We start from the raw sequence: 45,121 nt of genomic DNA on the forward strand, positions 1-45,121 counted from the left end.
CAGATCCAGCGCCGGAGCTGAACTGTCGACGCACATGACTTCGCTGGCACCGAAGGCCGCCGCCTGCACGCCCCAGCCGCCAATGTAGCTGTAGAGGTCGAGCACCCGCTTGCCCTTAACGTAAGGCGCCAGGCGCGCGCGATTCATGCGGTGGTCGTAGAACCAGCCGGTCTTCTGGCCTTCCCATACCGGGGCCTCGAACTGCACACCGTTCTCTTCCAGGGGTACTCGCTGGGGCACTTCGCCGTGGGCGGATTCGACGTAGGATGGCAAGTCCTCGGCGCTACGGGCGCCGCTGTCGTTCTTGAACAGCACGCCCTGGGGCTTGAGCACCTGTACCAGGGCTTCGACGATCTCGTTGCGCACGCGCTCCATACCGGGAGTCGCGATCTGGACCACCAGATAGTCACCGAAGCGATCGACAACCAGCCCGGGCAGCAAATCGGCGTCACCGTAGACCAACCGATAGAATGGCTTGTCGAACAGCTTTTCACGCAGGCTGAGCGCGACCTGTACGCGGTGCACCAGCAATGACTTGTTCAGGGGCGTGCTGGTATCACGGCTGTGCATCCGCGCGCAGATCAGGTTGGTCGGACTCATGGTGACGAGACCGAAGGGTTTGCCAGTGGCGCTTTCAAGCTGCACTTCCTGGCCCGGCTCAAAGGCTGTCAGAGGGGTCTGCGCGGTATCCACTTCGTTGCTGAATACCCACAGATGGCCGGCCTTGATACGGCGGTCGCTGTTGGATTTCAGACGCAGGCTGGGCAGTGTCATCGGGGAGCTCCTCTTTCAGACGGTAGTGAATTCCACCGGGCGGGCAGTATACAGGCTGTCCAGTGCGACAGTCTGCGGCTAAACTTGAATATCCAGCATGTTATCGGACCGAGCGAATGACAGAGGATCTTACGGAAGAGCAGATCAGGCGCGCCCTGCAGGGTATCAGTGTGCCACCGCAACCCCAGATCATGGTGGACCTGCAAATGGAGCAGGTAATGCCAGACCCCGACCTGAAGGTCATTGCGCGCCTGATCAGCCAGGATCCCGGACTGTCCGGAAGCCTGCTCAAGGTAGTCAATTCGCCATTCTTCGGTCTGGCTAACCGGATCTCGTCGATCCAGCAGGCGGTCAATCTGCTGGGGGTACGGCGCGTGATCAACATCATTAACGCCCAGTCGATCCGCGGCGAGATGTCCGATGAAAATATCGTCAATCTCAATCGGTTCTGGGACAGCGCCCAGGATGTGGCGATGACCTGCATGACCCTGGCGAAAAAGATCGGCTGCATCGAGCCGGACGAGGCCTATGCGCTGGGCCTGTTCCATAACTGTGGCATCCCGCTCATGCTACGGCGTTTTCCGTACTATATCGAGGTCATGGAAGAGTCCTATTCACAGGCCGGGCGGCGCATCGTCGATGTGGAGAATCAGCGACTCAATACCAACCATGCGGTGGTGGGCTATTTCACCGCAAAATCCTGGCTGTTACCCCCGCACCTGTGCGAGGCCATTGCCAGCCACCATAACGCAGAGCAGATCTTCAGCCAGGATGACTATGATCCCGGGCTAAAGAACCTGCTCGCCATACTGAAAATGGCCGAGCATATCTGTCAGGCTCACCGGGTGCTCGCTAACCAGCCGGTTGACCACGAATGGGAAGCCGTGGGCCGCGAGATACTGGAGTATGTTGGCCTCACCGAATACGACTACGAAAATCTCGAGATCAACTGCCGGGAAATGATGCTGAGCGGCGAAGGCCGTTACTATCAGGACTGACGGCAACGTCTCAAGCACCGATTCAAGGAGTACTGCATGTCGACACCCCTCGTTATTACGGTCATTTCCGCCGACAAATCTGGCCTGGTGGAAAGTATTGCCCAGGTGATCAACCGCCATGGCGGTAACTGGCTGGAAAGCCGTATGGCCCGTATGGCCGGGCAGTTTGCCGGCATCCTGCGGGTAGACATTGCCGCGGAGAAGGTCGAGGCACTGCGTATTGATCTCGACGGACTGACCAGCCTGGGCATCAATGTTCAGGTAGCGGTCAGTGGCCAGGCGGATGAGCCGGAGCTGGAGATTCTGCATTTGACGCTTCTGGGTAACGATCGGCCAGGCATCGTCCACGAAGTATCCCAGGTACTCGCCCGTAACGGCGTGAATGTGGAGCAACTGGAAACCGAATGCGGTCCGGCGCCGATGAGCGCAGATGTGCTGTTCAAGGCCCGTGCGCGCTTGGGCATCCATCCGCAGACTGACCTGGAGGCGCTACGCCAGGATCTGGAGAACCTGGCAGACGATCTGATGGTGGAGCTGACGCAGGAGGAATGAGCGCCTGTGTGGCCACCATTGCTTGATCGAGATCAGCGTGATGATAAGGAGATGTTGCTAGGCTATTCATAGTATCTGCACCGACCTGGGATAGTTACAGTGAATCACCTGAATACTTTCTGGTACAACCTGCGGCATGCATTTGGCAACCTGTTGCCAATCATCATTGTCGTTGGACTGTTCCAGACAGCCGTCATTGGCGAGATGCCTGACGGACTGGCCGGTATGGTGCTGGGCCTGGCCATTGTTATTATCGGCGTGGCCGTATTCCTTCAGGGGCTGGAACTGGGCGTCTTCCCGGTCGGCAAGGGCCTCTCGAATGCCTTCGCCAGGCGAGGGTCCCTGCCTTTGCTGATGAGCTTCGGTTTTTGCCTGGGTTTTTCGTCGGTCATTGCCGAGCCGGCGCTGATTGCGGTAGCAGAGCAGGCCGAAGAAATCAGCGAGGGCAGGATCAAAGCCTTGACCCTACGATTGCTGATTGCCCTGTCAGTGGGGCTGGTCGTTGCGCTTGGCGTACTGCGCACCCTTCTTGGTCATCCCCTGCACTGGTACATGATCATTGGCTATCTTCTGGTTACTGGCGTGACCTTTTTTGCTCCCGAAGAAATCGTCGGCCTGGCCTATGATTCTGGTGGGGTGACAACCAACATCGTTACCGTCCCGCTGATTGCCGCACTGGGTATCGGCCTGGCCGGGGCAATCAAGGGGCGCAATCCGCTGGCCCATGGCTTTGGTCTGGTAGCGCTTGCGGTAATGGTGCCGATGATTGCTGTGCAGTTTTACGGCATTGTCGTCTATAACTTGTTCCCGGTTGAAACCCTGACGGCAACGGCGTCGGCAATGGCGTCACAAGCGAGCCAGGCAGCGGAGATCGTGACGGAGAAGTCTGGACCTATCGGATTGAATGGGCTGATCGATCTGCTCACGATGCTGCGCGATGTGCTACCCATTATCGTCGTGATCCTGTTTTTTCAATATGCTGTCATTCGCAAACCCTTGCCCTACGTGCGCCGGGTGATAATGGGCTTCGCCATGGTTATCCTGGGTCTGTATGCCTTTGTGCTCGGACTGAAGCTGGGATTGTTTCCGGTAGGCCGTAGCATGGCAGAGCAACTGATCGCCCTGGACACGCTGGTTTACGTCTACCTCTTTGCACTGGCCATCGGGTTCGCCACGACCATGGCCGAACCGGCGTTGATTGCGATTGGCGGCCAGGCCGAGGAAGCCGCACGGGGCAAGCTCAATGCCAAGCATATTCGTCTGCTGGTGGCCCTGGGCGTAGCAGTGGGGATCACCATCGGCGTGCACCGAATCGTCACCGGTGACTCCATCCACCAATACATCATGGGCGGCTATGCCCTGGTGATATTGCTGACCTGGTTCGCACCGCGCTTTATCGTGCCGCTGGCATTCGATCTGGGTGGCGTGACTACCTCTGAAGTCACTGTTCCTCTTGTCACCGCGCTGGGCATCGGTCTCGCTACCCAGATCGAAGGTCGCAGCGCTTTGATCGACGGCTTTGGACTGATTGCCTTTGCCTCGATATTCCCGATCGTCACCGTCCTGCTCTACGCTATTGTGATGGAGCGGCTCAAACCCGCCGAAGGAGACAACCCATGAAATTTTCGGTTTTGGTAGCCATAGTGGCAGAGGATCTGGAGGAAAAGGCCATCAAAAGCGCCAAGGCCGCAGGCGCCGGGGGCATAACCATCCTCAATGCCCGGGGCCTCGGGGCCGAACAGAAAAAGACATTTTTCGGTTTGACCTATGAAGGGAGTCAGTCGGTACTGATTCTGGTGCTGGAGAAGAAGCTTTCCTTGCAGGTGATGAAGTGCCTGATGCGGGATCTGGATTTGAACCATGACAGCCGCGGCGTGGTATTCACGCTGCCGCTGGAGCACATCGCCGGGATCGACCCCAGCCAGATTGAACAATTCGAGCAGATAATAAAAGATAACATCTGACCCTAACGGAGCATTTGCCATGTTGGTCAAGGACATCATGAAAACCAGCGTGATCACCATTTCAGCCTTCGCCACGGTGCGCGAGGCAATGCTGAAAATGCGTGAGCACCGCGTGAAGTCGCTAGTCGTCAACAAGAACAACGAGCACGATGCCTACGGGCTGGTTACCTATAACGACATGCTCAGAACCATCGTTGCTGAGGAAGGCGACATTGATCTGGTTAATGTTTATGACATTTGCAGCAAGCCCGCGCTGATTGTTTCACGCGAGCTCGCGGTAAAACATGTGGCTCGTCTAATGGTAACCATGAATATTCAACGCATTCTGGTGACCAATGCCAACGAGCTGGTTGGCATCATCACCATGAACGATATCATCAGCGCCATCCTGGAGATGGCTGACGCAATCGACTAACGCTGACCAGCTACTGACGGCCGACGTAACCGGGGTTAAATACCACCTCGTCGCCCTGCATGTGCTCGAAAATATCTTTCGCAACAATCGCCGGATCTTCCCAATCGGCGGCGCGATCACTCTCGGGATCGGCCATCGGCCCGATGGAGTGCTGACTGATCTTGGTTTTCATGCCGCCCGGGGCTGCCAGGAAGACCTGAATATTGTCTTCTTCAACCTCCTGCGCCACAGTCTGGAACAGGCCATGCAAAGCATGCTTGGTTGCTGCGTAATGCCCTAGACCGGGTGGCGCGGGGCGCATACCCAGAATTGAGGACACGTTGACGATGGTACCGCCGCCCTGCTCCCGCATGATCGGGATGACTCTCTGCGCCAGATCAGCGTACGCCCAGTAATTGACCTCGAATAACCGGTGGGCCTGCTCAATATCCATTTGCTCGAGTGTGGCTAGATAGGAGTAGCCTGCATTGTTGAACAGATAATCGATGCGACCGAATTCTTCCATCGCCGCCTCGATAATCTTGGGCCGCTGTTCTGCGTGCGCAAGGTCAGCTTCGACCACGATCGCATGTCCTTCCTCGCTGCGGATCTGCTCGGCCAGCTTTTCCGACTCCTCGCGGCGCATATCAACCAGCACCAGCTTCATGCCCTTTTCGGCACCCAGCCTGGCGAGCTCATAACCCAGCCCATGACTGCTGCCAGTAATAATCGCCACCTGATTCTCGTACTGGCGTGGCTCTGAGTGATCGTCGGCATGGGCTGCAGCCGCGAACATGGACAGCCCGCCGACCGCCAAGGCGAGCCAGAGGCCCAGGGCCAATCGCACCGGCGCGGTTGCGGGAATAGGGATACGTATCATGGGAAAACTCCTGGTTTGGTCGAAACTCTACCATAGCGGAATGAGCGGACTTCTTTGAAGCGGGAAACATCCGCTTTCAATTGCCCGAAAAGAGCCGGCGTCCAGGGCTGGATGCCGGCCTGCCGATCAGACCTCGAGCTGCTTCGCCGACCCCTTGGCTGACCTGCCCTTGATCCTTCCGGCGGCTACATTGCGCATGAACTTCAGAGCACCGCGTGCATTGGAGAACTCATCGAGCATCACCGGATTGGGAAATGCCTGGGTCAGCCAGTGGTGGAACACGACCGAGCCACCGCCTGTGATAATGATGGCCCGATAGATACCTATCGATCCCAGCCTGGACTTGACGTTATTGATGATCTTGGTCGCCACCGAGGAGGCGACATCATCACGCAATACTTCGAAATTGCGCAGCTCGCCGGCATAGAAAGTAGAACCGGTTTCCAGCACTTCATTGACCAGATTCGGCGGAATTTCGGCGTCATGGGAGTTTTCCAGCAGGCCGAGATTGATCAATTCCTGCTTGATCGCTTTTTCCAGAGCAAACTTGAGGTCCAGCACGCCGACCTTGTCAGTGCCCGAATAGGTGTTGTTGATGGTGATGCTGTCATCGACGATCAGATTGACCACGTCAGTGGTGGAGCCACCGATATCGATTATCGCTACATCGCCCTTGGTGTATTTGGCGGCATCGGTAAACTCACCTTCATCGTCCAGCACGAAATCGAAGAACGCTGAAAGCGCTTCGGAATAGCAATCGACCTGTTCGATGTTCAGCTTGTCATCACTGCCTACCACTTCAACAGTACCCTTGCTGCCGTTGAAGTTGGCAATGGTGGCGACCTTGTTCTCGGTGATCTGGCTGCCCTGCTCGGAGAAATAATCGCGGAATGACAAGGTGACGCCCAGATGCAGGGGCTGGTTGAGTAATTTGGCCTTGCGCAGCGCATGGGTCACCAGAACGCGGTTCTCGACCGAAGCGGGATAGTTCGCGTTGCGCAGATTGATCGGCGAGCGCACGGAGGGCTTGCAGGTGTAATCCACGCCATCGGCGCGGTAACGGTCAACCGTCTCGCCGCTGTTGGAGCTCAGACGGTCAGTACCGATAATCGTCGGTATTTTGAGTGTCTGGATTTTGCCTTCGGTGTCAAGCCAGGCCAGCTTGTGGTCCGCGTAACCGTTGTCGTCAACGACCAGTGTTACCTCTGCCATGTCACCCTCCCCATCCATTCAAATGTGATCGCTGCACGATTTCCGGCTGCGCCTGTTCCATACATTCGCCAGCTTGCCGCGGAAAGAATCCGCTCCGGCAACTTCGAGCTGCCGCGCTTGTGTGCAGGAGTATGCCAGTCTAGGCCGCAAGACGGAATATCGACGCTGCGCCTGATCAGATCAGCAGCAACGTCGCCAGGCCGAGAAACGCGAAGAATCCGACCACGTCGGTCACGGTAGTAAGGATCACGCCGCCGGCCAGCGCCGGATCGATCCCGAAGCGGCGCAGAACCAGGGGAATAACCAGCCCGGCCAGCGCAGCACAGAGCAGATTCAGCAGGATCGCAGCGCCGATGATGCCGCCGATTTTCCAACTGCCGAACCAGAGTATCGCGAGGCCCGCGACCACCAGCGCCCAGAGGATACCGTTGAGCAGCCCGATCCCCATTTCCTTGACCAACAGCACCCGGGCATTGCCGCCCACCACCTGGCCGAGCGCCAGACCGCGAATCACCAGCGTCAAGGTCTGGCTGCCGGCAATACCGCCCATACTGGCAACGATCGGCATCAGGACCGCGAGGGCCACGATCTGCTCCAGCGTGCCTTGAAACTGACCTATCACCCAGGCAGCAAGGAATGCAGTAATCAGGTTGATGCCCAGCCAGACCGAGCGCCGCCGGGTGCTGGTCAGGATCGGTGCGAACATGTCGGCCTCCTCGTCCAGACCCGCCATGTTCATCATCGCCCGCTCGGAGTCCTCGCGGATGATATCCATTACGTCGTCGACGGTGATACGGCCAAGCAAGATACCGTCTTCGCCAACCACACCCGCCGAAAGCATGTCCAGATCCTCGAACAGGCGTGCCACCTCATGGCTGGACAGGTCGACGTTGATCGGCTTGAACTCCTCGTCCATCACCTCGCTGACCTTGGCCTCGGGCAGGCTGGTAACCATCCGGCTCAGGCGCAACACACCCAGATAACGATTCTTGCGGTCGATGACCATCACCTTGTCGGTGTGGTCAGGCAGATCTTCCAGCAGACGCAGGTAGCGCAAGACCGAACCAATATGAACATCCGCACGCACCGAGATGTGGTCGACGTTCATCAGGCCGCCAGCGGAGTCCTCCGGATAGGACAGCATCTCCGCGATCTGCTTGCGCTTGCGCTCGTCCATCGACAGCAGCAGCTGCCGGCCAGAGCCGCTGGGTAGCGCCTGAATCAGGTCGACAAGATCATCCAGGTCGAGCTTGCGTGCGGCAGCGACCAGTTCGTCGTCACCCATCTCCAGCGCCAGCTTGGCTCGTACTTCTTCGTGCAGGTGCACCAGAATCTTGCCGGAGCGCTCACTGTCGAGGGTTTCCCAAACCGCACTGCGTTCGTCCGGTGGCAGTGCTTCGAGCAGTCCCGCCGCCTTGGCCGGATGCATATGCCTGAACACCTTGCCGACGCGCTTGTACTTGCCAGCCTGGAGCGCATCGCGGACGCTGCCGATATGGGTGAAGACGCTTTCTTCTTCCTCGTCCAGCAGCGCGTCAACGTCACCCCCTTCGCTGTCGCGGTGCAGGGCCGTCGCCATCTGCGGATCAAGATGGCGAAGCACCGCGGCCTCATCTTCATCGGCCACCTGCTGCCAGACGAGGTGGCGCTGCTCGGGCTCCAGCGCCTCCAGCAGGCTGGCCAGCTTGGCCGGATGCATCGGACGCAGCAATTTGCGCACGCGCTTGAGCTTGCCTTTGGCCAGCGCCTCGACAATCGCGTCCTGCCCGGTATGCACCGGATTACTGCTGTCGTCAGTCATAACAGTTGCCAACTCCTGTTTTCACATGCGGGCGGCGCCGGGATATCAGTCCTCGTAGCTCTCAACCGGAGGACAGGCGCAAAACAGGTTGCGGTCACCGTATACGTTGTCGATCCGGTTCACGCTTGGCCAGAATTTGTTGGCTGCTACCCAGGGCTGCGGAAAGACCGCTTCCTGCCGCGAATATGCGCGCTGCCAGTCGCCGGTGATATCGGCGAGTGTGTGGGGCGCATTGTGCAGCGGGTTGTCCTCGGCGCTCCACTCGCCCTGTTCAACTCGGGTTATCTCTCGGCGAATGGTCAGCATGGCATCGATGAAACGATCAAGCTCCGCTTTGGATTCGCTCTCGGTTGGCTCGATCATCAGCGTTCCGGCCACCGGAAATGACATCGTCGGGGCGTGGAAGCCGAAATCCATCAGGCGCTTGGCGACGTCTTCCTCGCTGATACCGCTTGCCGCCTTGAGGGGCCGGATATCAATAATGCATTCGTGCGCCACCCGTCCACCCGCCCCGCTGTAGAGCACCGGGTAGGCTTCGCCCAGGCGCTGGGCCAGGTAATTGGCATTGAGAATCGCCACTTCGGTTGCCTGGCGCAGACCCGAGGCTCCCATCAGCGCAATGTAGGTCCAACTGATCGGCAGGATGCTTGCGCTGCCCCACGGAGCGGCACTGACTGCACCGTTCTCCGGGTTGGGGCCATCAAGGGGCACCACCGGGTGATTGGCAACATAGGGAGCCAGATGGGCACGAACACCGATCGGGCCCATGCCGGGACCGCCGCCACCATGGGGAATACAGAAAGTCTTGTGCAGGTTCATGTGCGACACATCGGCCCCGATATCCGCCGGCCGGGTCAGGCCGACCTGGGCATTCAGGTTGGCTCCGTCCATGTAGACCTGGCCACCATGCTGATGGACGATATCGCAGATCTCGCGGATACCTTCTTCATACACGCCGTGGGTCGAGGGGTAGGTGATCATCAGGCACGACAGGTTAGCGGCATTGTCTTCCGCCTTCTGACGCAGATCGGCAATATCCACATTGCCCTGATTATCGCAGCCCACCAGAACGACGCGCATGCTGGCCATCATCGCCGAGGCAGGGTTGGTGCCGTGCGCGGAGGTCGGGATCAGGCACACATTGCGATGTTCGTCACCGTTGTCCTCATGGTACTTGCGAATCGCAAGCAGACCCGCGTACTCGCCCTGGGCGCCGGAATTGGGCTGCATGCAGATCGCGTCGAAGCCGGTAATCTGGCGCAGCATCTCCTCCAGTTCGTCGATCATCACCTTGTAGCCTTCGGCCTGGGCCAGCGGAACAAACGGATGGATCTGACCAAATTCGGGCCAGGTCACCGGGATCATCTCGGTGGTGGCGTTGAGCTTCATGGTGCAGGAACCCAGCGGAATCATCGCGTGATTGAGCGCCAGATCCTTGTTCTCCAGGGACTTGATGTAGCGCAGCATCTCGGTTTCGGAGTGGTAGCTGTTGAACACCGGATGCGTGAGGAAATCCGACTGCCGACGCAGTGCGGCCGGAATGCCTAGGTCCTTGCCCGCCACTGCAACGTCCAGCTCCTCTACGCTGCGGACTGCGCCGTCGCCGGCAAATATCGCCAGCAGGGTTTCGACGGTCGCGCGGGTGCTGGTTTCGTCCAGGCTGATACCCAGCCTGTCGCCATCGATCAGACGCAGGTTGATCCGCGCTGCCCGTGCCCGCTCGACGATTGCACTGGCCTGGCCGGGGACGTCAAGTGTCAGGGTGTCAAAGAAATTCTGGTTGCAGCGCTTGATGCCCGCCGCTTCCAGGCCGCTCGCAAGAATAGCGGTCAGTCGCTGGATCCGCTCGGCAATCACCTTCAGACCCTGCGGGCCGTGATAAACGGCATAGAAGCTGGCCATGTTGGCCAGCAGGACCTGGGCGGTGCAGATATTCGAATTGGCCTTCTCGCGGCGGATATGCTGCTCGCGAGTCTGCAGCGCCATGCGCAGTGCACGGTTGCCGCGGGCATCCACGGAAACGCCGATGATCCGCCCAGGCATCGCCCGCTTGTAGGCGTCCCGGGTAGCAAAGAAGGCCGCGTGCGGGCCGCCATAGCCCATCGGCACACCGAAACGCTGGGCCGAGCCAAAAACCACATCCGCGCCCAGGTCGCCGGGCGGCGTGAGCAGCACCAGGCTGAGCAGGTCGGCGGCGACACAGGCCAGGCCATTATTGGCATGTACCTGATCGATCAAGGGCTTGAGATCGCGAATCTCGCCCCAGGTATCGGGGTACTGGAACAGTGCACCGAATACCTCGTGCTCGCCCAGGGTCGATACATCATCCACCACCAGGTCGAAGCCGAACGCCTCGGCGCGGGTACGCACCACGGATATGGTCTGCGGGTGACAGTCGTGATCGACGAAGAACAGATTGCTCTTGCTCTTGGCCACGCGCTTGGCCAGCGCCATGGCTTCGGCAGCAGCGGTCGCCTCGTCCAGCAGGGACGCGCTGGCCAGCTCCATCCCGGTCAGATCGATGGACACCTGCTGGAAATTCAGCAGCGCTTCCAGCCGACCCTGGGCGATCTCGGGCTGGTAGGGGGTATAGGCGGTATACCAACCGGGATTTTCCAGCACGTTGCGCAGGATCACGGTCGGCGTCAGCGTGTTGTAGTAACCCATGCCGATACACGAAGTGAATACCTGATTGCGGCCAGCCACTGCCTTGAGATACGCCAGCACTTCGGCTTCACTGCGCGGCGCCTGCATGTCGAGCAGGTCCTTGCGCAGGATGCTGCGCGGCACGGTCTGTTCAATCAGTGCGTCCAGTGTCTCGACGTCCAGCGCATCGAGCATCGCTCGCTGCTCGGCAGGATCCGGACCGATGTGGCGACGCAGGAAGGCATCTGTCTGTTCCAGATCGTTGAGACTTGGCGTATGGCTCATGGGAATACCTGTCAGAGATTGAAAATGCGGATGTTGCGGCACGGGTTCTGCCAGAAAAACAGCAATGCCAGGCACAGGATGTACCCGGCATTTCAGCGCACCCTGGGGGAGCTACCGCGGCGGCAGCCCCCTGCGCTATCAGATCGAAGCGCTGTAGGCGTCTGCGTCCATCAGCTTGTCGAGTTCGGCCGGATCGGTTGGCCTGACGCGGAAAAACCAGGCGCCGGCATAAGGCTCGCTGTTGACCAGCTCGGGGCTGTCGGTCAGTGCATCATTGACCGCAATGACTTCGCCAGTGACCGGCGCGTAGATGTCCGAGGCGGCCTTGACCGATTCGACCACGGCGCATTCCTGGCCGGCGTTGACCGCGCGGCCCACTTCCGGCAGCTCGACAAAGACCACATCGCCCAACAGATCCTGGGCGTGGTCGGTAATACCGACAGTGATGGTGCCATCGGCTTCCTGGCGGGTCCATTCATGGCTGGAAGCGTAACGCAGCTCGGCGGGGGTATTGCTCATAGGGCTGTCCTCGGAAAAAGAATCTGAAATTTATTCGAATACGGCCTTGCCGTTGCGCACGAAGCCGGGCTTGACCACCCGCACATCCAGCAGCTTACCGCGGATCTCGACCTTGGCGCTGTCGCCGGTCGAGCGTGGCACGCGCGCCAGTGCTATGGAACAGCCCAGCGTGGGCGAGAAGGTACCACTGGTAATTTCGCCTTCGCCGACGCCCTCGACCACAACCTTCTGGTGGCCGCGCAGCACCGCGCGCTCGGCCATCACCAGCCCCACCTGCTTGGGCTGATCGCCGGCGGCACGCTGGGCCTCGAGCGCCTTGCGTCCGACGAAGTTACGTTCGGCCGGCTCCCAGGCGATGGTCCAGCCCATATTGGCTGCCAGCGGTGAAACATTTTCGTCCATATCCACGCCATACAGATTCATGCCGGCCTCGAGCCGCAGGGTATCGCGGGCAGCAAGACCACAGGGACGGCAGCCGGCGGCCAAAAGGGCGCTCCAGAAATCTGCAGCCTGGTCGGCCGGCAGAATGACTTCCAGGCCGTCTTCGCCGGTGTAGCCGGTCCGACCAATAAACCAGTCGTCATTGGGCAAGCCCTGGAAGGGCTTGAGATCATTGATCAACGCGGCCCGACCATCACTGACAACGCTGGCGGCAACCTCGCGCGCGCGCGGTCCCTGCACCGCCACCATGGCCAGGTCGTCCCGCTCCTGCAATGTCACCGCATAACCCTCGGCCTTGCTGTTCATCCAGGCCAGATCCTTCTCCCGGGTTGCGGCGTTGACCACCAGCCGGTAGCCGGTCTCGGTAATATAGACAATCAGATCGTCGACTACGCCACCGGACTCGTTGAGCATACCGCTGTAGAGCGCCTTGCCTGCAGTGGTCAGCCTCTCGACATCATTGGCCAGGAGGTATCTGAGAAAAGCCTTGGCTTCAGTGCCGGCAACGTCCACCACGGTCATGTGGGAGACATCGAACATGCCGACATCGCGGCGTACCTGGTGATGTTCCTCCATCTGCGAGCCGTAGTTCAATGGCATATCCCACCCGCCAAAATCGACCATTTTGGCGCCGGCGGCCAGGTGCTGCTCGTAAAGCGGAGTGCGCGAACCCATACGGCCTGTTCCTTGATAGAAGATGGATGTTCAGGCTGTGAATTGTAGCCACAAATGAGCTGACTGTGCAGCCTTTGCTGCGAATTGATGGCGCTGTGTGCGCCGCAAATCGGTCGCGATCAGCGCCGCGCCGAACGGCGAATCAGCACAATCACCGGCAGCAGGCCCACCAGCACCAGAGTCAGGGCCGGCAATGCCGCCCGCTCCCAGTTACCCTCTGTGGTCAACCCATGAATGCGTACGGCCAGGGTATCCCAGCCAAAGGGGCGCATCAGCAATGTGGCGGGCATTTCCTTGAGCACGTCGACAAACACCAGCAGACCGGCGCTGAGAATTCCCGGTAGCAGGAGCGGCAGATAGATCCTGCGCATGACCGCCCAACCCGACTGACCCAGGCTCTGTGCGGCCTCCGGCAGCGAAGGCCGGATGCGCGCCAGGGAAGTATCAAGCGGACCATAAGCCACAGCCATGAAACGAATCACATAGGCCAGCAGCAGCGCAAACAGACTGCCGAGCAGCAGCGGTGAAGGCTGCTCAGCGCCCATCCAGCCTCGCAGGGGTATCAGGAAAGCGTTATCGATCCAGCTGAACGCGAACATGATGCCCACCGCAAGCACCGAGCCGGGCAGCGCGTAACCCAGATTGGACACAGCCACTGCGCTACGCACCCGGCGGATGGGTTGCAACCGCCGGGCCAGCGCCAGCAGAATCCCCAGGGTCACGGTCAGGGCTGCCGCCATCGCGCCCAGCAACAGGGTGTTACGAATCAGCGACCAATAGCGGCTGTCCAGATAGCCCATGCCGCCCTGGACCAGCCAGTAGATCAACTGGATGACCGGAATGATGAAGGCTATGGACAGCACCAGCAGACAGAATCCGCAGGCGAGCCAGGCCCTGGCACCGCGCAACCGGTAAATCGCACCGGGGCGCGGCCGGTCGACGCCGGGGAAACGCCGGCTGCCCTGCGCCCTGCGCTCGGCGAAGAGCGCCAGAAAGACGAACAGCAGCAGCACACTGGCCAACTGGGTGGCGGTCTGCAGACTGAAAAAACCGTACCAGGTCTTGTAGATGGCGGTGGTAAAGGTATCGTAATTGAACACCGACACGGCGCCGAAGTCGGCCAGCGTCTCCATGATCGACAGCGCCGCTCCGGCACCTATCGCAGGTCGCGCCATCGGCAATGCAATCTTGGTGAACCCCTGCCAAGGTGTCTGACCCAGAACGCGCGCAGCCTCCATCAGGCCGCGCCCCTGAGCCATGAACGCGCTGCGCGCCAGCAGATAGACGTAGGGGTAGAAAACCAGCACCAGCACCAGAATGACGCCGCCGGTAGAACGAATGGATACCATGCGGAAATCATCGCCGAGCCAGCTACGCAGCAGTGTCTGGACCGGGCCAGAGAAATCCATCAGGCCGATCATTACAAATGCCAGCACATAGGCCGGAATGGCGAATGGCAGCATCAAGGCCCAGTCAAACCAGCGCCGCCCGGGAAATTCGCACATGCTGGTAAGCCATGCCAGGCTCACGCCGAGCAGGACAACACCAGTACCTACGCCGGCGACCAGCATCAGCGTATTGCCAATCAGTTGCAGCAGCTGTGTCTGCAGCAGATGCGCCCATATCTCGGTATCAATACTCTGCCAGCTGAGTACCAGCACCAACAATGGCATCAGTACCAACGCCGCCGAGCCATAGCTCACGGCTCGCCAGTAAGGCATTTTACTGATCAAGACTCGGGGCACATCCGCTCCTGCTATTGGTGGCCAGGCGCGCCGAAAATTAGCCGCCCTGTGCAATGCAAACGCCCGGCACTGAGCCGGGCGTTTGCATTATATCGGAAAAGCCCACAAAAGCTGCGGACCAGTGTCAGTTCACTTCCAACCCTGACGATCCATCAGCATGATCGCTTCGGCCTGCAGGCGCCCCGCCACTTCAACATTGATCTGATCTGCCTTGAAATCACCCCATGCGGCCACTTCGTCGGAAGATTCCACTGCCGGGTTAGCCGGAAACTCCTGGTTGACCTCGGCGAATACCTCCTGCGCAGCAGGAGTAGTCATCCACTCCAGCAATTTGATGGCTTCCTCCGGCTGCTTGGAATGCTTGGTGATGCCGGCGCCGGAAATATTCACATGCACGCCGCGGTCTTCCTGGTTCGGCCAGAACAGCGCAGCTTTCAGATCCGGGTCCTCCTGCTGCAGGCGACCGAAGTAGTAGGTATTGACGATCCCGACGTCACACTGGCCGGCGTCGATCGCCTGGATCAGGGAAGTATCGTCGGGGAAAACCGGCGTTGTCAGGTTGCTCACCCAGCCTCCTACGATTTCGCCGGTGCGCTCGATTCCCAGCGTCTCGATCATCGTGGCGGTCAGCGACTGGTTGTACACCTTCTTCGAGGTGCGCAGGCACAAACGCCCTTTCCAGCTGTCGTCCGCCAGCGCTTCATAGGTGCTCAGCTCAGATGGATCGACACGCTCGGTGGAATACACAACGGTACGGGCGCGCAGCGAAAGCCCGGTCCATTCACCACTTTCAGCCCGGTACTGGGAGGGAATGTTTTCCTCAATGACGTCTGACTTGACCGCGCGCAGCACGCCCTGTTGCTCGGCCTGCCAGAGGTTACCGGCATCGACGGTGATCAGCATATCGGCCGGAGTGTTCTCCCCTTCTGCCTGGAGGCGGGCCAGCAGAGGCGCTTCCTTGTCCGTGATGAAGTTGATTTTCACGCCGGTTTTTTCAGTGTAGAGCTCGAATACCGGCTGAATCAGGTGGTCCTGGCGAGCAGAATAGACCACAAGCTCTTTGGCCTGGGCGATGCTGCCGAAGGTGGTCAGAGCCAGGCTCAATGCAGTAATGGAACGAATAGCGGACATAGGTTACGCCTCACAATGGGTAAGCGGAGCCTAGATGATAATGATTCGAATTTAGTTTAGCAACCAGGTAATCAACAACTTCCCACATCCAGCTCCGGGTTCTTCGCCAGGGATGGAAGATCGCCATCGAGCCCCATCGCACGACGGATCACCAGCGACTTGAGCTTGCCCTGCTGATCAAGCCATTGCATGCCGGCATTGCGCAGCCAGCGCAGCGGCAGCGCATCGGCATGGAACAGGCGCTCGAAGCCTTCCATCGCGGTCATCATGCCCAGATTCGCCCCCATGCGCCGCCGCTCATAGCGTTGCAGTACCGCCAGATCCGCAGGTGATTCCCCGCGCCGAATTGCCGCACGCAGCACATCGTTGAGCTCGGCTGCATCAAGCAAGCCAAGGTTCACGCCCTGTCCGGCCAAGGGGTGGATCGTATGCGCGGCGTCACCCACCAGTACCAGCCCCTGCATCGCGTAGGTCTTGGCATGGCGCTGGCGCAATTCGATACGATGCCGCGGATCCGCCGCAACTATGCGGCCCAGGCGTCCCTCCATTGCGGCGCCGATCTCCCGTGCAAAAGCCGCATCGTCAAGCGCCATCACCCGGTCGGCGGCATCAGGTAACAATGACCAGACAATCGAGCAGTAATGTGCCCCATCCTGATCCGGCAGCGGCAGGAATGCCAGCGGCCCGGTCGGCAGGAACCGCTGCCAGGCAGTATCCTGGTGCGGCTCGGCCAATTGCACCGTGGTGACTACAGCGTGATGCAGATAGTCCCACTCGCGCAGCGCAAAGCCGGCAAGCTCGCGCACCCTGGAGTGCGCACCATCGGCGGCGACAATCAGCGGAGCGCGTAGCGACTCGCCGCCGGCCAGCTTGAGCCGCCAGCCATCGTCCTCGCATATCAGTGTCTCGATCCGGCGACCGCCGAGCATGGCAACCTCGGTCTGCGCCAGGCGTTGCAGCAGAGCGTGCTGAATGCGTTTGTTTTCCACAATATGGCCCAGCCGGCTCTCATCCAGTGCAGCCGCGTCGAAACGGATCTCGCCCGTACCCTCGGCATCCCATACGCACATGTGCTGATACGCGCAGCCGCGGTCGTCGGCAATCAGCGGCCAGACGCCAAGGTGGGAAAATATGCGCTCGGACGCAGCGCTCAGCGCGCTCACCCGGGGATCGTAGCCGGAGGCCGTTGCCGCCGGCTGCTGCGGCAACAGGTCCAGAGGCAGCGCGTCGACTACGGCAATCCGCAGATCGCTGTCGGCCAGCGCCAGGGCCAGGGCCAGGGTCGCGCCAACCATCCCGGCCCCAACGATTATCAGGTCATGCTCATGCGCCATGCATTTCACCTCGGTAGGGAGCGGCCGCGACAGCTCAGATTTTCAGACCCATCGCCTGCCGCGCGAACATGCGTCGGGCCGGCGGCAGAAGACCCAGCCCGAGTAGGCCCAGATTGCGGCCCAATGTCAGCACCGGCTGGCGGTTACTGAACAGACGGGTCAGGTAGTCACTGAAGGCGACGGTCAGTCTCTGATCCGCGTGCTGACCCTCAAGGTAATCCTGCAGCACCGCAAGGTCACCCAGGGCTCGCTGCCTGTGGCTGGCGGCGACCAGCTTGTCGGCCAGGGCTACGGTATCACGCAGGGACAGATTGAAACCCTGGCCGGCAATCGGATGCAGACTGTGTGCGGCGTTGCCGAGCACCACCAGGTGAGCCCTGACCTGCTCCTGGGCCTCAATCAGATGAAGCGGGTAGCAGGCACGCGATCCCACCCGCGTAAGCGCTCCCATGCGAAAACCAAAAGCCTGTTGCAGCGCAGCAAGAAAGGGCCCATCCGCCAGCGCGGCGATATCCTCGGCCTGATCCTCGGGCAAGGTCCACACCAGCGCGCTGCGTTGCCCGGCAAGGGGTAACAGCGCCAGGGGGCCTGATTCGGTAAAACGCTCGTAGGCAACCGAATCGTGGCCCAGCGCAGTAGTTATGTTGGCGACTATGGCGGTCTGTCCGTAGGGGCGGACCTCGCGATGCACACCGAGCTGATCGAGCAGACCCGAGCGACCGCCGTCGGCAAGCACCAGCAAGCTGGTATTCAATGTCTGCTGTGCGCCATCCACGTCGACTTCGAGCGCGTAGCCGCCGGGCTCCGCACGCGCCGAGATGGCACGTGCCGGCGCCAACCATTCGACCGCGTCGCTGTCCAGCGCGGCAAGAAGCACCTCGCCCAGTCTGGCATTTTCCACTACGTAACCCAGGGCCGGCACGGCCTCCTTCTCTGCGTACAGACGGGTTACGCCAGGGTGGCCGCGGTCGGACACATGAATCTGCCTGATCGGTTCGACACTCGGCGCCAGCTGCGACCATACTCCGAGCCGCTCAAGCAGCAATCGGCTGCCATGGGACAGCGCCGTCGAACGGGCGTCGTAGCTGGGCTGCTGCTGACCGGCAGCTGGCGGCTGCGCCTCGATCAGACGAATATGCCAACCGGCCTGCCGGGCACGCTGCTGCAGTGCCAGTGCCAGGCAGGCTCCGACCATGCCGCCGCCGACGATTGTCAGGTCGGCGCTCACCGCATCGCGCTGCAGGGCATTCACGCAGGCACTCCGACTTCGTCACGCGCCTGCGCCATCAATGCCTCGATCTCGTCGGCGTCCTTGGGCACGTCGGCGCTGAGCACATCGCAGCCGGTTTTGGTTACCACCACGTCATCCTCGATGCGAATACCAATGCCTCGCCATTTACGCGCCACCGTCTCATCGTCCGGCGCGATGTAGATGCCAGGCTCGACGGTCATTACCATGCCCGCCTCCAGCTCGCGCCAGGCACCACCTATGCGGTAATCACCCACATCGTGCACGTCCATACCCAGCCAGTGACCGGCACGGTGCATGTAAAAGCGCTTGTACGCCTCATCAGCCACCAGCTTCTCGACGTCACCCTGCAGCAGGCCCAGCTTGACCAGCCCGGCGGTGATTACGTTTACCGTCGCTTCGTGCGCTTCGTTCCAGTTGCGCCCTGGCGCAATCACCTCGAAGGCTGCCGCCTGGGCATCAAGCACGATATCGTAGATCGCGCGCTGCTCTGCAGTGAAGCGGCCACTGGCGGGGAAGGTACGAGTAATATCGCTGGCATAGCAGTCGAGTTCGCAACCGGCGTCGATCAGCACCAGATCGCCGTCGCGAATCTGACTGCTGTTTTCGGTGTAATGCAGGATGCAGCCGTTACGCCCGGCTGCGACGATCGATGAATAGGCCGAATAGCGGCTGCCATGGCGCATGAAGGTGTACTGTAGCTCTGCTTCCAGCTGGTATTCCCAGCTACCCGGCCGGCACACCCGCATGGCCTGCATATGCGCCTTGGCGGAAATCTGTGCTGCCTCGCGCATGACTTTCACTTCCGCGGCGCTCTTGTACAGCCGCATGTCGTGCAACAGGTGATCGAGGGCGACGAACTCATTGGGCGGCGTTGCCCCCAGCCGCGCCTTGCTGCGTATCACGTTTATCCAGTTGGTCAGGCGACGGTCAAAATCCTGATTTGCACCCATCGCATAATAGACCCGCTCTCGCCCTTCGATCAGACCCGGCAGAATGTCATCGATATCGGCAATCGGAAACGCGTCGTCGGCGCCGTATTCGCTGGATGCGCCATCCTGGCCGGCACGATAGCCGTCCCAGAGCTCGCGCTCCTTGTCCTTCTCCCGGCAGAACAGCACATACTCGCCATGCTCGCGACCCGGAATGAGCACGGCCACCGCCTCGGGCTCGGGAAAGCCGGTCAGATACTGGAAGTCGCTGTCCTGGCGATACTGGTATTCCACATCGCGGTTGCGTACCCGCACTGGTGCGGCCGGCAGCACGGCAATGCTGTTGGGCTCCATCTGCGACATCAGCGCCTTGCGACGTCGGGCGTATTCCTGTCTGGATATGTGCATGTTTACCTCTGATGTCAGTGCAAGGATGCCGGCGGCTTGATCTCGCTGTCGGAGTCCGGCTGGCATTCGCTGAACAGCATCAGCACCGCCATGCGCACGTACTCCATGACTTCCATATAATCGACCTCGTTCGCCTCGGACTCTTCAAGGTCGGTCTGCACCTGGGCAATCGCGGCGAAATCGCGCAGGGCGCTGTCCGCCTCCTCGCTGAGTTCGTTGCTGCGCTCGACCAGGCCGAAGCCGCCGAGGAACCCCTCGCACCACTGGCCCAGCGCCTGGGTCCGACGATCCACCGTGGCGCTGTCATCAGGCAACAGCAGGGTAATGTCGAAACCGCTACCGGTCAGCTCGGCGAGGCTGGCGTCATATAGCTGGATAAGCTGGACCTTGCCGGCTTCGGGCAGACTGCCGCGGGTATCGAGCAGCTCGTGCGCCACATTCAGCCAGGTGCCGTGATCATAACGGGCTCCGGCCGACAGACGGCCGACCAGATGGCCATGCAGCTCCGCCGGGAATGCGGAGGCTCCCAGCTCGCTGAAAAGCTGGGCGAAACGGTCAAAATCAAATACGGCTGGCATCAGTGCCATAAATCAAGGTCTCCAGAAATGTGCAGGGACAGTATAAAAGCAGATGAGCTTCTAAGGTGGAGCTTTATGTTGCGTAATCTACTGGGCCGGGCGACCAGGGTCCAGTGCAGCGAGCCGTAGCTGTTTCGTCCGGACCAGGCATCCGTCAGACACAGGTTTGACCGGCCTGCGGCGCCACTCTATAGTTGCCCAACACCGGGAAGACAGAATGGCGAAAATGGAAGCACCCGACATCAATACCCTGACACTGAAAGTGGCCCAGCTGATCGACTTGTGCGACCGCCTCCAGCGACAGAATCAGCATTTGCAGCTACAGGAGAAATCCTGGAGGGAAGAGCGGATGCAGTTGATTGAAAAGAACGATCTGGCCCGTCAGAAGGTCGAAGCCATGATATCGCGTCTCAAATCCCTGGAGCATGATGCATGAGCACCGCCCTGACAGTTACTTTGAATATTCTCGACAAGGAATACCGCGTCAGCTGTCCTCCCGAGGAACGCAGCAATCTGGAGCAGGCCGCACGCCATCTGGACAGTACCATGCGGGACATCCGCAACAGCGGCAAGGTGATCGGCGTTGAACGCATCGCCGTGATGGCCGCCCTCAATATCAGCCACGAGATGCTGACTGGTAGCCGCCAGCAGGATTCGGAACTGGATCGGCAACAACAGCAGATTGGCGACCTGGTCAGCCGCCTGGATCAGGCGCTCTCACGCCATCAATCCTGATCGGCCGTGAATTAGTGCTCACTTTTCTGTATACTCTTACCCGTCCCTGGGATGTTTGCCAGCAGGTGATGTCCCTGAGCCGATACTCCTGTAAAAGGAGGCCACGCGTTATTGCCAGTGTGCATGTCCGCATGACGGAAAGCCTGAGGCAATGCCGTGTCCCCCACCTTGAACTTTCGGGTTCAAGGGCTAACCCGGCAGCGGCATCTCCGGGGACCCTCATATGACTCCCACCCGGCGCAAGGCGTTACGCAAGGAACTGCGTTCCGCGCGGCGGGCACTGACTCCCGCTCAACAGCACCGCGCCAGCAGGCGACTTTTCCGACAGCTGGCCCAGCATCCGCTATTCATCCGCAGTCGCCACATAGCTTTCTATCTGGCCAATGACGGGGAAATAGATCCTGTGCTGCTGTTTCGACACGCCCACCGCCTGGGCAAGGTCTGCTACCTGCCGGTTATTACCGGCTGGCCGCGCAACAGCATGAAATTTCAGCGAATTCATAAAGGGCAGCGTTGGAAGCGCAACCGCTTTGGTATCGATGAGCCCCAGGCAAGAGGTGATCATCAGACGATGCCATGGCGACTGGATCTGGTGATGATGCCACTGGTGGGATTTGATGTGCAGGGGAACCGACTGGGAATGGGTGGTGGCTTCTACGACCGCACGTTCGCCTACCGCCGCAGGCGGAGCACCTGGCTGGCGCCGCGCCTGCTGGGCCTGGCACATGACTGCCAGAAGGTTGAAGCATTGCCGGTAGCCCCGTGGGACATCCCTGTGGATGGCATCGCCACTGATGCAGAATTCATCAGACTCTCGAAGCCATGAAGCCTATTCCTGGCTGCGCTCGATAACCGGCTTGCTCTCCAGAAACCCCTGGGTATAACCAGTGGTCACTACCCCCAGGCCGAACACAATGACCAATACCCACAACAGGTCGGGTTTACGCCGCACAGCACACCTCCAGATCAAACACGTTATTATTATTCAGATCGTGATTCATCGACACCGGGCGCTGGACGCCACGGTGCTTTCTGCCTGATCGCGCATCGCAGGATGCGCGCAGGTGAGACGAAACATCAGGGTGAATCGACTATGGGTTTTAAAGCCTACCCATGAGGATGTCAAATTCAGGGATACTCACCGCGGGCGCCGAGCCCCTCAAGCAAGGTAAAGTCGATAAGCCGGGTTGTCAGTCTCATCCCAATACATGTAACCGATACTGTCCAGCGTCTCGGGCACCTTGTGCCTGTCTGCTTCAGCAACCTGCAGGCCCACCACAACCCGTCCGTACGCGGCGCCATGATTGCGGTAATGGAACATGGAGATATTCCAGCGCGCGCCCAGCTTGTTGAGAAAATTGAACAGCGCACCCGGCCGCTCAGGGAATTCGAAACGATAGACCACCTCATCGGTCACCTGCTCGCAGTGCCCCCCCACCATATGCCGGATATGCAGCTTGGCCAGTTCGTTGTCGGTCAGATCCAGCACCGGGAAGCCCTGGCTCCCCAGCATTTCCACCAGCGCATCACGGGGATCGAGCTCGGGATGGGTCTGCACGCCGACAAAGATGTGCGCTTCGGCGTTGTCGTGATAGCGGTAGTTGAACTCGGTGATCGAGCGCTTGCCGATCGCCTGGCAGAACGCCTTGAAGCTGCCGGGTTTTTCCGGAATCGTGACTGCCAACAGCGCCTCGCGCTTCTCGCCGATCTCGGCGCGCTCGGCCACATGACGCAGGCGGTCAAAATTGACGTTGGCGCCGGAATCGATCGCAATGAATACCTTGCCACTGCACTCTTCGCGCTCGACGTATTTCTTGATGCCCGCCACGCCCAGACAACCCGCCGGCTCGCAGATCGAACGAGTGTCATCGTAGATATCCTTGATCGCCGCGCACATCTCGTCGGTGGTGACCGTAATCACCTCGTCGACGTAATGCCGGCACACTTCAAAGGTGTGCTCGCCAATTTGCGCGACCGCGACCCCGTCGGCAAACAGCCCTACCTGACTCAACACCACGCGTTCGTCCGCCGCCATTGCCGCCTGCAGACAGGCCGCATCAGCGGGCTCAACACCAATCACGCGAATCTCGGGCCGCAGGTATTTGACGTAAGCGGCGATCCCGGCGATCAGGCCGCCACCGCCCACCGGAACAAAAATGGCGTCGAGCTGCCCCTGGTGCTGACGCAGGATCTCCATGGCAATGGTGCCCTGACCTGCGATGGTGTCCGGATCATCGAAGGGGTGGATGTAAACCAGCCCTTTCTCCTTGATAAGCTTCTGCGAATAAGCCAGCGCCTCATCGAAGGCATCCCCGTGCAGTACCACCTTCGCTCCCCGCGCACGCACCGCGCGCACCTTGATCTCCGGAGTCGTACGCGGCATGACGATGGTTGCCTTGACGCCGAGATGTCGCGCGGCATATGCCAGGCCCTGGGCATGGTTGCCAGCCGAGGCGGTCACAACGCCACAGGCACGCTGCTCGTCTGTGAGCAATGCCAGCTTGTTATAGGCCCCCCGAATCTTGAACGAAAACACGGGCTGCAGGTCTTCACGCTTGAGCAGCACCGTATTGCCCAACCGCTCGGACAGAAACGGGGCCGCATGAATCGGCGTCTCCACTGCGACATCATAAACGCGGGAGCTGAGGATCTTCTTGACGTAGGTTTCCAGCATGGGGTTTGGGCTTGTTCCGGTGAAAACAGCCAGTCTAGCGAATCACCTGCCCTGCGACTACACGCTGCCGCTTGCGGGTGCGTATAATTTAATACTTTGAATAACGCCGAGCAGAGGTATCAAGCATGTCCCAGGATGAACTGAAACAGGCCGTCGGCCAGGCCGCGGTGGATATTCTGCTACCCCACCTGGAAGACACCAGCGTTATCGGCGTAGGCACCGGGTCGACTGCTAATTGCTTTATCGACGCCCTGGCAAAACACAAGGGCTTCTTTGATGGCGCCGTAGCCAGCTCGGAAGCGACCGCTGAGCGACTGAGGCAACACGGCATCCAGGTGCACGACCTCAACAGCGTCGGCAGGCTGGACTATTACGTGGACGGTACCGACGAGACCAACAAGCATCTGGAGCTGATCAAGGGCGGCGGCGCAGCGCTGACCCGGGAAAAGATTGTCGCGGCCGTGGCGGAGACTTTTATCTGCATCGCCGACGGCAGCAAGCTGGTCGACACCCTGGGTGCATTCCCGCTGCCGGTGGAAGTGATCCCGATGGCCCGTAGCCATGTAGCCCGGGAAATAGTCAAACTTGGCGGGGATCCGGTCTACCGCGAAGGTGTGGTAACCGATAACGGTAACGTGATCCTGGATGTACACAACATGCAGATCCATGACCCGCGCAAACTGGAGGAGCAGCTCAATGCGATCGTCGGCGTGGTCTGCAACGGATTGTTTGCTGCCCGCCCCGCCGACATTCTACTGTTAGGCACCGCCGACGGCGTCAAGACACTCAAGCGGACCTGATTCGGTCGCTAGTGCTCCGGTACGAAACGGTAGAACAGATTGGGTTCGCTGACGACATAGATTCGTTTACGGTCATCCACCGCCAGCCCTTCGGCCTGTTTTACCGTATCGCGCGAGCCATGCATGCGCTGCCGAAGCCCCAGCAGGCTGAGCGGTCGCCGATCGACGGCTTACCCGACAACCATATGCGACTCATCGCTCGACAGCAGGATGTGGCCGCTTTCCCAGTGCTTGGTCAGTGATGAACGATCATCATCCACTCCAGGCACTTCGCGCGCCTCGATAGCCACCTTATAGCGTCCCAGCTCCAGGGATCCGTCTGGCGCAGCCTGGCGGTTGAGCATCCAGTTCTGCCACAAGAGTACATCGAGATGATTCAGCCTTACATAGCCGCCTGCGGCCAGCGGCCAGCAGGCATAGCACAACGAGGGCAAGTAGCACTCTCAATATCGGCTTCCCGCTAACAGTGACTGCGAGATCCTGTGAAAACCAGACGAGGGAAGGTCCGGTGCCAGGCGCTGGAAAATATCAGCTTTGCATCTCAGCCCTGCACAGAAGTCGACAGCTCGAGCTGGCCGGGGATGGACAGGTCCAGCCGATCGCCGGCATGCAGTATGCCCACCCCCGCAGGCGTGCCGGTGATAACCACGTCGCCCGGCAACAGGGTGAATACCGTCGAGATCTGTTGCAGGAGAATGGCTATTGGCGTGATCATCTGAGCGCTCCTGCCCTGCTGGCGGACTTCGCCATTGATCCGCAGCTGCAGCGCGATGTCATCCAGCTGCGGAGCCGACGTGGCGGGTATGAACACCGACAGGGGACATGCGCCATCAAAGGCCTTGGCCCGTTCCCAGGGATGGCCCTTGGCTTTCAACTGATCCTGCAATTCGCGCAGAGTCAGATCCAGAGCCAAACCGACACCAGCGATCGCTGCCGTTGCTTCGGCTTCGTTCACCTCGCCCGAGAGTGTGCTACCGATCAGCAGCGCAATTTCAGTTTCGTAGTGCACCGGACCACGCGAAGGGTTCAGCACAATCGACTCAGCAAGCGGAACTATCGCGGTTGAAGGTTTGAGGAACAACAGCGGCTCGGTGGGGACCGGATTGTTAAGTTCTTTAGCGTGCTCCGCATAGTTGCGACCTACGCACACCACCTTGCCTACTGGGAGGTCAGCAGGAGAACCATCAGCGTAACGGTGTTGGTAGTTCATGGACACTCCTTGCTGTAGTTGATTCTTGAGCTCAGGGGAAGATCTTGCCCGGGTTCATGATCCCGCTCGGATCAAACACCTGCTTGATCGATTTCATGATCGCAATCTCTGCTTCACTGCGGCTGTAGGTCAGGTAGTCGCGCTTGGTCATCCCCACGCCGTGCTCAGCGGATATCGACCCATTGTATTTCTGCACGATCTCAAAGACCCACTTGTTCACCGTTGCGCAGCGCGCGAAGAACTCGTCCTTGGACAGAGTCTCGGGCTTGAGGATGTTCAGGTGCAGGTTGCCGTCACCGATATGTCCGAACCAGACGATCTCGAAGTCGGGGTAATGCTCGGCCACGATCGCGTCGATGTCGTGCAGAAAGGCCGGCACCTTGCCCACGGTGACTGAAATGTCATTCTTGTAGGGCGTCCAATGGGAGATGGTCTCGGAGATGAACTCACGCAGTTTCCACAGGTTCTGCAGCTGCTGCTCACTCTGGCTCATCACGCCATCGAGTACCCACCCCTGCTCGACACAGTGCTCGAAGGTGGCCAGTGCATCGTTGGCGACATCCTCGTTCAAGGCCTCGAATTCGAGCAGCGCATAAAACGCGCAATCGGTCTCGAAGGGCGCAGGTACGTCGCCGCGGGCCATGATCCTGGCCATTGCCTTGTCAGAAAAGAATTCGAAGGCGGTCAGATCGATACGGTTCTGGAACGCGTGCAGCACCGGCATGATCGAATCGAAGTCCGGAGTACCCAGCACCATCGCCGTCAGATTGCGTGGCGCGCGTTCCAGCTTCATGGTCGCCTCGACAACGAAGCCCAGAGTGCCTTCGGCACCGATAAAAAGCTGACGCAGGTCGTAGCCGGTCGCGTTCTTGGTCAGATCCTTGTTCAGTTCCAGTAACTCGCCGGTGCCAGTGACTACTTTCAGGCCGGCCACCCAGTTACGCGTCATGCCATAGCGAATCACCTTGATGCCACCGGCGTTGGTGCCGATGTTACCGCCGATCTGGCTGGATCCGGCGGAGGCGAAGTCAACCGGGTAGTAGAGCCCTTTTTCCTCGGCAAACTGCTGCAGCTGTGCCGTGACCACGCCCGGCTGGCATACGACGGTGCGATCGAATTCATTGAACTCGACAATCTGGTTCATGTAGTCGAAGGACACGACAATTTCGCCATTAGCCGCTACCGCTGCAGCCGATAGCCCGGTACGCCCACCTGAAGGCACCAGCGCCAGCTTCTGATCGTTAGCAAAACGCACCAGCGCCTGCACCTGCTCCGCGCTTTTGGGAAACACAATCGCCAACGGTGCGGGCTCGAAATGCTTGGTCCAGTCCTTGCCCCAGGTATTCAGCGACTCGGCGTCGGTGCGCACCTTGTCGGCATCAACCAGCGTTTTCAGGGTATCGATAATGGCGTCTGGGGTCATGGGCGGCTCTCGAACGAAATTCATGCAATACCTGAAGACTTTTCATACAGGTACGGGCATCAAAAAAGGGAGATTATGCTAGCATACGCGGCTTCCGAAACAGGACTGTTGCTGCGACAAAAAGCGTCACAGAATCCTGAAAGCTAATTTTAATCAGCATTGCGGGTATCCGACACCATGAACAAAACCTCGCTGGACAAAAGCAAGATCAAGTTTCTGCTCCTCGAGGGCGTCCACCAGACCGCCGTCGATACGCTCAAGGCTGCCGGTTACACCAACATCGAGTACCACACCGGGTCACTTCCGGAAGACCAGTTGAAAGAATCCATCGCCGAGGCGCATTTCATCGGTATCCGCTCGCGCACTCAGCTAACGGCCGAAGTGTTCAGTCACGCGCAAAAGCTGGTTGCCGTCGGCTGCTTCTGCATCGGCACCAACCAGGTGGATCTGACCGCCGCGATGGAAATGGGCGTGGCGGTGTTCAACGCTCCGTTCTCCAACACGCGCTCGGTAGCCGAACTGGTGCTGGCCGAATCCATTTTGCTGCTGCGCGGCATTCCGGAAAAGAATGCTTCCTGTCACCGTGGTGGCTGGATCAAGAGCGCGGACAACTCCTACGAGATCCGCGGCAAGAAGCTGGGCATCGTCGGTTACGGCTCGATCGGTACCCAGCTGTCCGTGCTGGCGGAAGGCTTGGGCATGCAGGTGTTCTTCTATGACGTAGTGACCAAGCTGCCACTGGGCAACGCAGTCCAGGTCGGCTCCCTTAACGAACTGCTGGGCATGTCAGACATCGTCACCCTGCACGTACCCGAGACCGCTGCAACCAAATGGATGATGGGCGAGAAGGAGATCCGCGCCATGAAGCCCGGCGGGATCCTGATCAATGCCGCCCGCGGCACCGTAGTGGACATCGACGCGCTGGCCGGCGCATTAGGCGACAAGCATCTCAATGGTGCAGCCATCGATGTATTCCCGGTCGAGCCACGCTCCAACAAGGAAGAGTTCGTCAGCCCGTTGCGCGAATTCGACAACTGCATACTGACGCCACACGTGGGCGGCTCAACCCTGGAAGCCCAGGCCAACATTGGCCTTGAAGTGGCAGAGAAGCTGGTGCGCTACAGCGACAACGGCACCTCCATCACCTCGGTAAACTTCCCGGAAGTGGCATTGCCCTCGCATCCGGGCATGCACCGGCTACTGCACATCCACCAGAACGTGCCCGGCGTGATGAGCGAGATCAACAGAGTATTCGCGGAAAACAACATCAACATCTGCGGTCAGTTCCTGCAGACCAACGAAAAGGTTGGCTATGTGGTGATCGATGTCTCCGCCGACGCCTCCGAACTGGCTCTGGAGAAGGTCCAGCAAGTCAAGGGCACAATCCGCGCCCGCGTGCTGTTCTGATCCGGACTGGCACAGGCGACTGATCGGCCCGGCAACCCGCTAGCGCAACAGCGGGTTGTCCGGTCGCCGACGAAACCACCCCACCAGACTCGCACGCTCCCTGTTTGCAGCCAGCACCTCGTGCACGATGCTATCGCTCATGAATACCGCCAGTGTGCCCCCGCGGGGTGCTATGTCACGCTTACCCTCCTCCAGATGCAGACGCAACTCGCCACCATCTCCAGGCTGCCAGGCCTGATTCAGGTATACCACCACCGACACCTGTCGTAGCGGACTGCCCTTGAACCGGTCCAGGTGCTTACGGTAGCCCGCGCCCGGCGGATAGAGCGCATAATGAGTCTCGAAGCTGTCGAGCCCGATAAAGAGGCTGTGATTGAGCGCAACCCGCAGCCCATCCATGATCTGCAGAAAGGCAGCGCCAGCCAGTGTCGGCGGGCAATCGTCCAGCCAGCGCGTATAGTCGCCGCGGATCGACGGGATCACCAGTTCCTCTCCGGCCGGGCCGACCGCGGCCGGAGTCAGGTCGTCGCGATGCCAGAGCTGGCGGCAGACAGTGGCGAGCTGACCCACCAGCTCATCAGGCAACGCCTGTTCCTGGACGGACCAGCGGCGCGCCACCAAATCATCGGCGATACGCTCGAAGCAATCGCCAAGGGCAAGCGGGAACTCGGACATGATAATAAACTCGAAAACAGCATTGAATGCTACGCTAGACCAATAGCCGGGGCGGGCATGAAGAAACTTCTCTGGAACAATCGTCGACGCTTCGAACCATACAGCCGTTGCATTGTATCCTCTGGCGCCTGCCCCGCAAGCGTGCGGCGGCATACGGACCCACACACCCTTTAGCCTGCGAGACCTTATGCGTTTAAAACCGATCCACCTGCTGGCAATGACGCTCCTGCTCAGCATAGCACTCATCGCCATGACAGCCCGGGCAGACACCCAGAGGCAACTCTACGACGTGTCTGGAATGGCGACACACCAAAGCCATTTTCAGCATGCTCTCAGCACAGCCCAGCAGCGTTACGCCCAGCAGCTGCCGGCTAACATTCATGCCAGCCTGGTGCGCCAGAGTAATGTACGCTTCGATCCGCAGGGAATGGAGAACCGGGCCCGCAGCCGACTGGCTGTTTCGCTCACCGATTCAGCTCATGAGCAGGCTATGGCGTTCTATGACAGCCCGCTTGGGCGCAGGATTGTTGCACTGGAAACCAGGGCCACGGCGCCAGAATCAGTCAGGGCAATGCAGCAGGGCATTCCAAGGCAGCAGATTGACCCTGAGCGCTACACCCTGTTGCGCCAGCTGGGCTCCACGCTGCCTGCACTCGAGATCGGAGTAGAGGTGTCGATGGCTCTGGCCAACCTGGCTACCGACAGTGCCAACGAACTTCTCGGCGGCCTGTTTCAGGTACCGGTAGACCTGGTCAGCACGCGACGGGAAAACATCCGCAACCAGATGCTGCCCGACCTGCCCAACACTCTTGCCTACGTCTATCGCGACCTCAGCGACCAGGAGCTCGAGCACTATCTGCAATGGAGCCAGTCAGCTGCAGGAGTGGCTATTTACCAGGCAATGGAGCTGGCGGCAAAGGATGCGCTGAATCCCTGAGCCGCGAGGCGCTTTCAGATATCCAGCTCATGGCTGAGCCAAGCCAGGTACTGACGGCGAATAAGTTCGTCCTCGTTAGCCAGATGATGGCGCGCCTGCGGCAGGTAGAATATCTGCGGACTATCGAACTTCTGCTCCAGAACGCGCATGTTGTGCTGCCAGTCAACGGTACCGTCAAGCTGACCCTGGACTATCAATGGTGTATGCGCGCTCGGCTCGGCCTGCTCGATTCGCGGTATCCATCTGCCCAGTGCCTGAGCCCAGGCCACCGGCAGCACCTGTGACTGCAATGGGTCGCGCTTGCGGACAAAGTCGAGAAATTCCTGATCGGTCGAGTTTTCAGTAAAGCGTCGACCCAGTTGCTGAACGAAGCCACCGAGCAGCCGCAGGCTGACCTGCGAGACACCCCATTTGCGGGGCCTGATCAGCGGCGCCATGAGTACCGTGCGTCCCAGCTCTTCGGGCAGCGGCCCATGTAACAGCTTATCGATCAGGATTGCGCCGCCGGTGCTTTGCCCCAGCAGGTGCCAGGGCGCAGGCAACCCCCATCCGGAGGCTTGTATGAGCACCTCATCAAGCACTTTCTGATAGCGCAGAAAACAGTCGATGCTGGCGCGCGCTCCGCTCGACAGCCCATGACCGGGCAGATCAAACGCCATTACCGCCAGCCCGTGCTGCAATGCCCAACTGATCAGATGACGGTACAGGCCCATATGGTCGTAGTAACCATGCAATATGATAAGCGTGCCGCGCGCCTGCGGGGGCAGCCATACCTGCACAGCCACAGAAAACTCGTCGACCTGTATACGGCCAAGATGCTGGGGCGCATGATCACTGAAGTCGATGCCGTAATAGCCTGCATAGAGCCGCGCGGATGCGTCCAGCTCGCGCCCGGGCTCCAGCTCCGGCAACTGGTCGACCAGCAAATCCAAGAAAACCTGATCCATTCGCTTCTCAACTGGTCATAGGGGAACAACTTGCCAAAACGAGCGCAGTACCTTTTACCCGACTAGGATACGCTTTACCAATCACGATGCGCTCCACAATCATGAAACGGGGCGCGACACAATTCCACGTCCTGAACATGATTTGCAACCGATCATCGTGTAACATGCTGCGTCTCCAAATTCCACGCCCTGTGCATGTTCGCGCAGGTTGTCAGCAGAGTGAGGGTTTTCCATGACTGAACGCGTCCAAGTCGGCGGCCTCGAGGTTGCCAAGGTTCTTCACGACTTCATCAATCAGCAAGCCATACCCGGTTCCGGCGTCGATGCCGCATCCTTCTGGTCCGGCTTTGAAACCCTGATCAACGATCTGGCGCCGAAGAACCGGGCCCTGCTCGCCAAACGTGACGACCTGCAGGCGCAAATCGATGCCTGGCACCAGAAGCGCGCCGGTCAGCCGCATGATGCTGCGGCCTATAAGGCGTTCCTGCAGGAAATTGGTTACCTGTTGCCCGAGCCCGACGACTTCCAGGCCACCACCAGCAACGTCGACGAAGAAATAGCGACAATGGCCGGCCCGCAGCTGGTCGTACCGGTGATGAATGCCCGCTTCGCCCTGAATGCGGCCAACGCCCGCTGGGGCTCGTTGTACGACGCACTCTACGGTACCGACGCCATCTCGGAAGCCGACGGCGCCACCAAGGGTCCGGGCTACAACGAGATCCGCGGCAACAAGGTCATCGCCTTCGCTCGCGTATTCCTCGATGAGGCAGCGTCATTGGCTGAAGGTTCCCATGTCGACGCCATCAGCTACGTGATCAAGGACGGGCAACTGTCCGTCGCACTGAAGGACGGCACTCAGACCGGGCTCCAGGATCCGGCCCAGCTCACTGGCTACACCGGTCAGGCTGACCAGCCGCAGGGCGTGCTACTCAAGCACAACGGACTGCATTTCGAAATCCAGATCGACCCGACAAGCAACGTCGGCCGGACTGATGCCGCCGGCGTCAAGGACGTGCTGATGGAGTCAGCACTGACCACCATCATGGACTGCGAAGACTCGGTTGCCGCCGTGGATGCCGACGACAAGACCGTGATCTACAGTAACTGGCTGGGTCTGATGAAGGGCGACCTGGCGGAAAGCGTCGCCAAGGGCGGTAGCAACTTCACGCGCACCATGAACCCGGACCGCGAGTACACCCGCCCTGACGGCTCAAGCCTGACACTGCATGGCCGCTCACTGCTCTTCGTGCGTAACGTCGGCCACCTGATGACCAACAACGCGATTCTTGACAAGGACGGCAATGAAGTACCTGAAGGCATCATGGATGGTGCTGTCACCAGCCTGATCGCGCTGCACAACCTGAACGGCAATACCAGTCGCAAGAACACCCGCACCGGCTCGGTGTATATCGTCAAGCCGAAGATGCACGGTCCCGAAGAAGTGGAGTTCACCACCGAACTGTTCGGCCGCGTGGAAGACATGCTCGGCATGCAGCGCAACACCCTCAAGGTCGGCATCATGGATGAGGAGCGCCGTACTACGGTCAATCTCAAGGCTTGCATCAAAGCTGCCAGCGAGCGCGTGGCGTTCATCAACACCGGCTTCCTCGACCGCACCGGTGACGAGATCCACACCTCGATGGAAGCCGGCGCGTTCATTCGCAAAGGCGAAATCAAGGGCGCCAAATGGATTGCTGCCTACGAGAACAGCAACGTCGATATCGGCCTGGCGACCGGCCTCAAGGGTCGCGCGCAGATCGGCAAGGGCATGTGGGCAATGCCCGATCTGATGGCCGCGATGTTAGAGCAGAAGATCGGTCACCCGATGGCTGGCGCAAACACGGCCTGGGTGCCCTCGCCCACTGCTGCCACACTGCATGCTCTGCATTACCACAAGGTCAACGTCGCCGAGCGCCAGGAAGTACTGGCCAAGCGGGAGCCCGCCTCGGTCGATGACATCCTGACCATTCCGCTGGCAGAGAAGACCGACTGGTCCGCCGAGGAAATCCAGCAAGAACTGGACAATAACGCCCAGGGCATCCTCGGCTACGTTGTGCGCTGGATCGATCATGGCGTGGGCTGCTCCAAGGTACCCGACATAAACGATGTAGGGCTGATGGAAGACCGCGCAACGCTGCGGATTTCCAGCCAGCACATCGCCAACTGGTTGCGCCACGGTATCTGCACGCAAGAGCAGGTGATGGAAACCATGAAGCGCATGGCTGCGGTGGTAGACCGTCAGAACGAGCACGACCCGGCCTACAAGCCAATGGCTGCGGACTTCGACGACAGCATTGCATTCCAGGCTGCAGTAGAGCTGTGCGTAGAGGGTGCGGCACAGCCCAACGGCTACACGGAGCCGGTTCTGCACCGTCGCCGCCGGGAGTTCAAGGCGCGCTACGGCTGCTGACCAGCGGCATGAAAAACCCGGCTAACGCCGGGTTTTTTTATGCTATCACTTGCTCAAACGCCACCAGCTTCCTGGGCTAGCAAGACTGCCTCAATGCTTGAGAATGACATACAGCGCATGGATGATGCCCGGGATGAAACCGAACAACGTCAGCAGGATGTTCAACCAGAAATGGCCCTTGAAGCCCACCTCAAGGAACACCCCGACAGGTGGCAAGAGAATTGCGAAGATGATCTTGATTGGATCTGTTGCTGTGACTGCCATGTTGTATCCCCTTCCGCCGTTCAGTGTACTGCCAGCATAGACGCTAACCGCCCAGCTGTCAGATCCAGAGCTTCGATACCGAGTCGGCGTGCCTGCAAGGGTCATTACACTGTGGTAAAACCGGAGAGCCTCCGGCCTCGCCCACCGCACAGCAGACATCAACCCGACAACAGAGGAATCCCGGCATGCCCCCTATCTCCTTTCGTGAAGCGGTGATCGTGTGGTGGCGCATCGGCCTGCTCAGCTTCGGCGGACCAGCGGGACAAATCGCCCTGATGCACCGAATCATCGTGGAAGAAAAAGGCTGGCTCGACGAAGCGCGTTTTCTCCATGCGTTGAACTACTGCATGCTGCTGCCGGGTCCGGAAGCACAGCAACTGGCAACCTATATTGGCTGGCTGCTGCATGGGGTGCGCGGGGGTCTCGTGGCGGGGCTGCTGTTCATTCTCCCAGGAGCAGCAGCAATCCTTGCCTTGTCCTGGCTATATGTACTGTTGGGTAATCTGACACTGGTAGAGGGCCTGTTTTTCGGCCTCAAGGCCGCCGTACTGGCAATTGTGGTGCAAGCACTGCTGCGGATCGCCGCTCGGACCCTGCAAGGCCCACTCAAGCCGGCGCTGGCGGTGATTGCCTTCCTGGCGCTGTTCGCATTCAACCTGCCGTTTCCGCTGGTGATCATCGGCGCCGGATTTGTCGGCTATCTGGGCGCCCGTTTTTTGCCAACCATCCCGGACACGCTGACTGCGGCCGATCTCGCCGTGACGGTGCGACCCGGGACGCGGTTCGCTGCACTCGCCTGCCTGCTGCTATGGGCCGGCACGGTTGGCGGACTCTATGCGGTACTGGGTGCGGAGAACGTGTTCGCCCAGCTGTCCGGATTCTTCTCGAAGATGGCCGTGATTACCTTTGGTGGTGCCTATGCGGTGCTCGCCTATGTGGCCCAGCAGGGCGTGGAGCACTACCAGTGGTTGCAGCCCGGCGAAATGCTCAATGGCCTGGCTATGGCAGAAACCACCCCCGGGCCGCTCATCCTGGTTACCCAGTTCGTCGGTTTTCTTGCCGGCCTGCGCGAGAGCTCTACACAGCCAAGCCTGCTGGCGGCGACCGCTGGCGCGTTGCTAACACTCTGGGTCACTTTCCTGCCGTGTTTCCTATGGATATTTGCAGGTGCGCCCTACGTCGAGAAGCTGCGTGGCAACCGCGCCCTGGCCGCCGCGCTGGCGGCCATCACCGCCGCTGTAGTTGGCGTTATTGCCAATCTGGCGCTATGGTTCGCGCTCAACGCGCTGTTCACCGAGCAGCACCGGTTTACCGGTTACGGGCTCGATCTGCTGCTCCCCCGGCTGCCCAGCGTGAATCTGCCATTACTGGCAATATCGTTGATTGCCTTCACGCTGGCATTCGTCCTGAAGATGCGCATGTTGCCTCTGCTGGGCGCATGCGCCGCGATGGGCATGGGTTGGACATTGCTCGTAGCCAGCATCGGGTAGCGCACCTCGACAACCGCCGGCAAAGGTGCTGCAATCAGTTACATGGCGCAAGATAATATACAGGAGCCGCTGGACGTCCCAGCCATCTCCATCGAAGACAGCCTGGATGCGGTTGGCAACTGGGCCGAAAGCTATCTGTTTACCGCCGGCACGTTGATCGAGACGCTGCTGCTGGCTGTCATACTGCTTGCCGCATTCCTGCTGCGCCGAGTTGTGGTACCGCGCATCGACACAATGCTGGCCGGCGAAGCCCTGCTGCCAAGCATGCGTTACACCCTGCACCGCCTGCTGCTGGTGATCAGCACCGGCGCTGCCGCCTTGCTGGCCTGGGTTGCCCATGGTGCGACCGAAACCGCAGGCCTCGATGGCGAACTGCTGCGCGTTGCCGCCAACCTGCTCACTGCCTGGGTAGTCATACGCCTGGCTACCAGCTTCCTGCGCCAGCCGGGGTGGGCCAAGCTGATAACGGCTGTAGTCTGGTTCGTGGCGGCGCTGGCCATTCTTGGCTGGCTACAAGCCTTTCTCGATCTGCTCGATTCGATTGCGTTCAACATCGGTGAAATGCGGCTGTCGCTGATGGGGTTCATCAATGGCATTCTGCTGCTGACCATCTTCATCTGGCTGTCCAGCTTGCTGGCCCGGCTGGTGGACAGCCGACTGGTCTATCTCGAAGGCGTAACGCCGGCGGCCCGGGTCCTGATCGGCAAAGTGCTGCGCATCATTCTGTATCTGGTCGCGGTGGTAGTGGCGCTCACCTTCGTCGGCGTCAACCTGACGGCCCTGGCCGTATTCTCCGGCGCACTTGGCATCGGTCTGGGCTTTGGTCTGCAAAAGGTCGTATCCAACCTGTTCAGCGGCATCATCCTGCTGCTCGACCGCTCGCTGAAGCCTGGCGATGTGATCGAGACCGGCGACGCCTACGGCTGGATCAGGCAAATGGGCGCCCGTTATACGACCGTCGCAACCCGCGATGGCAAAGAGTACCTGATTCCCAACGAGAATCTGATTACCGAACAGGTAATCAACTGGAGCTATTCCGACACTGCAGTAAGACTGAAGATTGAAGTCGGGATTTCCTATCGCTCAGACGTGCACAAGGCGATCGAACTGATGGTCGAGGCGGCGCTGACTCAAACCCGGGTCATGCGCGATGGTATCCATGCACCGCAGGCCCACCTGGTCGGATTCGGTAATTCCTCGGTGGATTTCGAACTGCGCGTCTGGGTAAGCGATCCGCAACAGGGCCTGGTTAACGTGGCCAGCAAGATCCGGTTGGCGATATGGGATCTGTTTCACCAGCACAACATCGAGTTTCCGTTCCCGCAGCGCGATCTTCATATCGTCTCGGCCGAAGGCCTGTCGCAGCAAAAGCCCGACCTGGACGACCGGACTCGCCCGCGCAGCCCCGGGGCTGGTGACGACGACAGCGACTCTCCCAGCCACCAGGACTGACTCAGGCTGCCATCGCCCGGCTTTTGTCGCGGACAGATTCAGAGGCTCTGGTAGACGTTGTATTCGAATTCAATAAACAACGGCATAGCCTTCACATCGGCGAACGGGAATATCTGCGTCATCATCACACCGGCAATACCCGTTTGCGGGTCTATCCAGAAATAGGAATTGGCCAGGCCGGCCCACATAAGACTACCGGCAGGGCGGCCGGTGGGTAGCGGATCAAGATTGATCATCGCCGCCAGACCCCACTTGTGCGAGATGCCAGGCGGCAACTCGAAATCGTTGGTCAGCATGGGGTTGGCCGTTTTCGACGAGCCTACTTCCAGATCGCCAATATGGTTGCGCGAAAGCAGATCCACAGTCTCGTGTTGCAGCACGCGTCCGTACTCCCCCTGGCCACCATTGAGGATCATGCGGACAAACTTGAGATAGTCGCCTACGGTGCCATAGAGCCCGCCACCGCCCATTTCGAACTCGGCATCCTGGGGCATTTCCAGATCCAGCGGCATCAGGCTACCGTCTTCCGTCCGCTGATGGATCTTCGCCATGCGCTCACGCATCTGCGGCGTCAGCTTAAAAGCGGTTTCGGTCATGCCCAGTGGTGCCATCACATGCTCTGCCAGGTATTCGCCCAGGGACTTGCCGCTTATTGCCTCGACCACCAGGCCCGCCCAGTCCAGGCCGATACCATAGCCCCAGCTTTCACCCGGATCGAACAGCAGCGGTAGGTCCAGCGCCGCCTTCTGGCCGCTGAGCAGCTCCGGAATATTGCGTACAGCCTGATAACGCTGCAGATCTTCGCTGAGAAACTCGTAGCCAAAGCCGGAGGTATGCGTCAGCAGGTGCCGTAGGGTGATGGGCCGAACTGGCGCTCGCAAAACGGGCTCACCTGCGCTATCGAAACCTTCCAGCACCTGGACGTCCCCCAACTCGGGCAACCAGTGTGCGGCGTGTGTATCCAGATTCGCCTGGCCGCGCTCGGTGAGCTGCAATATGGCTGTGGAAGTCAGGGCTTTAGTCATGGAAGCAATCAGCCCGATGGTATCCAGCGTCATCGGCTCGCCGCTATCCAGAGCTCGCTTGCCGAAGGCAGCCGTGTACAGGGTGTTGTCAGCATCGGTGAGCATTGCCACCACGCCCGGCACATCGCCGGCATCGGTGGCGCGGCGTAGTACCGCGTCGAGGTTATCGCGCATTGACATGACATGGTCCCGTTTTGCATTGTTTTTTATTTCGCGCCAGGCGCGTCAGAGACATTCTAGTTGGCCGGCACCGGCACCACATGCATCGCGAGGCGGCAATTCGGCCGAATGCACGGATAAACAAGGGTAGTAAGGGGATAGGGACAAGGCTTGCCTCGCACCGGGGAAAGCTATTCCAGCGATAGGAAAAACCGGACTACAGACTGTTGATATCGCTAAGCCCCTGCAGGTATTGCTTGCAGACCCTGTTCAGGATATTGCGTATCCAAGCGGGCAAACCTTTCAACCAACCGTTTGGACATATCTTTGGCTGTCGCTACACTCGACAGCTCATCTGCGCGCCCAAGGACCTTTCATGTTGTTATCGGCAAGTCTAAGCATCGCCCTCATCGGCCTGGTTTCGTTTGGCTGTCAATGGTTGGCCTGGCGTGTAAAGCTGCCGGCGATCCTGTTCCTGCTCGCCGCGGGCATCGTTCTTGGGCCCTTTACTTCGGTCATAGACCCGGACCAGCTGTTCGGTGATCTGCTGTTTCCGCTGATCAGCCTCTCGGTTGCAATCATCCTGTTCGAGGGCAGCCTGACGCTCAATCTGAGCGAAATAAGGAGCCAGAAGGCCGTAGTACAACGCCTGATCACCCTTGGCGCGGCAGTGACCTGGCTGATCGTCACGATCGCCACGCACTACCTGATCGGTGTGGGCTGGGAGCTGAGTGTTCTGTTCGGGGCGCTAGCCGTCGTCACTGGTCCCACTGTGATCGTGCCCATGCTGCGGACCGTGAGACCCAACCGCAACATATCCAATATCCTGCGCTGGGAAGGCATCCTGATTGATCCCATCGGCGCTCTGCTGGTGGTTGTGGTGTATGAGTTCATCGTCGCCCAAAGCCAGAGCGCCGGGGTACTCCATGGACTGTTCGCATTCCTCGAGATTATCGCCGTGGGCAGCATCCTGGGTATAGCCGGTGGCTGGTTTCTCGGTTTCGTACTCAAGCGTGGCTGGGTACCGCATTACCTACAGAACCTGGCGACCCTGTCGGTGGTATTCGCCGCGTTCAGTATTTCCGATTCACTCGCCCACGAATCCGGCCTGCTGGCGGTCACGTTGATGGGCATGTGGCTGGCCAACAAGAAGGATCTGCATATCAACGAGATCCTCAACTTCAAGGAAAATCTCAGCGTAGTGCTGATTTCAGGCCTGTTCATTTTACTGGCGGCACGGCTCACTCTTGACGACATTCTCGTGCTGGGCTGGACTCCCCTGTTACTGCTGCTGGTCATGCAACTGGTCGCCCGACCCGCTTCGATATGGCTGTCTGCGATTGGTTCGAGCCTGACCTGGCAGGAAAAGTCACTGCTGTCCTGGATCGCCCCCCGCGGCATTGTCGCCGCCGCAGTCTCGGCATTGTTTGCAATACGCCTGGAAGAAGCTGGGCATGCTGAAGCTGCGATTCTGGTTCCGCTGACATTCTCCATCATCATCGGCACCGTCGTCCTGCAGAGTGCAACCTCGCGGGGTCTGGCCCGTGCACTTAAAGTCGCCGAACCCGCCGCCTCGGGCTTTCTGATTGTCGGCGCCAACCCGGTCGCCAGAGCCATCGCCCGCGCGCTGCAAAAGCAGGAGGTACGGGTAACGTTGACCGACACCCAATGGGAGCACATTCGCGAAGCGCGCATGGAAGGGCTGGAAACCTTTTATGGCAACGCCGTTTCCGCCTACGCCGATCAGCATCTGGATCTGGTAGGTATTGGCCGGCTACTCGCATTGTCGCCCAGCCTGGGCATCAATGTGGTGGCCAGCATGCGCTATGCCAGCGAGTTTGGTGGCGACAAGGTATATACACTTTTATCCACAACTGAAACCGATACGGCGGAGAAGCACAAGCTGGGTACCCAGCACCGCGGTCACACCCTGTTCGACAAGGGCATGAGCTACAGCAAACTGGCCAGCCTGCTGAGTAAGGGATGGGAAATACGCAGCACCCGGCTGACCGAGGAATTTGACTTCACCAGCCTGGCACAACTGCACGAGGGCAAGGTTGTCCCGCTGTTTGCGATCTCACCCAAGGGTCGGCTGGAAGTATTCGTCGATGAGGGCAGGCTTGATCCCAAACCGGGCTGGCAGGTACTGAGCCTAACGCCCCCCAAGACTGCGGAAGCCAAGCTGGTGGCGCAAAAGGAAATGGAAGAAAACCCGAAGGAAAAGAAAATCCCATGACGTCCGCACACCCCGAACCCGGCACCGACACAATCTGTATCGTCGAGGCCGACCTGAACTCACCCGAGCATGCCAACGCCATCATCGAACTGCTCGACCATTATGCACGCGACCCGATGGGCGGCGGCGCTGCGCTGGCCGCGAGCACGCGGGAAAACCTGATCGGCGAACTGCGCAAGCGCAATACAGCCCACATCATTCTGGCTCTGGCTGACGGCCAGCCAGCGGGTCTGATGAATTGCTTCGAGGGCTTTTCCACCTTTGCCTGCAAGCCGTTACTGAATATTCATGACGTGGTGGTTGCGTCCGGATATCGCGGCAAGGGCGTGAGCAGAATGCTGTTCGAAAAGGCTGAGGAAATGGCGCAGGCATTGGGCTGCTGCAAGATGACGCTGGAAGTACTGGAGGGCAATACCGTCGCCCAGGCAGCCTACCGGGCATTTGGCTTCAACAGCTATGAGCTGGATCCGGAGATGGGTCGAGCGATGTTCTGGGAAAAGAAACTGTCGACAGAAAAATCGGCATAAACCGCGCCAGTTTAATTGTTGCGTCATCCCGGGGACGGCGCAACGATGACGCGGACGAGCCGAAACGGCACCCGGCTTGCCTGTGCTACATGCGCAGATTGAATCCACCACCAAACAGACCTACAAGACCGATGATGATCAGGTAGATCGCAACGATGTAATTCAACAGGCGGGGAACGACCAGAATCAGGATACCGGCAATAAGGGAAATCAAGGGCGTCAATGCGATGTTCATGGCGTGCTCCTGCAATAGGTCGGACCGGCTCGATGTGGCGCCACTGGCGCTGCAACTTAGACCGCAGCGCGTTACGTTAGTTCACTATTGATTAATCCAGGCGAGGATTTTCCGGAGCAGCCTCATTACCAGCGCTTGGCTGCTTCACGCATGAAGATCTCGACTGTCTTCGGACCGACACCCTCAAACTCCTCAAGCCGTTTTTCCAAATCCTTGCGGTTTTCGCTTGCTTCGTGGATGTTGCTCACCTTGCCATCGTATTCGTCATTGAGCTTCTCACAGAGCTTGAGCAGACGCTCGGCGGTCGACTCGTCATAACGGGTGTAGTTGCCTTCGCCGAGCATGTCGACCAGCTCCTGCCAGGTGCAGTTGCACAGTTTGCGCGGTGTATCCCGGCCATGCTTTTCCACTATGACCTTGTAGGTTTTCACCGCGATATCCTGCTGAATCCGCTTGCCGAACAGAAAGCTGGCGAGAAACCATTTGAATACATCCTTTTCATCACCGGAGCTGACGTTCAGCCCCAGTTCCTTCGCTGTGACCTGATCACTCATGTCTATCTCCCATCGTTTCCTCGTGCAATAAACCACGGACAGCAGGCCGGTGCCGACCTGCCGTCCGCGAGCAAGCATTACATCGGGGCGGTCTGCGGGTGGGCTTGCATAGAAGTAGATGCCCATACCCTGCACGAACATGCTGTCAGCCTCGATAGAGGCATCAAAGAACAGAGGCTGTTCTACCTCGCCATATAGGGCGGCGGTGTCGCCAGTCAGTACCGGAATGCTGTCGTCATACCACTCCCAGCCATCGATTTCGACGCTGATCTGACCATGTCCGTAATCCAGGGTAAATTCGTCATCCTCAGGGTCCACTACGGTACCGCTAATTGATATCCAGGAGCCGTCCGGCCTTTGACCGTTTCGCCGACCTCACTCGATCAGGCTCCGGGGCCCTTTCCACCCTTGACCATATTCTGGATCAGGTCTATCGGTAACGGGAAAACAATCGTCGACGCATTGCCGGTGCTCATGTCCGCCAGTGTCTGCAGATAGCGCAACTGCATCGCGCCGGGCTCACTGGACATGACTCGTGCTGCCTCCACCAGCTTCTCCGAAGCCTGCAGCTCTCCCTCAGCATGAATCACTTTGGCCCGGCGCTCGCGCTCGGCTTCTGCCTGACGCGCGATCGCCCGAACCATCGACTCGTTCAGATCGACATGTTTGATCTCGACGTTGGCCACCTTGATACCCCACTCGGCCGTCTGCGAATCGAGAATTTCCTGTATGTCGGAATTAAGCTTGTCCCTTTCCGAAAGCATTTCGTCCAGGTCGTGCTTACCCAGCACCGAGCGCAGCGTTGTTTGCGCAAGCTGGCTGGTGGCTTCGGCGAAATTCTCGACCTGAATGATCGCCCGCTCCGGATCGACCACCCGGTAATAGAGCACCGCGTTGACCCGTACGGTCACGTTATCCTTGGAAATCACATCCTGGCCGGGAATATCGAGCGCGACAACGCGCAGATCTACCCGTGCCATCTGCTGGATACCGGGAATAATGATAACCAGACCAGGACCCTTGACGCCCTGGAACCGGCCGAGAAAGAACACCACGCCGCGTTGGTACTCGGGCAGTATGCGGATCGCCGAAGCCAGAATGGCAAACAGGAAAAGCAGGGGTATCAGATAGGGTAGAAAATCGAACATGTGAGTTCTCCCGGGAGGTGAGTCGCGCATCTGCGTCAGCCAAGCTTGTTTACGTCAGCTCAAGGTGGTTTCAGATAGAGCACCAGGCCTTCCATTCTTTCGATGACAACCGGCGCACCAGCTTGGACAGGGTGATCCGCCACTGCGTTCCAACGCTCGCCGGCAACCTGCACGTGACCTTGATAGCCCTGCTGCTGAGCTCCGCCAGATGGTTGAAAATCGTCCACGGCAACAGCGCTGCGACCGATCATGCTATCGGCGCCAGTGGCTGAAGGGACGTGGCGGAGACTGATAAAACGGGTCAGAGTCCAGAGCATGAAGCCGGCAGCGACAGCCGCCACACCGCCCACCATAGGTAGGGATACCTGCTGCTGGGTGCCATCCATCAGGATCACGGAACCGATAACGAACGCGACCGTGCCGCCAATACCCAGAATGCCGAAACTCGGCGCGAAAACCTCGGCGATGATCAGCCCAAGGCCGAGGAGGATCAAAGCCAGGCCAGCATAGTTGACCGACAATACCTGGAACGCGAACAGGGCCAGAATCAGACAGACAGCTCCAACGATGCCGGGAAACAGCTCCCCCGGACTGGCCAGCTCAAAAATGATTCCGTAGAAACCGACGATCATCAGAAAGAATGCGATGTTCGGATTGGTGATCACCGACAACAGTCGGGTACGCCAGTTGGGGTCGACCCGTTCGACCAGCAGATTGCTGGTCTTCAGGGTATGAGTACCCGACACCATAGCCACACTGCGGCCATCGATCTGCTGCAGCAGATCGCCAACATCGCTGGCGACTACATCCACCACATTGTTTTCCAGCGCTTCCCTGGCACCCAGATTGACGGCTTCACGCACCGCCTCTTCCGCCCAGTCCGCATTGCGGCCATGTCGCTCGGCCAGACTGCGGATGTACGCAACCGAATCTTCCAGCACCTTGCGCTCCATCGCCGTGCCCGTGGGCGCCGCCTGGCTCTCGGTCTGACTGGAATCGGAATCGGAATCGGCATCAGAACTGGATTCGACATCAGGCTGTGCAGGCTCTATCTGCGGCGTGCCACCCATCTGCACCGGCGTTGCCGAGCCCAGGTGGGTGGTCGGTGCCATCGCAGCGATATGACTGCCATACAGAATGTAGGTACCTGCGCTCGCAGCGCGTGCGCCATCAGGAGCAACCCAGGTAGCCACCGGTACCGGCGACGCCAGAATCTTCGAGATGATGCTGCGCATGGACTCCATCAGCCCCCCCGGCGTATCCATGCGGATGATCACCAACGCGGCCCGCTCCTCTTGCGCCTGGTCGATACCGCGAACCACGTAATCCATGGTCGCCGGGCCGATCGCGCCATCGATCGTCAGCATGATTGCGCTACGCTGGTCCTGCTGACCCTGGGCCCAGAGAGCCTGAGCAACCATCAGCACGCCCAGCGTGAAAACGCAGGCTGCGAGCATAACCCTGATGCGGCCGAAGGGATCATGAACAGACACTGGCGGAGCCCCTTCATTGAAAAATGAATGAAAGACACTGTTTTCAGCCTAGCAGATCATCCCGCGCGCGCCGTACGTGTTGGGCGGCTGTGGCGTAGCGTTTACACTTGCACGCCTATCTGCTTCGAGACCTCTTTCCCATGGCCGACCTGCTGCCCTATCAATACGCACTCATCGGCCTGCTCTTCGTCTGGAGCGGCTTCGTGCGGTCCGGCCTGGGTTTTGGCGGCGCCGTGCTGTCTTTGCCCTTTCTGCTGCTGGTGCACAATGACCCGCTGGTCTTCCTGCCCCTGATTGCGATGCACCTGCTGTTTTTCTCATCGCTTACCATCGCTTTCAACAACCGCCGGCAAGCTGGCGACTCGGCCAAGCCGGTCAGCACGGTGGACTGGCGCTATCTGGGCCGTATTCTGGCCATCATGATCGTTCCGAAGATGATCGGTGTGCTGGGCCTGCTGACCCTGCCGGGCAATATCATGAGCATCATCATCTTCGTCATCGTTGCCGCCTATTCCCTTTCGTATATCAGCAACCGACCTTTTCGCAGCCGCAGTCGGGTAGTCGACACCCTGTTTCTGATGCTCGGCGGCTATGTCAGCGGCACCTCACTGATCGGCGCGCCACTGATCATAGCTGTTGCCGCCCAGCATCTGGCCAAGGAACAGTTTCGCGATACGCTGTTCGCCCTGTGGTTCATCCTGGTCACCATCAAGATGGCGGCGTTCCTTTATGCCGGCGTTGACCTGCAACTGATTCACCATCTGTGGCTGTTGCCTTGTGCAGCGGTCGGCCACCTGATCGG

General features: G+C 59.5%; 43 protein-coding genes, 1 other RNA gene and 1 pseudogene. 18 read left to right on the forward strand and 27 right to left on the reverse strand.

The annotated features are described in order from the left end of the window. The coding region (locus ABYA88_RS06555) for a class I SAM-dependent rRNA methyltransferase (RefSeq protein WP_373186184.1) at nucleotides 1-774 on the reverse strand (774 nt) is incomplete at its 3' end. A 116-nt stretch (nucleotides 775-890) separates the two neighbouring features. On the opposite strand from ABYA88_RS06555, the gene ABYA88_RS06560 reads away from it, so the two are divergent. From ABYA88_RS06560 to ABYA88_RS06580, 5 genes are all read left to right on the forward strand, one after another. Beyond that, complete coding sequence (locus tag ABYA88_RS06560; protein WP_373186185.1) at nucleotides 891-1,772, forward strand: HDOD domain-containing protein; 882 nt, start codon at nucleotides 891-893, stop codon at nucleotides 1,770-1,772. 36 nt (nucleotides 1,773-1,808) lie between these two features. Beyond that, entirely contained in the window at nucleotides 1,809-2,324 is a 516-nt protein-coding gene (locus ABYA88_RS06565; RefSeq protein WP_373186186.1) for a glycine cleavage system protein R, read from the forward strand. 99 nt (nucleotides 2,325-2,423) lie between these two features. Next, nucleotides 2,424-3,944 carry a DUF1538 domain-containing protein gene (locus tag ABYA88_RS06570; protein WP_373186187.1) on the forward strand — a complete coding sequence of 507 codons (1,521 nt, stop codon included), beginning with the start codon at nucleotides 2,424-2,426 and terminating at the stop codon, nucleotides 3,942-3,944. Continuing rightward, entirely contained in the window at nucleotides 3,941-4,288 is a 348-nt protein-coding gene (locus ABYA88_RS06575) for a P-II family nitrogen regulator (protein ID WP_373186188.1), read from the forward strand. The genes ABYA88_RS06570 and ABYA88_RS06575 overlap by 4 nt, the downstream gene beginning before the upstream one ends. Nucleotides 4,289-4,307: 19 nt before the next feature. Further along, the gene (locus ABYA88_RS06580) at nucleotides 4,308-4,703 is read left to right on the forward strand and encodes a CBS domain-containing protein (protein WP_373186189.1); all 396 of its coding nucleotides are present in this window, start codon (nucleotides 4,308-4,310) and stop codon (nucleotides 4,701-4,703) included. A gap of 10 nt (nucleotides 4,704-4,713) precedes the next feature. Here the strand turns inward: ABYA88_RS06580 and ABYA88_RS06585 are convergent, their stop codons facing one another. The 12 genes from ABYA88_RS06585 to ABYA88_RS06640 form a co-directional block, all read right to left on the reverse strand. Then, complete coding sequence (locus ABYA88_RS06585) at nucleotides 4,714-5,562, reverse strand: SDR family NAD(P)-dependent oxidoreductase (RefSeq protein ID WP_373186191.1); 849 nt, start codon at nucleotides 5,560-5,562, stop codon at nucleotides 4,714-4,716. A 126-nt stretch (nucleotides 5,563-5,688) separates the two neighbouring features. After that, the gene (gene parM, locus ABYA88_RS06590) at nucleotides 5,689-6,774 is read right to left on the reverse strand and encodes a plasmid segregation protein ParM domain-containing protein (RefSeq protein WP_373186192.1); all 1,086 of its coding nucleotides are present in this window, start codon (nucleotides 6,772-6,774) and stop codon (nucleotides 5,689-5,691) included. 175 nt (nucleotides 6,775-6,949) lie between these two features. Next, nucleotides 6,950-8,575 carry a magnesium transporter gene (gene mgtE / locus ABYA88_RS06595; RefSeq protein WP_373186193.1) on the reverse strand — a complete coding sequence of 542 codons (1,626 nt, stop codon included), beginning with the start codon at nucleotides 8,573-8,575 and terminating at the stop codon, nucleotides 6,950-6,952. 45 nt (nucleotides 8,576-8,620) lie between these two features. After that, on the reverse strand, nucleotides 8,621-11,506 hold the full coding sequence (gcvP, locus tag ABYA88_RS06600; protein ID WP_373186194.1) for an aminomethyl-transferring glycine dehydrogenase: 2,886 nt from the start codon (nucleotides 11,504-11,506) through the stop codon (nucleotides 8,621-8,623). 138 nt (nucleotides 11,507-11,644) lie between these two features. Next, the gene (gene gcvH, locus ABYA88_RS06605) at nucleotides 11,645-12,025 is read right to left on the reverse strand and encodes a glycine cleavage system protein GcvH (RefSeq protein WP_373186196.1); all 381 of its coding nucleotides are present in this window, start codon (nucleotides 12,023-12,025) and stop codon (nucleotides 11,645-11,647) included. A gap of 30 nt (nucleotides 12,026-12,055) precedes the next feature. Continuing rightward, nucleotides 12,056-13,141: a glycine cleavage system aminomethyltransferase GcvT gene (gene gcvT / locus ABYA88_RS06610; RefSeq protein WP_373186198.1), complete on the reverse strand. Its 1,086-nt coding sequence runs from the start codon at nucleotides 13,139-13,141 to the stop codon at nucleotides 12,056-12,058. A gap of 119 nt (nucleotides 13,142-13,260) precedes the next feature. Then, nucleotides 13,261-14,862, reverse strand: coding sequence for an ABC transporter permease (locus ABYA88_RS06615; RefSeq protein ID WP_373186239.1), 1,602 nt, complete (start codon nucleotides 14,860-14,862; stop codon nucleotides 13,261-13,263). A 153-nt stretch (nucleotides 14,863-15,015) separates the two neighbouring features. Beyond that, on the reverse strand, nucleotides 15,016-16,017 hold the full coding sequence (locus tag ABYA88_RS06620; protein WP_373186200.1) for an extracellular solute-binding protein: 1,002 nt from the start codon (nucleotides 16,015-16,017) through the stop codon (nucleotides 15,016-15,018). Nucleotides 16,018-16,088: 71 nt separating this feature from the next. Next, nucleotides 16,089-17,351 (reverse strand): FAD-dependent monooxygenase, encoded by a 1,263-nt coding sequence (locus ABYA88_RS06625; RefSeq protein ID WP_373186202.1) that lies wholly within the window; start codon nucleotides 17,349-17,351, stop codon nucleotides 16,089-16,091. Between the two features lie 34 nt (nucleotides 17,352-17,385). Next, nucleotides 17,386-18,603, reverse strand: coding sequence for a 2-octaprenyl-6-methoxyphenyl hydroxylase (gene ubiH, locus ABYA88_RS06630; protein WP_373186204.1), 1,218 nt, complete (start codon nucleotides 18,601-18,603; stop codon nucleotides 17,386-17,388). Next, nucleotides 18,600-19,940, reverse strand: a complete 1,341-nt coding sequence (gene pepP / locus ABYA88_RS06635) for a Xaa-Pro aminopeptidase (protein WP_373186206.1) — start codon at nucleotides 19,938-19,940, stop codon at nucleotides 18,600-18,602. The genes ubiH and pepP overlap by 4 nt, the downstream gene beginning before the upstream one ends. Before the next feature lie 14 nt (nucleotides 19,941-19,954). Beyond that, complete coding sequence (locus ABYA88_RS06640) at nucleotides 19,955-20,527, reverse strand: UPF0149 family protein (protein WP_373186207.1); 573 nt, start codon at nucleotides 20,525-20,527, stop codon at nucleotides 19,955-19,957. A gap of 217 nt (nucleotides 20,528-20,744) precedes the next feature. On the opposite strand from ABYA88_RS06640, the gene ABYA88_RS06645 reads away from it, so the two are divergent. From ABYA88_RS06645 to ABYA88_RS06660, 4 genes are all read left to right on the forward strand, one after another. Continuing rightward, on the forward strand, nucleotides 20,745-20,954 hold the full coding sequence (locus ABYA88_RS06645) for a TIGR02449 family protein (protein ID WP_373186240.1): 210 nt from the start codon (nucleotides 20,745-20,747) through the stop codon (nucleotides 20,952-20,954). Next, nucleotides 20,951-21,253 carry a cell division protein ZapA gene (locus ABYA88_RS06650; RefSeq protein WP_373186208.1) on the forward strand — a complete coding sequence of 101 codons (303 nt, stop codon included), beginning with the start codon at nucleotides 20,951-20,953 and terminating at the stop codon, nucleotides 21,251-21,253. Before ABYA88_RS06645 ends, ABYA88_RS06650 begins: the two co-directional genes overlap by 4 nt. A 40-nt stretch (nucleotides 21,254-21,293) precedes the next feature. Next, nucleotides 21,294-21,473: non-coding RNA, 6S RNA (gene ssrS, locus ABYA88_RS06655), on the forward strand. Nucleotides 21,474-21,476: 3 nt separating this feature from the next. Next, nucleotides 21,477-22,079: a 5-formyltetrahydrofolate cyclo-ligase gene (locus tag ABYA88_RS06660; RefSeq protein WP_373186210.1), complete on the forward strand. Its 603-nt coding sequence runs from the start codon at nucleotides 21,477-21,479 to the stop codon at nucleotides 22,077-22,079. A 3-nt stretch (nucleotides 22,080-22,082) separates the two neighbouring features. On the opposite strand, the gene ABYA88_RS06665 is transcribed toward ABYA88_RS06660, so the two are convergent. Both ABYA88_RS06665 and ilvA read right to left on the reverse strand, forming a co-directional pair. Beyond that, nucleotides 22,083-22,205, reverse strand: coding sequence for a hypothetical protein (locus ABYA88_RS06665; RefSeq protein ID WP_373186212.1), 123 nt, complete (start codon nucleotides 22,203-22,205; stop codon nucleotides 22,083-22,085). 207 nt (nucleotides 22,206-22,412) lie between these two features. Then, the gene (gene ilvA, locus ABYA88_RS06670) at nucleotides 22,413-23,927 is read right to left on the reverse strand and encodes a threonine ammonia-lyase, biosynthetic (RefSeq protein ID WP_373186213.1); all 1,515 of its coding nucleotides are present in this window, start codon (nucleotides 23,925-23,927) and stop codon (nucleotides 22,413-22,415) included. A 125-nt stretch (nucleotides 23,928-24,052) separates the two neighbouring features. On the opposite strand from ilvA, the gene rpiA reads away from it, so the two are divergent. After that, nucleotides 24,053-24,727: a ribose-5-phosphate isomerase RpiA gene (rpiA, locus tag ABYA88_RS06675; protein ID WP_373186215.1), complete on the forward strand. Its 675-nt coding sequence runs from the start codon at nucleotides 24,053-24,055 to the stop codon at nucleotides 24,725-24,727. Nucleotides 24,728-24,735: 8 nt separating this feature from the next. On the opposite strand, the pseudogene ABYA88_RS06680 reads toward rpiA, so the two are convergent. From ABYA88_RS06680 to ABYA88_RS06695, 4 genes and pseudogenes are all read right to left on the reverse strand, one after another. Beyond that, nucleotides 24,736-24,876, reverse strand: a pseudogene (locus tag ABYA88_RS06680) (SdiA-regulated domain-containing protein); the annotation flags it as partial. Between the two features lie 21 nt (nucleotides 24,877-24,897). Beyond that, on the reverse strand, nucleotides 24,898-25,161 hold the full coding sequence (locus ABYA88_RS06685; RefSeq protein WP_373186216.1) for a hypothetical protein: 264 nt from the start codon (nucleotides 25,159-25,161) through the stop codon (nucleotides 24,898-24,900). Nucleotides 25,162-25,268: 107 nt separating this feature from the next. Next, entirely contained in the window at nucleotides 25,269-25,937 is a 669-nt protein-coding gene (locus tag ABYA88_RS06690) for a fumarylacetoacetate hydrolase family protein (protein ID WP_373186217.1), read from the reverse strand. A gap of 31 nt (nucleotides 25,938-25,968) precedes the next feature. Beyond that, complete coding sequence (locus ABYA88_RS06695; RefSeq protein WP_373186218.1) at nucleotides 25,969-27,360, reverse strand: FAD-binding oxidoreductase; 1,392 nt, start codon at nucleotides 27,358-27,360, stop codon at nucleotides 25,969-25,971. Nucleotides 27,361-27,537: 177 nt separating this feature from the next. Between ABYA88_RS06695 and serA the strand changes: the two genes are divergently transcribed. Then, a complete protein-coding gene (gene serA / locus ABYA88_RS06700; protein WP_373186219.1) occupies nucleotides 27,538-28,767 on the forward strand; it encodes a phosphoglycerate dehydrogenase in 1,230 nt (409 codons plus the stop codon). A gap of 39 nt (nucleotides 28,768-28,806) precedes the next feature. Here serA and ABYA88_RS06705 read toward each other — a convergent pair whose 3' ends face one another. After that, nucleotides 28,807-29,442: a 2OG-Fe(II) oxygenase gene (locus ABYA88_RS06705; RefSeq protein ID WP_373186220.1), complete on the reverse strand. Its 636-nt coding sequence runs from the start codon at nucleotides 29,440-29,442 to the stop codon at nucleotides 28,807-28,809. A 187-nt stretch (nucleotides 29,443-29,629) separates the two neighbouring features. Here ABYA88_RS06705 and ABYA88_RS06710 point away from each other — a divergent pair, with 187 nt between their 5' ends. Next, complete coding sequence (locus ABYA88_RS06710; protein ID WP_373186222.1) at nucleotides 29,630-30,379, forward strand: DUF2059 domain-containing protein; 750 nt, start codon at nucleotides 29,630-29,632, stop codon at nucleotides 30,377-30,379. A gap of 14 nt (nucleotides 30,380-30,393) precedes the next feature. Here ABYA88_RS06710 and ABYA88_RS06715 read toward each other — a convergent pair whose 3' ends face one another. Beyond that, nucleotides 30,394-31,326, reverse strand: coding sequence for an alpha/beta hydrolase (locus tag ABYA88_RS06715; protein WP_373186223.1), 933 nt, complete (start codon nucleotides 31,324-31,326; stop codon nucleotides 30,394-30,396). Between the two features lie 232 nt (nucleotides 31,327-31,558). Here ABYA88_RS06715 and ABYA88_RS06720 point away from each other — a divergent pair, with 232 nt between their 5' ends. Continuing rightward, a complete protein-coding gene (locus ABYA88_RS06720) occupies nucleotides 31,559-33,736 on the forward strand; it encodes a malate synthase G (protein WP_373186225.1) in 2,178 nt (725 codons plus the stop codon). A gap of 90 nt (nucleotides 33,737-33,826) precedes the next feature. Here the strand turns inward: ABYA88_RS06720 and ABYA88_RS06725 are convergent, their stop codons facing one another. Then, on the reverse strand, nucleotides 33,827-34,000 hold the full coding sequence (locus ABYA88_RS06725) for a YqaE/Pmp3 family membrane protein (protein WP_373186226.1): 174 nt from the start codon (nucleotides 33,998-34,000) through the stop codon (nucleotides 33,827-33,829). A gap of 185 nt (nucleotides 34,001-34,185) precedes the next feature. On the opposite strand from ABYA88_RS06725, the gene chrA reads away from it, so the two are divergent. Together chrA and ABYA88_RS06735 are read left to right on the forward strand one after the other, a co-directional pair. Further along, the gene (gene chrA, locus ABYA88_RS06730) at nucleotides 34,186-35,490 is read left to right on the forward strand and encodes a chromate efflux transporter (RefSeq protein ID WP_373186228.1); all 1,305 of its coding nucleotides are present in this window, start codon (nucleotides 34,186-34,188) and stop codon (nucleotides 35,488-35,490) included. 42 nt (nucleotides 35,491-35,532) lie between these two features. Further along, on the forward strand, nucleotides 35,533-36,942 hold the full coding sequence (locus ABYA88_RS06735) for a mechanosensitive ion channel family protein (protein ID WP_373186229.1): 1,410 nt from the start codon (nucleotides 35,533-35,535) through the stop codon (nucleotides 36,940-36,942). Between the two features lie 38 nt (nucleotides 36,943-36,980). Here ABYA88_RS06735 and ABYA88_RS06740 read toward each other — a convergent pair whose 3' ends face one another. Next, complete coding sequence (locus tag ABYA88_RS06740; protein WP_373186231.1) at nucleotides 36,981-38,147, reverse strand: serine hydrolase domain-containing protein; 1,167 nt, start codon at nucleotides 38,145-38,147, stop codon at nucleotides 36,981-36,983. A 355-nt stretch (nucleotides 38,148-38,502) separates the two neighbouring features. Here ABYA88_RS06740 and ABYA88_RS06745 point away from each other — a divergent pair, with 355 nt between their 5' ends. Together ABYA88_RS06745 and ABYA88_RS06750 are read left to right on the forward strand one after the other, a co-directional pair. After that, the gene (locus ABYA88_RS06745; RefSeq protein ID WP_373186232.1) at nucleotides 38,503-40,362 is read left to right on the forward strand and encodes a cation:proton antiporter; all 1,860 of its coding nucleotides are present in this window, start codon (nucleotides 38,503-38,505) and stop codon (nucleotides 40,360-40,362) included. Then, nucleotides 40,359-40,889: a GNAT family N-acetyltransferase gene (locus tag ABYA88_RS06750; RefSeq protein ID WP_373186233.1), complete on the forward strand. Its 531-nt coding sequence runs from the start codon at nucleotides 40,359-40,361 to the stop codon at nucleotides 40,887-40,889. Before ABYA88_RS06745 ends, ABYA88_RS06750 begins: the two co-directional genes overlap by 4 nt. Before the next feature lie 85 nt (nucleotides 40,890-40,974). Here the strand turns inward: ABYA88_RS06750 and ABYA88_RS06755 are convergent, their stop codons facing one another. The 4 genes from ABYA88_RS06755 to ABYA88_RS06770 form a co-directional block, all read right to left on the reverse strand. After that, nucleotides 40,975-41,124, reverse strand: a complete 150-nt coding sequence (locus ABYA88_RS06755) for a DUF3096 domain-containing protein (RefSeq protein ID WP_373186234.1) — start codon at nucleotides 41,122-41,124, stop codon at nucleotides 40,975-40,977. 125 nt (nucleotides 41,125-41,249) lie between these two features. Further along, nucleotides 41,250-41,678, reverse strand: a complete 429-nt coding sequence (locus ABYA88_RS06760) for a DNA methylase (RefSeq protein ID WP_373186242.1) — start codon at nucleotides 41,676-41,678, stop codon at nucleotides 41,250-41,252. Nucleotides 41,679-42,061: 383 nt separating this feature from the next. Beyond that, a complete protein-coding gene (locus tag ABYA88_RS06765; protein ID WP_373186235.1) occupies nucleotides 42,062-42,826 on the reverse strand; it encodes a slipin family protein in 765 nt (254 codons plus the stop codon). Nucleotides 42,827-42,885: 59 nt separating this feature from the next. Then, nucleotides 42,886-44,319 (reverse strand): nodulation protein NfeD, encoded by a 1,434-nt coding sequence (locus ABYA88_RS06770; protein WP_373186236.1) that lies wholly within the window; start codon nucleotides 44,317-44,319, stop codon nucleotides 42,886-42,888. A 140-nt stretch (nucleotides 44,320-44,459) separates the two neighbouring features. Between ABYA88_RS06770 and ABYA88_RS06775 the strand changes: the two genes are divergently transcribed. Beyond that, nucleotides 44,460-45,121, forward strand: a 662-nt coding sequence (locus ABYA88_RS06775) for a TSUP family transporter (RefSeq protein WP_373186237.1), incomplete at its 3' end; no start/stop codon positions are given.

Origin of the sequence: Halopseudomonas sp. (assembly GCF_041579695.1) — a bacterium.
Classification (GTDB): Bacteria; Pseudomonadota; Gammaproteobacteria; order Pseudomonadales; family Pseudomonadaceae; genus Halopseudomonas.

What these genes read in the sequence shown, in the direction of transcription:
- ABYA88_RS06560 (WP_373186185.1), top strand. Translation starts at nt 891, where the DNA reads ATGACAGAGGATCTTACGGAAGAGCAGATCAGGCGCGCCCTGCAGGGT.
- ABYA88_RS06565 (WP_373186186.1), top strand. Translation starts at nt 1,809, where the DNA reads ATGTCGACACCCCTCGTTATTACGGTCATTTCCGCCGACAAATCTGGC.
- ABYA88_RS06575 (WP_373186188.1), top strand. Translation starts at nt 3,941, where the DNA reads ATGAAATTTTCGGTTTTGGTAGCCATAGTGGCAGAGGATCTGGAGGAA.
- ABYA88_RS06580 (WP_373186189.1), top strand. Translation starts at nt 4,308, where the DNA reads ATGTTGGTCAAGGACATCATGAAAACCAGCGTGATCACCATTTCAGCC.
- ABYA88_RS06585 (WP_373186191.1), bottom strand. Translation starts at nt 5,562, where the DNA reads ATGATACGTATCCCTATTCCCGCAACCGCGCCGGTGCGATTGGCCCTG.
- parM (WP_373186192.1), bottom strand. Translation starts at nt 6,774, where the DNA reads ATGGCAGAGGTAACACTGGTCGTTGACGACAACGGTTACGCGGACCAC.
- mgtE (WP_373186193.1), bottom strand. Translation starts at nt 8,575, where the DNA reads ATGACTGACGACAGCAGTAATCCGGTGCATACCGGGCAGGACGCGATT.
- gcvP (WP_373186194.1), bottom strand. Translation starts at nt 11,506, where the DNA reads ATGAGCCATACGCCAAGTCTCAACGATCTGGAACAGACAGATGCCTTC.
- gcvH (WP_373186196.1), bottom strand. Translation starts at nt 12,025, where the DNA reads ATGAGCAATACCCCCGCCGAGCTGCGTTACGCTTCCAGCCATGAATGG.
- gcvT (WP_373186198.1), bottom strand. Translation starts at nt 13,141, where the DNA reads ATGGGTTCGCGCACTCCGCTTTACGAGCAGCACCTGGCCGCCGGCGCC.
- ABYA88_RS06615 (WP_373186239.1), bottom strand. Translation starts at nt 14,862, where the DNA reads ATGCCTTACTGGCGAGCCGTGAGCTATGGCTCGGCGGCGTTGGTACTG.
- ABYA88_RS06620 (WP_373186200.1), bottom strand. Translation starts at nt 16,017, where the DNA reads ATGTCCGCTATTCGTTCCATTACTGCATTGAGCCTGGCTCTGACCACC.
- ABYA88_RS06625 (WP_373186202.1), bottom strand. Translation starts at nt 17,351, where the DNA reads ATGGCGCATGAGCATGACCTGATAATCGTTGGGGCCGGGATGGTTGGC.
- pepP (WP_373186206.1), bottom strand. Translation starts at nt 19,940, where the DNA reads ATGCACATATCCAGACAGGAATACGCCCGACGTCGCAAGGCGCTGATG.
- ABYA88_RS06640 (WP_373186207.1), bottom strand. Translation starts at nt 20,527, where the DNA reads ATGGCACTGATGCCAGCCGTATTTGATTTTGACCGTTTCGCCCAGCTT.
- ABYA88_RS06645 (WP_373186240.1), top strand. Translation starts at nt 20,745, where the DNA reads ATGGAAGCACCCGACATCAATACCCTGACACTGAAAGTGGCCCAGCTG.
- ABYA88_RS06650 (WP_373186208.1), top strand. Translation starts at nt 20,951, where the DNA reads ATGAGCACCGCCCTGACAGTTACTTTGAATATTCTCGACAAGGAATAC.
- ABYA88_RS06660 (WP_373186210.1), top strand. Translation starts at nt 21,477, where the DNA reads ATGACTCCCACCCGGCGCAAGGCGTTACGCAAGGAACTGCGTTCCGCG.
- ilvA (WP_373186213.1), bottom strand. Translation starts at nt 23,927, where the DNA reads ATGCTGGAAACCTACGTCAAGAAGATCCTCAGCTCCCGCGTTTATGAT.
- rpiA (WP_373186215.1), top strand. Translation starts at nt 24,053, where the DNA reads ATGTCCCAGGATGAACTGAAACAGGCCGTCGGCCAGGCCGCGGTGGAT.
- ABYA88_RS06690 (WP_373186217.1), bottom strand. Translation starts at nt 25,937, where the DNA reads ATGAACTACCAACACCGTTACGCTGATGGTTCTCCTGCTGACCTCCCA.
- ABYA88_RS06695 (WP_373186218.1), bottom strand. Translation starts at nt 27,360, where the DNA reads ATGACCCCAGACGCCATTATCGATACCCTGAAAACGCTGGTTGATGCC.
- serA (WP_373186219.1), top strand. Translation starts at nt 27,538, where the DNA reads ATGAACAAAACCTCGCTGGACAAAAGCAAGATCAAGTTTCTGCTCCTC.
- ABYA88_RS06705 (WP_373186220.1), bottom strand. Translation starts at nt 29,442, where the DNA reads ATGTCCGAGTTCCCGCTTGCCCTTGGCGATTGCTTCGAGCGTATCGCC.
- ABYA88_RS06710 (WP_373186222.1), top strand. Translation starts at nt 29,630, where the DNA reads ATGCGTTTAAAACCGATCCACCTGCTGGCAATGACGCTCCTGCTCAGC.
- ABYA88_RS06715 (WP_373186223.1), bottom strand. Translation starts at nt 31,326, where the DNA reads ATGGATCAGGTTTTCTTGGATTTGCTGGTCGACCAGTTGCCGGAGCTG.
- ABYA88_RS06720 (WP_373186225.1), top strand. Translation starts at nt 31,559, where the DNA reads ATGACTGAACGCGTCCAAGTCGGCGGCCTCGAGGTTGCCAAGGTTCTT.
- ABYA88_RS06725 (WP_373186226.1), bottom strand. Translation starts at nt 34,000, where the DNA reads ATGGCAGTCACAGCAACAGATCCAATCAAGATCATCTTCGCAATTCTC.
- chrA (WP_373186228.1), top strand. Translation starts at nt 34,186, where the DNA reads ATGCCCCCTATCTCCTTTCGTGAAGCGGTGATCGTGTGGTGGCGCATC.
- ABYA88_RS06735 (WP_373186229.1), top strand. Translation starts at nt 35,533, where the DNA reads ATGGCGCAAGATAATATACAGGAGCCGCTGGACGTCCCAGCCATCTCC.
- ABYA88_RS06740 (WP_373186231.1), bottom strand. Translation starts at nt 38,147, where the DNA reads ATGTCAATGCGCGATAACCTCGACGCGGTACTACGCCGCGCCACCGAT.
- ABYA88_RS06745 (WP_373186232.1), top strand. Translation starts at nt 38,503, where the DNA reads ATGTTGTTATCGGCAAGTCTAAGCATCGCCCTCATCGGCCTGGTTTCG.
- ABYA88_RS06750 (WP_373186233.1), top strand. Translation starts at nt 40,359, where the DNA reads ATGACGTCCGCACACCCCGAACCCGGCACCGACACAATCTGTATCGTC.
- ABYA88_RS06755 (WP_373186234.1), bottom strand. Translation starts at nt 41,124, where the DNA reads ATGAACATCGCATTGACGCCCTTGATTTCCCTTATTGCCGGTATCCTG.
- ABYA88_RS06760 (WP_373186242.1), bottom strand. Translation starts at nt 41,678, where the DNA reads ATGAGTGATCAGGTCACAGCGAAGGAACTGGGGCTGAACGTCAGCTCC.
- ABYA88_RS06765 (WP_373186235.1), bottom strand. Translation starts at nt 42,826, where the DNA reads ATGTTCGATTTTCTACCCTATCTGATACCCCTGCTTTTCCTGTTTGCC.